Origin of the sequence: Acinetobacter pullicarnis (genome assembly GCF_006352475.1) — a bacterium.
GTDB classification, from domain to species: domain Bacteria; phylum Pseudomonadota; class Gammaproteobacteria; order Pseudomonadales; family Moraxellaceae; genus Acinetobacter; species Acinetobacter pullicarnis.
Genome location: NZ_VCMZ01000003.1, coordinates 57672 through 113521, shown reverse-complemented (window position 1 = coordinate 113521; position 55850 = coordinate 57672). Strand labels below are relative to the sequence as shown.

At 44.1% G+C, this 55850-nt stretch carries 58 protein-coding genes, 13 pseudogenes and 1 other annotated feature (2 of these 72 cut by a window edge); of the genes and pseudogenes, 38 read left to right on the top strand and 33 right to left on the bottom strand.

Features of this window, described 5'->3' with window-relative positions; genetic code table 11:
- Together FD716_RS18685 and FD716_RS18680 are read right to left on the bottom strand one after the other, a co-directional pair.
- Nucleotides 1-475: the 5' portion of a ParB/RepB/Spo0J family partition protein gene (locus FD716_RS18685; protein WP_139853767.1), read on the bottom strand. 437 nt of this gene lie to the left of the window's left edge; only the first 475 of its 912 coding nucleotides appear in the window; its start codon is at nucleotides 473-475; its stop codon lies off the left edge, out of view.
- Between the two features lie 13 nt (nucleotides 476-488).
- Nucleotides 489-1262 carry a ParA family protein gene (locus FD716_RS18680; RefSeq protein ID WP_139853766.1) on the bottom strand — a complete coding sequence of 258 codons (774 nt, stop codon included), beginning with the start codon at nucleotides 1260-1262 and terminating at the stop codon, nucleotides 489-491.
- Nucleotides 1263-2118: 856 nt separating this feature from the next.
- Between FD716_RS18680 and FD716_RS18675 the strand changes: the two genes are divergently transcribed.
- The 11 genes and pseudogenes from FD716_RS18675 (at nucleotide 2119) to FD716_RS18615 (ending at nucleotide 10551) form a co-directional block, all read left to right on the top strand.
- Entirely contained in the window at nucleotides 2119-3291 is a 1173-nt protein-coding gene (locus FD716_RS18675; RefSeq protein ID WP_139853765.1) for a replication initiation protein, read from the top strand.
- A gap of 453 nt (nucleotides 3292-3744) precedes the next feature.
- Nucleotides 3745-4524: a GAF domain-containing protein gene (locus FD716_RS19215; protein WP_228268541.1), complete on the top strand. Its 780-nt coding sequence runs from the start codon at nucleotides 3745-3747 to the stop codon at nucleotides 4522-4524.
- A gap of 117 nt (nucleotides 4525-4641) precedes the next feature.
- Nucleotides 4642-5805, top strand: coding sequence for an HD domain-containing phosphohydrolase (locus tag FD716_RS19210; RefSeq protein WP_228715048.1), 1164 nt, complete (start codon nucleotides 4642-4644; stop codon nucleotides 5803-5805).
- 264 nt (nucleotides 5806-6069) lie between these two features.
- The gene (locus FD716_RS18660; RefSeq protein ID WP_018680121.1) at nucleotides 6070-6501 is read left to right on the top strand and encodes a hypothetical protein; all 432 of its coding nucleotides are present in this window, start codon (nucleotides 6070-6072) and stop codon (nucleotides 6499-6501) included.
- Complete coding sequence (locus FD716_RS18655) at nucleotides 6491-6817, top strand: hypothetical protein (RefSeq protein WP_005108845.1); 327 nt, start codon at nucleotides 6491-6493, stop codon at nucleotides 6815-6817. Before FD716_RS18660 ends, FD716_RS18655 begins: the two co-directional genes overlap by 11 nt.
- 235 nt (nucleotides 6818-7052) lie before the next feature.
- Complete coding sequence (locus tag FD716_RS18645; RefSeq protein ID WP_139850444.1) at nucleotides 7053-8378, top strand: ISNCY family transposase; 1326 nt, start codon at nucleotides 7053-7055, stop codon at nucleotides 8376-8378.
- 129 nt (nucleotides 8379-8507) lie between these two features.
- Nucleotides 8508-8827, top strand: a pseudogene (locus tag FD716_RS18635) (type II toxin-antitoxin system RelE/ParE family toxin).
- Nucleotides 8820-9092 (top strand): NadS family protein, encoded by a 273-nt coding sequence (gene nadS / locus FD716_RS18630; RefSeq protein ID WP_000369781.1) that lies wholly within the window; start codon nucleotides 8820-8822, stop codon nucleotides 9090-9092. Before FD716_RS18635 ends, nadS begins: the two are co-directional and overlap by 8 nt.
- A gap of 134 nt (nucleotides 9093-9226) precedes the next feature.
- Entirely contained in the window at nucleotides 9227-9826 is a 600-nt protein-coding gene (locus FD716_RS18625) for a GNAT family N-acetyltransferase (protein ID WP_270871650.1), read from the top strand.
- Between the two features lie 187 nt (nucleotides 9827-10013).
- Nucleotides 10014-10274, top strand: coding sequence for a type II toxin-antitoxin system RelB/DinJ family antitoxin (locus FD716_RS18620; protein WP_039048336.1), 261 nt, complete (start codon nucleotides 10014-10016; stop codon nucleotides 10272-10274).
- On the top strand, nucleotides 10261-10551 hold the full coding sequence (locus tag FD716_RS18615; RefSeq protein ID WP_039048337.1) for a type II toxin-antitoxin system YafQ family toxin: 291 nt from the start codon (nucleotides 10261-10263) through the stop codon (nucleotides 10549-10551). Before FD716_RS18620 ends, FD716_RS18615 begins: the two co-directional genes overlap by 14 nt.
- 82 nt (nucleotides 10552-10633) lie before the next feature.
- On the opposite strand, the gene FD716_RS18610 is transcribed toward FD716_RS18615, so the two are convergent.
- Complete coding sequence (locus tag FD716_RS18610) at nucleotides 10634-11191, bottom strand: DNA-binding protein (RefSeq protein WP_039048338.1); 558 nt, start codon at nucleotides 11189-11191, stop codon at nucleotides 10634-10636.
- 224 nt (nucleotides 11192-11415) lie between these two features.
- On the opposite strand from FD716_RS18610, the pseudogene FD716_RS18605 reads away from it, so the two are divergent.
- Nucleotides 11416-11799: pseudogene (locus FD716_RS18605) on the top strand (IS701 family transposase); the annotation flags it as partial.
- Nucleotides 11800-11818: 19 nt separating this feature from the next.
- Here the strand turns inward: FD716_RS18605 and FD716_RS18600 are convergent.
- Nucleotides 11819-11983: pseudogene (locus FD716_RS18600) on the bottom strand (IS4-like element ISAba33 family transposase); the annotation flags it as partial.
- A gap of 70 nt (nucleotides 11984-12053) precedes the next feature.
- Between FD716_RS18600 and sdhC the strand changes: the two are divergent.
- Nucleotides 12054-12428, top strand: a complete 375-nt coding sequence (gene sdhC / locus FD716_RS18595) for a succinate dehydrogenase, cytochrome b556 subunit (protein ID WP_005005993.1) — start codon at nucleotides 12054-12056, stop codon at nucleotides 12426-12428.
- Nucleotides 12429-13724: 1296 nt separating this feature from the next.
- On the opposite strand, the gene FD716_RS18580 is transcribed toward sdhC, so the two are convergent.
- From FD716_RS18580 to FD716_RS18565, 4 genes are all read right to left on the bottom strand, one after another.
- The gene (locus tag FD716_RS18580) at nucleotides 13725-14006 is read right to left on the bottom strand and encodes a DUF427 domain-containing protein (protein ID WP_003464986.1); all 282 of its coding nucleotides are present in this window, start codon (nucleotides 14004-14006) and stop codon (nucleotides 13725-13727) included.
- 67 nt (nucleotides 14007-14073) lie between these two features.
- The gene (grxC, locus tag FD716_RS18575; protein WP_005005995.1) at nucleotides 14074-14346 is read right to left on the bottom strand and encodes a glutaredoxin 3; all 273 of its coding nucleotides are present in this window, start codon (nucleotides 14344-14346) and stop codon (nucleotides 14074-14076) included.
- A gap of 453 nt (nucleotides 14347-14799) precedes the next feature.
- Nucleotides 14800-15546, bottom strand: a complete 747-nt coding sequence (locus FD716_RS18570; protein WP_002118292.1) for a ferredoxin reductase — start codon at nucleotides 15544-15546, stop codon at nucleotides 14800-14802.
- Entirely contained in the window at nucleotides 15539-16141 is a 603-nt protein-coding gene (locus FD716_RS18565) for a sulfite oxidase-like oxidoreductase (protein WP_003464980.1), read from the bottom strand. Before FD716_RS18565 ends, FD716_RS18570 begins: the two co-directional genes overlap by 8 nt.
- Nucleotides 16142-16608: 467 nt before the next feature.
- On the opposite strand from FD716_RS18565, the gene FD716_RS18560 reads away from it, so the two are divergent.
- Nucleotides 16609-17079: a TlpA family protein disulfide reductase gene (locus FD716_RS18560; protein ID WP_003464979.1), complete on the top strand. Its 471-nt coding sequence runs from the start codon at nucleotides 16609-16611 to the stop codon at nucleotides 17077-17079.
- Between the two features lie 325 nt (nucleotides 17080-17404).
- Here FD716_RS18560 and FD716_RS18550 read toward each other — a convergent pair whose 3' ends face one another.
- The 13 genes from FD716_RS18550 to FD716_RS18490 form a co-directional block, all read right to left on the bottom strand.
- Nucleotides 17405-17698, bottom strand: a complete 294-nt coding sequence (locus tag FD716_RS18550) for a DUF1330 domain-containing protein (RefSeq protein ID WP_010591688.1) — start codon at nucleotides 17696-17698, stop codon at nucleotides 17405-17407.
- Between the two features lie 58 nt (nucleotides 17699-17756).
- Nucleotides 17757-18188 (bottom strand): GlcG/HbpS family heme-binding protein, encoded by a 432-nt coding sequence (locus FD716_RS18545; RefSeq protein ID WP_005006001.1) that lies wholly within the window; start codon nucleotides 18186-18188, stop codon nucleotides 17757-17759.
- 72 nt (nucleotides 18189-18260) lie between these two features.
- Complete coding sequence (locus FD716_RS18540) at nucleotides 18261-19274, bottom strand: zinc-binding alcohol dehydrogenase family protein (RefSeq protein WP_002118279.1); 1014 nt, start codon at nucleotides 19272-19274, stop codon at nucleotides 18261-18263.
- A gap of 45 nt (nucleotides 19275-19319) precedes the next feature.
- A complete protein-coding gene (locus FD716_RS18535; protein WP_009501719.1) occupies nucleotides 19320-19661 on the bottom strand; it encodes a hypothetical protein in 342 nt (113 codons plus the stop codon).
- A gap of 58 nt (nucleotides 19662-19719) precedes the next feature.
- On the bottom strand, nucleotides 19720-20688 hold the full coding sequence (locus tag FD716_RS18530) for a magnesium and cobalt transport protein CorA (protein WP_002118270.1): 969 nt from the start codon (nucleotides 20686-20688) through the stop codon (nucleotides 19720-19722).
- Entirely contained in the window at nucleotides 20685-21389 is a 705-nt protein-coding gene (locus FD716_RS18525) for a glutathione S-transferase N-terminal domain-containing protein (RefSeq protein WP_139853763.1), read from the bottom strand. The genes FD716_RS18530 and FD716_RS18525 overlap by 4 nt, the downstream gene beginning before the upstream one ends.
- 140 nt (nucleotides 21390-21529) lie before the next feature.
- Complete coding sequence (gene msrA / locus FD716_RS18520) at nucleotides 21530-22069, bottom strand: peptide-methionine (S)-S-oxide reductase MsrA (protein ID WP_003464967.1); 540 nt, start codon at nucleotides 22067-22069, stop codon at nucleotides 21530-21532.
- Between the two features lies 1 nt (nucleotide 22070).
- Nucleotides 22071-22514, bottom strand: a complete 444-nt coding sequence (msrB, locus tag FD716_RS18515) for a peptide-methionine (R)-S-oxide reductase MsrB (RefSeq protein WP_003464965.1) — start codon at nucleotides 22512-22514, stop codon at nucleotides 22071-22073.
- Between the two features lie 520 nt (nucleotides 22515-23034).
- On the bottom strand, nucleotides 23035-23838 hold the full coding sequence (gene istB, locus FD716_RS18510; RefSeq protein WP_010454871.1) for an IS21-like element ISPst3 family helper ATPase IstB: 804 nt from the start codon (nucleotides 23836-23838) through the stop codon (nucleotides 23035-23037).
- Nucleotides 23831-25330 carry an IS21-like element ISPst3 family transposase gene (gene istA / locus FD716_RS18505; RefSeq protein WP_024012635.1) on the bottom strand — a complete coding sequence of 500 codons (1500 nt, stop codon included), beginning with the start codon at nucleotides 25328-25330 and terminating at the stop codon, nucleotides 23831-23833. The genes istB and istA overlap by 8 nt, the downstream gene beginning before the upstream one ends.
- Nucleotides 25331-25518: 188 nt before the next feature.
- Nucleotides 25519-25953: a conjugal transfer protein TraM gene (locus FD716_RS18500; RefSeq protein WP_026444294.1), complete on the bottom strand. Its 435-nt coding sequence runs from the start codon at nucleotides 25951-25953 to the stop codon at nucleotides 25519-25521.
- Nucleotides 25954-25964: 11 nt separating this feature from the next.
- Entirely contained in the window at nucleotides 25965-26690 is a 726-nt protein-coding gene (locus FD716_RS18495) for a nucleotide-binding protein (protein ID WP_026444295.1), read from the bottom strand.
- Nucleotides 26690-27118 (bottom strand): TraK family protein, encoded by a 429-nt coding sequence (locus FD716_RS18490; protein ID WP_034593984.1) that lies wholly within the window; start codon nucleotides 27116-27118, stop codon nucleotides 26690-26692. The genes FD716_RS18495 and FD716_RS18490 overlap by 1 nt, the downstream gene beginning before the upstream one ends.
- A gap of 345 nt (nucleotides 27119-27463) precedes the next feature.
- Between FD716_RS18490 and traJ the strand changes: the two genes are divergently transcribed.
- The 4 genes from traJ to FD716_RS18470 all read left to right on the top strand — a co-directional run bounded on the left by traJ (nucleotide 27464) and on the right by FD716_RS18470 (nucleotide 31069).
- Entirely contained in the window at nucleotides 27464-27820 is a 357-nt protein-coding gene (traJ, locus tag FD716_RS18485) for a conjugal transfer transcriptional regulator TraJ (protein WP_026444297.1), read from the top strand.
- Between the two features lie 34 nt (nucleotides 27821-27854).
- A complete protein-coding gene (gene traI / locus FD716_RS18480) occupies nucleotides 27855-29930 on the top strand; it encodes a TraI/MobA(P) family conjugative relaxase (protein ID WP_034593990.1) in 2076 nt (691 codons plus the stop codon).
- Nucleotides 29931-29993: 63 nt separating this feature from the next.
- Nucleotides 29994-30140 carry a transposase gene (locus FD716_RS19465; RefSeq protein WP_005028587.1) on the top strand — a complete coding sequence of 49 codons (147 nt, stop codon included), beginning with the start codon at nucleotides 29994-29996 and terminating at the stop codon, nucleotides 30138-30140.
- Entirely contained in the window at nucleotides 30137-31069 is a 933-nt protein-coding gene (locus tag FD716_RS18470) for an IS5-like element ISAba12 family transposase (RefSeq protein WP_058971768.1), read from the top strand. The genes FD716_RS19465 and FD716_RS18470 overlap by 4 nt, the downstream gene beginning before the upstream one ends.
- A 195-nt stretch (nucleotides 31070-31264) precedes the next feature.
- Here the strand turns inward: FD716_RS18470 and gorA are convergent, their stop codons facing one another.
- Both gorA and FD716_RS18455 read right to left on the bottom strand, forming a co-directional pair.
- Complete coding sequence (gene gorA, locus FD716_RS18465) at nucleotides 31265-32617, bottom strand: glutathione-disulfide reductase (RefSeq protein WP_002122354.1); 1353 nt, start codon at nucleotides 32615-32617, stop codon at nucleotides 31265-31267.
- Between the two features lie 78 nt (nucleotides 32618-32695).
- Nucleotides 32696-33364, bottom strand: a pseudogene (locus FD716_RS18455) (IS3-like element ISAba22 family transposase); the annotation flags it as partial.
- A gap of 69 nt (nucleotides 33365-33433) precedes the next feature.
- Here FD716_RS18455 and FD716_RS18450 point away from each other — a divergent pair.
- The 6 genes and pseudogenes from FD716_RS18450 to FD716_RS18425 all read left to right on the top strand — a co-directional run bounded on the left by FD716_RS18450 (nucleotide 33434) and on the right by FD716_RS18425 (nucleotide 37781).
- A protein-coding gene (locus FD716_RS18450) for an IS4-like element ISAba1 family transposase (RefSeq protein ID WP_110925086.1) occupies nucleotides 33434-34524 on the top strand; the annotation gives its coding sequence in 2 pieces (ribosomal slippage) (nucleotides 33434-33974 and nucleotides 33974-34524; 1092 coding nt in all).
- A gap of 20 nt (nucleotides 34525-34544) precedes the next feature.
- Nucleotides 34545-35196: pseudogene (locus FD716_RS18445) on the top strand (transposase); the annotation flags it as partial.
- Nucleotides 35197-35552: 356 nt separating this feature from the next.
- Nucleotides 35553-36643 (top strand): annotated as a pseudogene (locus tag FD716_RS18440) (IS3 family transposase).
- A gap of 171 nt (nucleotides 36644-36814) precedes the next feature.
- Nucleotides 36815-37150 carry a hypothetical protein gene (locus FD716_RS18435; protein WP_002125021.1) on the top strand — a complete coding sequence of 112 codons (336 nt, stop codon included), beginning with the start codon at nucleotides 36815-36817 and terminating at the stop codon, nucleotides 37148-37150.
- A 69-nt stretch (nucleotides 37151-37219) separates the two neighbouring features.
- Nucleotides 37220-37399 (top strand): hypothetical protein, encoded by a 180-nt coding sequence (locus FD716_RS18430; RefSeq protein WP_026441249.1) that lies wholly within the window; start codon nucleotides 37220-37222, stop codon nucleotides 37397-37399.
- A pseudogene (locus tag FD716_RS18425) lies at nucleotides 37396-37781 on the top strand (type II toxin-antitoxin system death-on-curing family toxin). The gene FD716_RS18430 and the pseudogene FD716_RS18425 overlap by 4 nt, the downstream one beginning before the upstream one ends.
- Nucleotide 37782: 1 nt before the next feature.
- On the opposite strand, the gene FD716_RS18420 reads toward FD716_RS18425, so the two are convergent.
- Nucleotides 37783-38343: a macro domain-containing protein gene (locus FD716_RS18420; protein WP_002125033.1), complete on the bottom strand. Its 561-nt coding sequence runs from the start codon at nucleotides 38341-38343 to the stop codon at nucleotides 37783-37785.
- A 53-nt stretch (nucleotides 38344-38396) separates the two neighbouring features.
- Here FD716_RS18420 and FD716_RS18415 point away from each other — a divergent pair, with 53 nt between their 5' ends.
- From FD716_RS18415 to FD716_RS18400, 4 genes are all read left to right on the top strand, one after another.
- Nucleotides 38397-38912, top strand: a complete 516-nt coding sequence (locus tag FD716_RS18415; RefSeq protein WP_139853762.1) for a hypothetical protein — start codon at nucleotides 38397-38399, stop codon at nucleotides 38910-38912.
- 109 nt (nucleotides 38913-39021) lie between these two features.
- Nucleotides 39022-39324, top strand: a complete 303-nt coding sequence (locus FD716_RS18410) for a BrnT family toxin (protein WP_139853761.1) — start codon at nucleotides 39022-39024, stop codon at nucleotides 39322-39324.
- Nucleotides 39296-39604: a BrnA antitoxin family protein gene (locus FD716_RS18405; RefSeq protein WP_004676270.1), complete on the top strand. Its 309-nt coding sequence runs from the start codon at nucleotides 39296-39298 to the stop codon at nucleotides 39602-39604. The genes FD716_RS18410 and FD716_RS18405 overlap by 29 nt, the downstream gene beginning before the upstream one ends.
- Nucleotides 39605-39675: 71 nt before the next feature.
- Nucleotides 39676-39981, top strand: a complete 306-nt coding sequence (locus FD716_RS18400; protein WP_139853760.1) for a hypothetical protein — start codon at nucleotides 39676-39678, stop codon at nucleotides 39979-39981.
- Nucleotides 39982-40110: 129 nt separating this feature from the next.
- Here FD716_RS18400 and FD716_RS18395 read toward each other — a convergent pair.
- From FD716_RS18395 to FD716_RS18385, 3 pseudogenes are all read right to left on the bottom strand, one after another.
- Nucleotides 40111-40308, bottom strand: a pseudogene (locus FD716_RS18395) (MarR family transcriptional regulator); the annotation flags it as partial.
- A 35-nt stretch (nucleotides 40309-40343) separates the two neighbouring features.
- Nucleotides 40344-41574: pseudogene (locus FD716_RS18390) on the bottom strand (IS3 family transposase).
- Nucleotides 41183-41299 (bottom strand) — a sequence feature (AL1L pseudoknot). It overlaps the preceding pseudogene by 117 nt.
- A 49-nt stretch (nucleotides 41575-41623) precedes the next feature.
- Nucleotides 41624-42193 (bottom strand): annotated as a pseudogene (locus tag FD716_RS18385) (helix-turn-helix domain-containing protein); the annotation flags it as partial.
- 179 nt (nucleotides 42194-42372) lie between these two features.
- On the opposite strand from FD716_RS18385, the gene FD716_RS18375 reads away from it, so the two are divergent.
- The 3 genes from FD716_RS18375 to FD716_RS18365 all read left to right on the top strand — a co-directional run bounded on the left by FD716_RS18375 (nucleotide 42373) and on the right by FD716_RS18365 (nucleotide 43586).
- A complete protein-coding gene (locus tag FD716_RS18375; RefSeq protein WP_000537572.1) occupies nucleotides 42373-42900 on the top strand; it encodes a plasmid pRiA4b ORF-3 family protein in 528 nt (175 codons plus the stop codon).
- 105 nt (nucleotides 42901-43005) lie between these two features.
- On the top strand, nucleotides 43006-43254 hold the full coding sequence (locus FD716_RS18370) for a type II toxin-antitoxin system HicA family toxin (RefSeq protein ID WP_044425274.1): 249 nt from the start codon (nucleotides 43006-43008) through the stop codon (nucleotides 43252-43254).
- Nucleotides 43251-43586 carry a type II toxin-antitoxin system HicB family antitoxin gene (locus FD716_RS18365; protein WP_035270373.1) on the top strand — a complete coding sequence of 112 codons (336 nt, stop codon included), beginning with the start codon at nucleotides 43251-43253 and terminating at the stop codon, nucleotides 43584-43586. Before FD716_RS18370 ends, FD716_RS18365 begins: the two co-directional genes overlap by 4 nt.
- Before the next feature lie 150 nt (nucleotides 43587-43736).
- On the opposite strand, the gene FD716_RS18360 is transcribed toward FD716_RS18365, so the two are convergent.
- Nucleotides 43737-45191, bottom strand: coding sequence for a SulP family inorganic anion transporter (locus tag FD716_RS18360; protein WP_139853758.1), 1455 nt, complete (start codon nucleotides 45189-45191; stop codon nucleotides 43737-43739).
- A gap of 420 nt (nucleotides 45192-45611) precedes the next feature.
- On the opposite strand from FD716_RS18360, the gene FD716_RS18350 reads away from it, so the two are divergent.
- The 6 genes and pseudogenes from FD716_RS18350 to FD716_RS18320 all read left to right on the top strand — a co-directional run.
- On the top strand, nucleotides 45612-46937 hold the full coding sequence (locus FD716_RS18350) for an ISNCY family transposase (RefSeq protein WP_139850444.1): 1326 nt from the start codon (nucleotides 45612-45614) through the stop codon (nucleotides 46935-46937).
- 158 nt (nucleotides 46938-47095) lie between these two features.
- Nucleotides 47096-47509, top strand: a pseudogene (locus tag FD716_RS18340) (helix-turn-helix domain-containing protein); the annotation flags it as partial.
- Nucleotides 47505-47627 (top strand): annotated as a pseudogene (locus FD716_RS18335) (IS6 family transposase); the annotation flags it as partial. The pseudogenes FD716_RS18340 and FD716_RS18335, both read left to right, overlap by 5 nt.
- Before the next feature lie 269 nt (nucleotides 47628-47896).
- On the top strand, nucleotides 47897-49228 hold the full coding sequence (locus FD716_RS18330; RefSeq protein WP_139853756.1) for a type II toxin-antitoxin system HipA family toxin: 1332 nt from the start codon (nucleotides 47897-47899) through the stop codon (nucleotides 49226-49228).
- Nucleotides 49225-49536 carry a helix-turn-helix transcriptional regulator gene (locus FD716_RS18325; protein ID WP_139853755.1) on the top strand — a complete coding sequence of 104 codons (312 nt, stop codon included), beginning with the start codon at nucleotides 49225-49227 and terminating at the stop codon, nucleotides 49534-49536. The genes FD716_RS18330 and FD716_RS18325 overlap by 4 nt, the downstream gene beginning before the upstream one ends.
- Before the next feature lie 116 nt (nucleotides 49537-49652).
- A pseudogene (locus tag FD716_RS18320) lies at nucleotides 49653-49796 on the top strand (IS3 family transposase); the annotation flags it as partial.
- A 115-nt stretch (nucleotides 49797-49911) separates the two neighbouring features.
- Here FD716_RS18320 and FD716_RS18315 read toward each other — a convergent pair.
- The 3 genes from FD716_RS18315 to FD716_RS18305 form a co-directional block, all read right to left on the bottom strand.
- Nucleotides 49912-52020: a DEAD/DEAH box helicase family protein gene (locus tag FD716_RS18315; RefSeq protein ID WP_139853754.1), complete on the bottom strand. Its 2109-nt coding sequence runs from the start codon at nucleotides 52018-52020 to the stop codon at nucleotides 49912-49914.
- The gene (locus FD716_RS18310; protein WP_087528766.1) at nucleotides 52013-53458 is read right to left on the bottom strand and encodes a site-specific DNA-methyltransferase; all 1446 of its coding nucleotides are present in this window, start codon (nucleotides 53456-53458) and stop codon (nucleotides 52013-52015) included. Before FD716_RS18310 ends, FD716_RS18315 begins: the two co-directional genes overlap by 8 nt.
- Nucleotides 53459-53751: 293 nt before the next feature.
- Entirely contained in the window at nucleotides 53752-53985 is a 234-nt protein-coding gene (locus tag FD716_RS18305; protein WP_057081907.1) for a hypothetical protein, read from the bottom strand.
- A gap of 310 nt (nucleotides 53986-54295) precedes the next feature.
- On the opposite strand from FD716_RS18305, the gene FD716_RS18300 reads away from it, so the two are divergent.
- Nucleotides 54296-54478, top strand: coding sequence for a hypothetical protein (locus FD716_RS18300; protein ID WP_057081906.1), 183 nt, complete (start codon nucleotides 54296-54298; stop codon nucleotides 54476-54478).
- A gap of 220 nt (nucleotides 54479-54698) precedes the next feature.
- Here FD716_RS18300 and FD716_RS18295 read toward each other — a convergent pair whose 3' ends face one another.
- The gene (locus tag FD716_RS18295) at nucleotides 54699-55445 is read right to left on the bottom strand and encodes a M48 family metallopeptidase (protein WP_057081905.1); all 747 of its coding nucleotides are present in this window, start codon (nucleotides 55443-55445) and stop codon (nucleotides 54699-54701) included.
- Between the two features lies 1 nt (nucleotide 55446).
- Nucleotides 55447-55850, bottom strand: the final stretch of a protein-coding gene (locus FD716_RS18290; RefSeq protein WP_139853753.1) for a type I restriction endonuclease subunit R. Its footprint extends 2878 nt past the window's final position; 404 of the gene's 3282 nt are visible here — the last part of the coding sequence; its start codon lies off the right edge, out of view; it ends in the stop codon at nucleotides 55447-55449.

The window sequence follows — 55850 nt, the reverse complement described above, 5'->3', positions numbered from 1 at the left end:
AACCCAGTGAATTGGCTAAACGTTGCTTGTTTTTCTTTAACTTCTCATCAAGTGAGTTCAGGCCAATAAAAATTTCATAATCTGTCAGGTCCTGACGCTTTAAATTCTCTGCTAAGGTTAACAAAGATGCTTCTACATTATTCGCATCAATGATAATGGCTTCAATCACAGACTTGCCGAGTAACTGGTGCGCCCGTAAGCGCCGCTCGCCTGCAATGAGTTCATATTTCAGATTATCAAGTTTACGTACTGTAATGGGCTGCAAAAGACCGACTTCGTCAATGGAATCCGCCAGTTCTTTTAATTGTGACTCTTCAAATAATTTACGCGGCTGGTTTGGACTGCGGCTGATATCCTCAATAGGAACATTACGTCTAAACTCTTTCAGTTCTCTAATATTGTCTTTCTGTGCTTGCTGATGTTTTTCTGTATTCTGTTTCAGTTTCTGAGCTAAAAGCTCTTTGGTGCTTGCCATAATACTCTCAGGTTTAAACTTTAGCTACAATTTCATTGGCAAGGCTTTCAAAAGCCTTACGTACTTTTGAATTTTTTTCTACTTTCAAAAGTGATTGTTGAAGAATCGCTGCTTGATTAACTTTAGTACTTTGAGGAATGGTGGTCTCTAAAAGTTTTCCTACCTGTTTCAAGGCTTCATTCCGAATCAGCTTACAGACATTCTGACGTTCATCATGCTTAATTAGTAAAGCGCCTAAAAGCTCTAAATCTGGATTAATACGTTTGATCTTTTCAAGATGATTTAAAAGATCTGTTACCCCATACAATCCATATTGTGATCCGGATTCGATAGGGATAATGACATGTGTTGAAGATGCCAAGGCATTGCTGGTTAATAATTTAAGACTAGGTGGACAGTCGATCAATATAAAATCATAAAGATCTTTTAACAGTTCTAACTTGATATTTAACTCTTCAGAAGGACGGGGAGCTTCTTCTTTTAGTTGGTCTTCTGTTTTTCCTAAATTCAAGGAACCATAAATTAATGATACTTTTTCAAAGTTCGTTTCTTCTTGTAATGCATCTGCCAACAACGAAATATCGCCCACCAGTAATTCTGCTGTAGTCACAACAATTTCGCTTGGATGTTGGATCCCAATATGTAAACTTGCGTTTGCTTGAGGATCTAAATCAATGACTAAAACTTTGTTGCCCAGATTGGCAAGTTCTGAGGCGAGGTGCACAACAGTCGTTGTTTTGCCACATCCGCCTTTGTGGTTAGCAACAGTAATAATTTTTGCAGACATGCGTGTCAGATGATTCCGTATTTGAATGTCTAGTAATATAAATAACTTTCACTTATCTTACTATAGTTTTTAAATTTATAAACCTATTTGTTCAGATGTAAAACAGCTTAAAAAATAAATCTTTAAATAGGCTAGCTTAATTAATAATTAGAATAATTAGTTATTTAGCTAATTAATAATTAAGAGCATATTTTTATTATATAAAACAAATACTTATGTTTTTAAAAGTGGAAGGTCTGTCACCGTAAAGTGGAAGGTTTGTCACCGTAAGGTGGAAGGTCTGTCACTCTAAGGTGGAAGGTTTGTCATCCTAAAGTGGAAGGTCTGTCACTGTAAAGTGGAAGGTCTGTCACTAGGGTGGAAGGTTTGTCACTGCTACTTTTTAAACTGCTATTTTTATAAAAAAATAGTTAAAAAAACAATAATTTAGGCTGTTAATAAAGTCCCGTAAATAAGCTTTAAAGGTGGAAAGGTTGTCACTGTATATTTTTAACCTGTGGATAATCTGTTTTTATTGGATATTTCCTGATGATTATATGTACAGTTATACCTTTCAAATCTAACTGAAAGGTGGAAGCCTTGTCACATCAGGGTTTCTATCTGACTTACCCTACCTGAATGTGGATGAAAACAAGTAAAAATAGGTATTCTGAACTGTAATTTAGGAGCTAAAGGTGGAAGGTCTGTCACTATAGGGTGGAAATATTATATTTAATTCCACTTTAAAGGAGAAAAATCGGCTAAACCGCTTTTTTTTGATGACAAACCTTCCACTTTTAGAATCTTGTGGTGAAAACCTTGAAAGTTTTTCCACTTTTGTATATAAAAACTAAGTCAAATTATAAATATCACGGTTATGACAGAATCTGAACCATTGCAAGAAGAATCGAATTATATTCCTTACTGTATAGGCAACATTCGCCATAATGGTGTTGTCAGTACCAGTAACCGTTTAATTCGCCCAATCGAGTTATCAGCCAATGAATACAAAGCGCTTCTATATGCAATGGCAGTTGCGAATTATAGTGAGAAAAATAGGGTAAATGGTGAAATCACCGAACAAACCTATATTTATTTGTATAAGGATGATCTGGCAGATTTACTAGGATTGAATAAACGTAATTCAATTAATGTTGCAATAGACCGCATCTATAAAGAACTTTCATCCCGGGTGGCTCATTTTATTATTGAGGAGCCTGCTGATGATGGTAAGAGAAAAACTAAAAAAGTACATTCTGTCGTTCCCATTATCCGTGAGTTAAGATGGGAAGATGATTCTAAAAATGCGATTCAGATTCGTTTTACCAGTGAGGTGTTGCCGTATTTCACTCAACTGGCTGGGGGTAATTTTACTACCTATCAGCTAAAACATCTTTTTGCCCTAGATTCTGTTGCCAGTATGAGTCTTTATACTTATTTCATTAAAAACGAATTTAAGTACGCCAATCAAAAGAGTTATGAAGTGCCATTACTTTTAGAAAACTTGAAAGCACTGATTGATATTAATGAAACCAAATATGATCGCTGGGTAGATTTTAGACGCTATGTATTAGACAAAATAGTGGCAGAAATTAACGAAAATACAGATCTACAGTTAGAGTATGAAACCGTTAAGAAAGGCCGTCCAATTGTAGGTGTGAATTTTAAACTGCATCATCGGATTGCTGATAAGGCACTGGATGAATTTGCAGTGATTGAAAAAATCTATCTTGATGTTCCATTTGAAGACAATGCATACGTAAAAGAATTAGGGGCTAAATTCGATATGAATGTACGTTCTTGGTATATTTTTAATAATGATGAAAATTATCAGCAGTTCAAGAAGTGGTTTAAAAAAGTAGGATGCCTCACTGACTCTCAAGCAAATATTGTCATTAATGACACTTTATTCCAAATGGATTTTGCTGAAATTGGTATGGGATTGAATGACTTTAAACGAAATATGAAGCATAAACTTAAAAATAATCCGGAATTCGTCTATAGTATTCGTGAAAGACTGAATGATATTTTTGGTAAAGAGTTGATCTAGCGGAAAGTGTAGCAACTTGCTACACTTTTTAGATATATGTTCGTAAAGAATACAAGTGGTAAGGACCTTAGGATAAAAACGACTCTGTTGCATGAAGTGTGAAAATTGAGACTCCTACTGACATGTTAACGGTTCAAATTACTTTACCCCACTCAAAAGCAGAAATTGGCTTGAAATGGCAAGTATCAGAAATATCTGCTATAGCAGAATTACTCAAGGCACTTGCAATATAGTCCGACTTAAAGAAATATTTATTAAATATGGAAATAATCTTATCTATAATTTTTTTTAATAGTTTTATATGGCTTTGTTGCACAAAGATTTCATAACTATATGATTTTAAAGGTTTTGATTATTTTTTGATCCAAATTTAAATTTATTTAAATCAGATGCTTACATATTTATGCAACAAAGTCGTCAGCTTTTGCCGATGACAGCCAGCAATTTGGCAGCTTGACTGTCTGGTATGATCCATTGACACCGGCAGCAGATGCCGCTAATTTTCTGGATGAAGAACAGAGTTTAATCGATCATATCACCATTCAGATCACCCAAGTATATACTCGGTTACAGTCCCAGGGTCGGGTGGCACGTTTAACCTATCTCTATCAGTTGCTTAGTGAAACCAATCGGGTCATTGCCCATAGCCAGAACCAGCAGGCATTGCTGACTGAGTTGCAGCAGGTGTTGCTGAACTTGGGTGGTTTTGCCAAAATTGTGATCGCACTTAAGGCTGATGATCAGGCTGACAGTCCACTAGTGATCCAGTTCCATCATAATGTCAGTGCCAATATTTTACCGACGTTGCAGACTGTCTTGCAGCAGGAGCAGAATCCTCCGTTGAATCATGTGAAAAATACTGGCCCAGATGTGGATGTCTATAGCTATGCCTTGGTCAATGCTCCTGATGCGCATATTTCTCCAGAATACCGGGCGTGGAGACACTATTTAAAACAGGAACAGGTGCACCAGGCGGCATTGACTCCGTTGCTGTTTAACGGCCATTTCTGGGGGCTGATCGGGCTGTACACCACAGGTCGGGTAGAATTTGATCAGGAGCAAATTCAGCTGCTACAAAATCTCTCCAGAGATATTTCATCTGCACTGGAGCGTTTTTCCGCCGAACAACAGCGCAAAACTGCCGAATCTTATTCCCAGCAAATGGAACAACGTTTCCAGCAGGTGTTTTTGCAGTCTCCTGTGCCGATGCATATTATTTCCATACAGGATTAACGCATTCTTGCAGTCAATTTAGCCTATGAAAAATGGCTGGGATATCGCCTGGAAGATTTTCAAAATCAGGATGCCTGGCTGAAAAAAGTGGCGCCGAGTGCAGAGCAAAGACAGTTGATGCAACAGAACTGGGAAGAGGCATTGCAACTAGCAAAAAAAGGCAACCCGGTGCAATTTCCTGAAATTACGCTGTTAGCAAAAGATGGTAGTCAGCGCATTGCCCAGCGTACCATGTCGATTGTCGGCAATGATGTGATTCTGGTCTGGAATGATCTGACCGCAATCCGGGAAACGGAACAGGCATTACAAGACAGTGAGCAGCGCTTCCGAATCATGGTAGAACATACCGTGGTCGGAGTGTATGTGCTGCGCGACAATCGGTATATCTACGTCAATCCAAGTTATGCCAACATGCTTGGCTGGTCTGCTGCAGCGCTCATTGGACATGATATTCTGGAGTTTGCCGATGCAACGATAGACATCCTGGCACTGATTCACCAGGAGCAGGATCAAGCTACGGAATATTTGGGCATGCCGCCTATCGTTGCGTTCCGCCATCAAAACGGTCAGATCCGGGAATTTGCCCTACATGCACGTTGCATCACTTGGGACGATGGCATGCCTGCCACGATTGTCATGGCACTAGATATTACCGAACAAAAGCAGGCACAGGATCAGATTACCCGACAGCTAGAGCAGCTGGAAGCCACCATGTATGGCACCTTGCAGGCAGTATCTATTATGGTGGAATTACGCGATCCTTATACTGCGGGGCATGAGCGTCGTGTAGGGCTGATTGCTAGTGCCATTGCCAAAGAAATGGGCTGGGATGAAAAACGCTGCCTGCAGATGGAAGAAATTGGACTGGTACATGACATCGGCAAGATTTCCATTCCTTCTGAAATTCTGACTAAACCTACTCGTCTAACGCATCTGGAAATGGAAATGATGAAAGGCCATGCACAGGCGGGTTATGAGATTCTCAAGAATGTTCCTTTCAATATTCCAATTGCAGAAATCATTGGTCAGCATCATGAACGCATGGATGGAACGGGCTATCCTAATGGTTTGAAAGGGGAGGAGATTCATCCAGAGGCACGTATTTTAGCGGTAGCCGATGTGATTGAGTCAATGGCTACGCATCGCCCATATCGTGCTGCTTTGGGCATAGATGTTGCACTTTGTGAAGTTTTAAAAGGGCGTGGAACAATTTATGATACGGAAGTTTGTGATGCAGCAGTACGTTTAATCAAGGAAAAGGGATATGTGCTGCCAAGTTAAACAGGCTTGATCATCAGGTGAATAGCAGCCAAAAAGCTATTCACTTTTTTAGTTGAGCTACAGACTGCACTGGGTTATGTATCGCCTTTTGAGTTTGAAGCAATGTACTATGATAAAATTAACCAGTTAGGTCAGGTGGCCTAACTTAAATAAAAAGTCTCCGACAAACCCGGTACGGTTCATTTTAACAATTTTTAATCAGAGCCTTTTGGAATAATTTGCTTTAATTTCTCTATTATTATTTTATCAAAAAATTCCTTTAATATGAAAAAATTAGAATTTATTTTATTAAGTTTACTTGCAGCCTGTAGTCCAGTTACAGAAAAAATTGAATCAAATATAGTTGTTCCACGTATTCAATATACGGGGGGAGCAGATAATGCAAGTTATAGTGAGGCTAAGCTTATTAGGGAAGGTAAATGCCTATACCTAGAACATGCTGATGGATCTAAAGTTCTGCCAATTTTTGCTACAAAAACTCTAGATTGGGATATGGAAACTAAGAGCCTAAAAGTAGATTCGGATACTTATTTTTTAGGTGATAAAGCAGCATATGGAGGCGGAGAATCCTATCCTCTAGAAAAAAATAATTATTCTTGGATAACTGAAGTAGATCCTAGCTGTGATACCTCAAAAGTTATAGTTATTAGTCGACTCATAAGACCAATTGAACAGAACTACCAAAATGAAGAATAGCCTATTTTACTGTCTTGCATTAGTTTTAATTATAGGATGCCAACCATTAGAAAAAAATGGATATATTTCTATTAAAAATTGGACCAATGCCCCAATCACAGATCTTAAAATAACTTATATCAGTGCTCAAAAAACTTATAGCTTAGGTACTCTTTATCCTTATTCGGAATATAAATACGCCATCAACTATGAGCAGCATAATGAGGATTCAATAATCTTTTCATATGTAGATAAAAGTCATAAAAAGATTAATCAAGAAGTAGCTACATATGCAGCCAAATATGATAGGAGAATTTATGAAATAATTATTCAATAGAATATAAATTTATATAGAAATTACAATTACTAATTGAACGAAAGAGCTTCTATTTGAAGTTTCAAAAACTGGAGTTTTCCACCAATCTAACCTCCATTTAACATAATGGTGGTTATGCGAAACGAGAGTGTAAGCCCAAAATAGAAATGTCCGGTTTCTCCAAAGTAAAAATGTCCGCTTTTAGAATATGCACTTTTGCGATTATTGAAGCGGACGGTTTGATATGTTGGTGTCTATGTCGGATAAAGAACTTAAACGATTGTCGGTCTTGCAGGAAATCTGCGATCAACGCATAACTCAATCCCAGGCTGCTCAGCTACTTCATATTTCAGAACGTCAGATCAGACGCTTACTGCAGAAATACAAAGCTCAAGGCCCAGCTGCATTAGCCCATGCTGGTCGTGGCCAAACCAGCAACTGCAAACTTCCTGAAGAACTCAGACTCAAGTGCCTCAATATTGTTTCGGATCAACTCCATGGTTTCGGACCCACTTTAGCGCATGAAAAGCTCACTACCGTTCATGGATTCGATCTTTCAGTGGAAACCCTGCGTTGCTGGATGATTGCAGCCGATTTATGGATTCCTCGCTCCAAGCGCCTGAAACGCCCATATCAGCCTCGATATAACCGAGATTGTTATGGTGAACTGGTACAAATCGATGGCTCACACCATGACTGGTTTGAAGGAAGAGCCGCTAAATGCTGTCTGCTAGTCTTTATCGATGATGCCACAGGCAAATTGCAGCATTTACGCTTCTGTGAATCAGAATCAGCCTTTGACTATATGATTTCGACACGCTTGTATGTTGAACAGCATGGTAAGCCTTTAGCGTTTTACAGCGACAAACATTCAGTCTTTAGGGTGAATCAAAGCAGCAAGAAAGACAGCAAGATTACCCAGTTTGGACGCGTACTCAGTACCCTCAATATCGATATCATCTTCGCTAACTCCCCTCAGGCCAAAGGACGGGTGGAACGGGCCAACAGAACCCTTCAGGACCGTCTGATTAAGGAGATGCGCCTGGAAGGTATCAGTTCGATTGCAGATGCGAATAAGTGGTTACCCTGCTTTATTGAGCAGTTCAATCTCAAGTTTGCAAAGATGGCCTTTAATCCTAAGAACTTACACCGCTCTGCCACCGAAACAGCTGAGCAATTAGATGATATTTTTACCTGGCGAGAGCCACGTAGAGTCACCAATAGCCTGACCATTACTTATGATAAATGTGTATATCTCCTGGAGAGTACAGAAGAAAACCAGAGGCTGATTGGTAAATATCTTGAGTTTCTAGAATACCCGGATGGTACTGTAGCCATCATGCATGAAGGCCGGAAGATCAATTACAGCATCTTCGATAAATTAAGTCAGCTCAACCAGCGAGAGATTGTTGAGAATAAACGGTTGGGTGCTGTTCTGAATCATATCCAACAACAGCATGAAGAACTGGAACAACAAAACAAACGCAATCGTTCTCAAAAGATGCCAAGCAGACGTGCACAGAAAACAGCAATTCAACAACGAAATCTGAATCCTGTGCTTGACTTGGAAATGTCCATATAGGACATTTCTATTTGGTTATTAGGTAGGACATTTCTACTTGGGAATAACAGAGAGAGAGAGCTACCAGCTCTCGTTTTTTGTTATGGAAACTGCTAAAATTCAAATACGCCATTGACGTATAAAGAGTCCATGTTATTTATTGAAACCAGCATCTTTACCAAGCAAATTAAAGACCTTGTATCTCTGAGGAATATCGTCAACTTCAGCAAGATCTTTTGGTACAGCCTGATAGAGGTGACCTAATCAAGAATGGCGGTGGTATTCGCAAAGTACGTTGTGCTCAAGGTAACAAAGGGAAAAGTGGTGGGATACGGGTGATTTATTATTGGGTCACCGAGGATGATCAGATCTTTTTCTTAGTGGCTTATCCAAAATCAGTAAAAGATAATTTAACAGATAAGGAAACCGCCATTCTGCGCCAACTCGTGAAGGAGCAATTTCATGGATAACAACTTATTTGATGACTTGGTTGCTTCAATCAAAGAAGCTGGAGCCATCAAACGTAAAGAAGTTAAAGCAAGCCGAGTTACAGAACTCGAATTGCCTGATATTAAAGAAGTACGTGAAAAAACCGGCTTGAGCCAAAATGAATTTGCTGCACGTCTACATATTAGCCCCCGTACCCTGCAAAATTGGGAACAGGGACGACGCTATCCAACTGGACCAGCAGCTACATTGATTCGAATTTTAGATGCTCACCCAAGCCTTATTTGAAAAAATTACTTAAAAAATGGGAGCTTAAGGCTCCCATTTTTTATTTCGTATAAGGTGTATTATGTTAATTTTAGAAATTATTAACTCAATAGAACCACTTGTATTCAGCTCAAATGTCGTAAAGGGAAAGTATTGTGAAAGAATTAGAATTATTTGATCATGTTGTTTTGAATAAAAGTAATATCCGTTTAATTCCCTTATCTTTTGAACATGAAAGTGGGCTTATGGAAGCATGTAAAGATGGTCAGCTATGGAAGTTAAGAGTGACATCAACACCACATTATTCTGAGGTTCATCAATATATTGAAACAGCTCTAATACAAAAACAGGAAGGTACACGTTATCCATTTGTTGTCATTGAAGAAAACTCTGGGAAAATTCTAGGTACAACTAGTTATCATGATGTTCTTTTGAACGTGAAACGCTTAGAAATAGGTTATACCTGGTATGCAAAATCAGTGCAGCGTACGCATGTCAATACGACATGTAAGTTGCTATTACTACAATTTGCTTTTGAACAGTTAAATATTGAGACGGTTGGACTTCGCACTGATATTTTTAATATTAAAAGTCAGCGAGCAATTGAAAGATTGGGCGCAAAAAAGGATGGGATAATTAGAGGTCATGCTTTACGTAAAGATGGTACAACTCGAGATACCGTAATGTACAGTATTATCAAAAGTGAATGGACTAACATAAAAGCACATCTAATTGATTTATTAGATAATTATTAACTATAAGATTTTATTACACTAATACATTAGGATTATGATTTAACATAAAAACTCTTATTCGCAATTATAAAAACAGGAATTTTCCACCAATTCACCATCCATTTAACATAATGGCGGTTATACGAATTGAACTTTTCTTCATCTAAGAATATAGTGTGATTAACAATGTTAATCATAGGAGCTTAACATGGCTTCAAATGCACTAGTCACTACTCGCATTAACGAAAACATTAAGCATGAAGCAACAGAAGTTCTTGCAACAATGGGCTTAACTGTCTCAGATGCAGTTCGCTTGCTGTTAACCAAGATAGCGAAAGAAAAGGCTCTGCCTTTTGAAATTTGGCAGCCCAATCCTGAAACCATTGCTGCAATGGAAGAAGATCTAAGCAAAGCAAAGAGCTTCACTTCTGTTAAAGATTTGATGGCTGATCTAAATGCGGACGATTAAGTACACATCAGCATTCAAGAAAGACTATAAACGTGAGAAAAAAGGGCAGCATCGAAATACATTAGATGCTGAACTACAAACTGTTTTAGAATTATTGCAAGCTGATGAAGCCTTGCCTGAAAAGTATCGTGACCATGCTTTGGTCAGTAATTGGGTAGGTCATCGTGATTGCCATATCAAACCTGATCTCGTTTTAATCTATAAGAAAACAGAAGAAGGTGAACTACTAATTTTGAAATTAGTTCGCTTAGGCAGTCATAGCGAATTAGCAATTTGAATGATGTAACCCCCAAAGAGCGTTGACATACTCCGTACTAAACCAGTGATTTAATGGGGAGCATGTCAGCCTTCATCGTCAGTTACTTGTCTTTTTGCATTGTAATCTGTTTTTCTAATTCAGCTATCCGTGCATTTGCATTAGTGAGTTGTGATTCCACATATTTGATCGAGCCTGATTTTTCGAGTAGCTGTTCATATTTGGCTTGCAAGGCGTTGTAGTCTTCTTTTGCCTTATCTGTACTAGCAAGAGCGACTTTCAGCTTGTCGGTGGTGTCATCAGTTTGTTTGATCTGTTCATCAAGTTTGATTTGCACCTGTTCCAGTTTTTCTGTGGTATCTGCAAGCTGCTTTTCCAGTTGTTGCACTGTTTCCGCATATCCGCCTTGTACTGCATCAATCCGTTCTTGCAATAGGGTTGCAATGACTTGTGACACGGTAACAAGTTCCGCATCTTTCAGAGTTTTTGCCGTAGTAACGGCTGCCGCCAGTTGCTCTTCAAGGATCTCTTTGCGGTATTTGTTGATAGTGGTCTTTGAGCCGCTACCAAGAACCGCAAGGATATTATCGTTAGTTGGGTTTGAGCCTTGTGCTGCAAGGGATTCGATGGCTTTTGCCACATCTGATTTAGTGATTGCCATGGGTTTACTTTCTATTGTGTACTGTACTGTATCGTATTTTAGTACATTACAGTACAGTACACAATCGATATTTTTTATGAATTATGACTAGCTAAAACTCTCTGCAGCTGTTCGCTAATGTTTTCCAATTTAGCAAAAGCCGATAGAAGATGATTTCTATTAGATTAATAGGACTTACGCATTGACGGATTCAAAAAAGTATTAAAATACTTTATAAAGTATCTGTGATCAGACGAATTAAACATGCTTCTACAGCAACTTGTACATTACCCATTTATATGGGCTTTCTCATGACAGAACCGAACTCTATTAGCTGCACACAACTTGCCGAGACTTATAACATCTCGCATGATAGTGTAAATCGCTTTCTAGAACGTGAAGACTACACACCTCACGACCTATATCAAGAAGCAATTCAACATATTGATAATAATAAACTTATAGTCAGTATTGATGATACTGTTTTAGATAAACCCTATAGTCAACATATGGACTTGGTTAGCTATTTTTGGTCAGGCAAACACCACCGATCCGTCAAGGGTATTAATCTCATTACCTTGTATGCGACAGATCAGAATGGTCAAAATATTCCAATTAATTTCCGAATTTCTCTGTACACGACAAATTTCACAGAACCCTTATCCTATCAGGATTCTGCCTTCTTAAAATTGCCAAAATTTCCTTAAACTCTTCTTTTTTCCCAAAACCAATTAAACGCTGAATCGCCATTTGAACATAGTCTAAACCATAGCGAAATAAACTCATTGAGAGTCGTCCATGCTTCTTTATTTTTGTTACAGCTGCTATGATGAATGAGATCGAAAACTGAAATCCCCCACTAGAATTGTTGACTGGAGTCAAAATGAATAAAAAGCGGCCGGTTAATCTTGATATTCGAACCATTCAGCTTCCTCTCACGGCGCTTACATCGATTCTGCACCGGATTTCAGGAATTATGCTCTTTATTTTTCTGGGACTGATACTGTATATGCTGAGCAAATCGTTGGAGTCAGAAAAGGGTTTTAATGAAGTCAAGGAGATTTTTTCTTCACCTTTCGGCAAAGTTAGTTTCTGGTTGGTATACTCTTCATTTATTTATCATCTCGTAGCCGGAATTCGACACCTAGTTATGGATGTGGGTGTTGGTCATACTTTGAAAGGCAGCAATCGCGCCTCTACTATTGTTTTAGTAGTGTCGGGTGTTTTAATGGTTGCTGGCGCCGTATGGATTTGGTAGCTGTGGAGTCGTAATGCGTATTTACAAGGACTAAAAGCGTCCTTTAAAGCTAACTTACGAAAGTATTTATAATCGACGGTTCACGCTTAAACGGTTGAATCCTTTCGGGCTTCCGAATAGCTGTTAGCTGAAAGCTATCATGAGCTAAGTTTTCTGTGCATCATCAAATGTGTTAATGGGAGCGCCATAGTACTAGGTACAAATATGGCTCTAGGACAATGTTAGATGTTTTGGATTTTGAGGCGGATCGCTCTTATCGAAGATCGTCTAATTCGCTCTGAAGCGCAGGTTTTTTGAAACTATCACCTGGTTGGCACACTGTGCGAATCAACATCAGATATGAGAAAGCCAATCAGGTGAACACTACCCTCGAGGGCTCATCTGTCCAGTTAAAGCCTCGAGTCTTTCTGGGTGCGCAAAAGACAAGAAGGTTATATGGGAAAATTATGAGGCCTGGATACCATGCGTCATGGGCGTGCCGATGCTGTGAGTGACAGAGCGAGAAGCAAGTGAAAGTCCCTGAAGTAGGGGCGGGATGCGCCCGAGTGGCATTTTTTGTCTTAAGGTAGATCGCGTAGCTGTTCTTCAGAATAATCTTCAGAGCGTTGACGACAGCCATCGCTGTGCATTCCTCAAGAATAGAATGTGTCGGAAGGGTGGCGTCATTGGTGTTAGTCATCGCTTAGGATTTCTCAATCTGGCTTACACGGGCGCCTGTACCGATATCCCCGCGGATGGCGACGTATCGATGTTGAATTCCTCGCCAGACGAAGTGCAATGAGCTGCGGCTATAGGCTTGCGCAGCCTTAGATAGCCGGCCGTCGCAGGCGCGCCGGTTGGCCGGGATCTTCTTCTGCCCGTCAGGTGTCCGGTCGGAACTCCAGCACGAACGCTACGACCTTTTCGGCGGACATTTCGCACGGCTTCAACAATGTCCTATCTGATGTAACGCGGAAGAGGTTGAAGCTGACAATGTCAGTCCCGTCCAACTCCCTGGCGAACAGACTGTTGCGACGTCCGTCCCCAGATCGCCGGACGATCAAGCTGAAACGCCGGCCTTCATAAGTCCCTTCTCTGTATCCCTCCGCAAGCTTCGCGAAAGCGGCATCGAACTCGGAATGCTCCATGTCATCCATCCTTATTGATAGAACAGAGGCGCGGCGGGTGCGAGACCGCCAGTGCCGGGTCGCGCTAAGGTGCCGGGCAGATTCCTGCAGCCGACGAGGCCCGGGGTGGGCAGGATAATTGAGATGTCGGCGCCCGCATGGCTATCAGCGAAGTCGTCCGTCCAGTCTGCTAGGCAACGTCCACGCCTTTCCAGAAAGCGATGTAATCCCGGATACCCTCGGCATCCGGAGTGGGGGCGGGATAGGTCCAAGCGGCGTTCACGTTGAGCGCGTCACCCGCGCGAACATGAAAGAAGCGCGCGGCGCCTTTGATCGGACAGACAGATGTGTGCGGGCTCATCTCAAGCAGGCTCAGGTCGACTCCTGACGGTGGGAAGTAGTGATTTCCCTCGACGATGACTGTTTCGTCGCTTGTGGCGATAGTAGTGTCTTTCCAGATGGCTGAGACCAACGGACTCTCCTTTTGTATTCATCAACCGGCGAAGGCTCGCGGGCTGGCTGCCCCAAGCCGCACCTCCTCAGGTGGCAGGCGGGTTGCGCCCGAGAAGTTTGTCGAGCTCGCCTCTGACATCGAGCGCGAATAGCTCATCGGAGCCACCGATAAGGGTGCCATTGATGAAGATCTGCGGCACGGAGCTTCGCCCCGACGCTTCCGCCATGGCCTGCCGGTGAGCCGGATCCGCCTCAATATCGAGCTCCTTCCATCGCACGCCCTTTTCCTTGAGGAGCGCCTTCGCTCGGCGGCAGAACGGGCACCAATTCGTGGTGTACAGCAATACATCAGTTGTCATATTGCATCTCCGGCAGTTGCACGCGGATCGCTGTCATGGCGTTGATCTCCAATTCGCGGCGTTCAAAGATGGCGACTGCACCTTGGCCGACATCGGAGCAGATGCTGACGATTGGCCGCTATCCAGGCGACATGGCCCAAAGTGCTTTCACCGCCAGGCAGAGGCCGCACGCGCCTCCTGTAGCGCCGAGCCGATGCTCTAAGGTAACCGAGCCTCGATTGGGACGGAAGCGGTCCCGCTCGAATCGCCCATCATGCTGGTCGAGCATATCAGGACGACGGATAGTGCAGGAACTTTCAAATTGAGCTTGATGTCGAGCCAGGTATCGCGAGCGAAGGCGTTCTAGAGGCCGGGGGGTACGAAGACTGTGTTCGGCAAAACGGTTCACGTTGATCGCCAAAGCTTCCCAGGGCGCACGTCTACGATCGGCGCGACGTGAGATAGCTCGCGCCGCTAGCCCCCGTAGCGCTCCGTCTTGATGATGGAGGCGTCCAAGCCCGCCAGCAGCGCGCTATCGGTTGCGATGTTGACGAATCCGTTAGACCCGCAGACGAACACTTGCGTCGGCTTTCCCTGAAGCCTGGTTAGAATTTCTTGGACCATCATGCCGTCGATCCGTCGCGCAAAGTCCGATGCGCGAACCGGTTTCTCGCGCGTAATCGCGAGCGCCAGGACGAACGCCGGATCGCTGATTTCGATGCAATGAAGTTCTTCTGAGAAGAGAACGTCCTCGGCGGTTCGTGCGGACAGGAGCAACGCTGTCGGAACGGCTTGGGCCAATGCGCGGCGCTGCCGGATCATTGCCATCAACGGCACGAGGCCGGAGCCTCCCCCGATCAACAGAACCGGATCTATGGCAGGCTCAGGCCAAAGGAAATGGCCACCGAGCGGACCGCGAACTTCGATTTCGTCACCAATCGCCGCGATGTCGTGAAAAAACGGCGAAACTTCGGCATCCGGCATGCGCTCGATAGCTATCTCGACGATCGGGGTCGAAACTGCCGATGACGCGATCGAGTAGCTGCGCATTGCACTGTAGCCGTCGGGCGCGGTCAGCCGGATATCGACGTGCTGACCTGCGGTGTGCGCGAACGGCTTGCTCAACCGAAGGAAGAAGCTCTTGATACTCGGTGTTTGCTGGATGATGTCGTCGATCACGCATGATTGCCACGAACGGACTTGCGCTTCGTTTTCAGTCATGGGTGTATCGTTGTTCGCGCCACGGATCGCCGTAGATGTGATAGCCGTGCAGCTCCCAAAAGCCGGCCTCGTCACGCGTCGTGAATTGCAGCGCATTCACCCATTTGGCGGATTTCCAGAAGTAAAGGTGCGGCACTAGAAGACGCGCCGGCCCCCCATGATCGCGGGAAAGTGGCTTGCCCGCATAACTGAGGGCGACCATCGCTTTCCCGGAAAGCAGATCCGTCAGAGGGACGTTTGTCGAATAATTATCGTAGCAGTGCGCCAAGACGAAATCGGTAGGCCGATCAAGCTCTGCATCTGCAAGGATGTCTTCAATGAGTACACCCTCCCAAACGGTATCCAGTTTGGACCAAGAGGTGACGCAGTGAATATCCTTTGTCACCTGGGTCTTTGGTAGAGTGTTGAATTCGCCCCAATTCCACGTTTTGACGGGCTTCGGACCAATTTTGACTGTGAATTTCCAGTCGGAGGGCTCTACCCTCGGCGTAGGGCCGGCCGACAGAACAGGGAAATCCTCCACCAGATGCTGACCTGGCGGAATCCGATCGGACTGGTCGCCTGAACCGCGACCGGTGAAACCTCTGGTGACCATAGTGACCCCTCTTGCTCGATACGGCAGACCGAAGCCGGCCTTCATTTCAGTACTCTGCGTAAAGCATTTGCCCGCACATCCGCCGAATAAGCCAATCGACTAAAAATCAGATACAGATGCTCTATCATCGTAAAAAATCGCGTATCGAACATAGCGTCAGGCCAGCATGATTCCCAATACCCAATGGCTATAGGGTAGATAACCCCAAGGCTGCGTACGCTGATCTGCGGTATGCGGAGCGGAAGTTGCAGGTTCGCTCTCAAACGGATGGGCAGCGTGCAAAGCTCAAGGCTCACCAGCGCATGGTTGCCCAGTTCGCGCTCGCCGGCAGCTTGAGTATATTAAGGACGAAATGTCGATCTGATCTATTCTGGCTTCAGGAAATAGGGAAAATAAGGTCGGACGTTCGCGCACCGTCGCGACGCGCGATCATCCACTAAGCTTCTGTATCGGGGTTGGAGGATCAGATGAACGAGATCGAACGACAAGCGCCTGAGCTGCGGGTGCAAAAATGGATTGGCAAAGATGGGGAAAGTATCGCGCCGTTCAAACTGTCAGATATCGGGCCCGGCCCGAAAATCTTGTTTGCCTTCCAGCATTGGTGCCAAGGTTGCCATTTGCATGGGTTTCCGACGCTACAAAAGTTGCATGCAGCGTTGAGCTCAAAAGACGTGGGGTTCGCAGTGATCCAGACCGTCTTCGAAGGAACGCATGAGAATACCTTCGAGAAGTTGCGCGTGAACCAGCTCAAGTATGAGCTTCCTATCGTTTTCGGTCACGACGAGCAACCGACCGGCTCGCCGTTTCCAACCTTCATGGAAGACTACCGCACACGAGGAACTCCGTGGTTTACGGTTATCGACGCTGGCGGTAGCATTGTTTTCTCGGACTTCCATCTCGACGCGGAGCGACTAGTGAAGCAACTTGAGCAAGGTTAATCGTTGGAAGGTGGGCAATCATCCTGATTGCCACCCATCCCCTGATGCCCACTACAGGCGTTGCGCGCTGTAACTCTGTTGATCAGCGTGCGAAAACCCGGATCCGGATAGGAGGAGCGTCAACGATTGAATCAATCCGTTGGGAGAGGGCGGCTCCGCTCCGTCAGCTCGGCAATAGATAACCCATTCTCGCCGAGCAACTCTCTGATCCGATCGACGATATGAGCCCCTAGCGCCGCTGTCTTGGTCCCCCCCACAGATTCCCAAGATGCGAGTTCACACGCCGATACCTCGTGGTCAGCGCCGAAGTGCTTCTGTCGGTATGTCACCGCCGCCCTTCAATGATAAAGGCGCGGTAACGGGAACCGGCAAAGCGTTGAGCAGCGATGGTTTGGTAGGCGGGACTGTCATACCAGTCGCGAGCGGCCTGCATCGTCGGGAAACGCAAGATTACGGCCCCTTCGATGGGCGGCCCCTCCAAATGCTGGATCGCGCCATAAGCGGCGAGAAAGGTAACGTCGTGACCATCGAACGATGGTCCGACGCCTGCAGAATAGGTTGCGAGTGCATGTGGGTCGCTGGTTTCTTCCCGCGTAAAGACGACGAACGCTTCCATCATTAGGCCTCTCAAAGGTTGGATCTGTTGGCCATTACCACCGGTGATGGCCTCACAGTCGTCAGGCTGGCAACTGGAACCCGATTTTCATGAGTGCCTCGACGCACGCATCCTGATCCTGCTGATAGTTGCCTCCGGAGATGCCTATGCCGCCGATCAACTTCCCATCCTCCAGAATCGGATAACCGCCGCCGACAGCGACCATCCGAGGGCGATAGGCTAGCGGCGCCACTTTTGGATCGTTGGTCACATAGTCGTTCCAGACATGGGTCGGGAACCCAAACGAGGCGGAACTCCAGGCCTTGTCGATGGCAACATCGACGGTAAGGAACGGCGCATCGTCGGTGCGCTCGAACGCGCGCAGGTTACCGGTGGCGTCGACGACGGCGACGGCAGCCGGGATGCCGATGGCACGGGCCGCAGCGAGCGCCGCGTCGATGAGGGCGACTGCGGTTTCGCGGTTGATCGAGGCGGTGGCAATAGATTTGGTCATGGGATTCTCATCGCTGGGGCATAACCCGTTCGGCTTTTTGAGGTTGGACAAGATGTTTGGCGATCGCGGTCGTTAGAAGCCTTCGAGGACGATCTTGCCTTTAGCCGCGCCACTTTCGATCAGTGCATGCACCGTCTTCAGATTGGCGGCATTGATCGGCGACAGTCGCCGGGTCAGCGTCGTGCGGATTTTGCCGTCGTCAACCAGCGCTGCCATCGCATCCAGAATCTCGCCCTGCTCATTCATGTCGGGCGTGCCGTAGATCGACCGCGTGAACATCAGCTCGTGGTGGATCGACACCGCCTTGCGCTTGAAAACCATGATATCGAATGCCTTGGGATCGTCGATCAGTCCGAACCGTCCTTGTGGGGCGATCAGTTCGGCGATGTCGGCGACATGTTGCTCGGTATGTGTGGTCGAAAAGACGAAAGCGGGAGCACCGATGCCGAGTTCGGCGATCTGTGGCGCGAGCGGACGAGAATGGTCGATGACGTGGTGAGCTCCAAGCCCTCTTACCCACTCTTGGGTTTCCGGTCGAGAGGCTGTGGCGATGACGGTGAGGTCCGTGCGCTGTCGCGCGATCTGGACGGCGATCGACCCAACCCCGCCCGCGCCACCGATGATGAGGATCGCCTCCGCCGCACCGGGTACGGGCTTCGCCACGTCCAGGCGGTCGAACATCGCCTCCCAGGCCGTCAACGTCGTCAGCGGCAGCGCCGCCGCTTCCGCCCAGGAGAGCGACGCAGGTTTGTGACCGACAATCCGGGCGTCGACGAGATGGAACTCCGCATTGGTACCGGGCCGTGTGATCGATCCGGCATAATAGACCTCGTCGCCTAACTCGAACTGCGTGACGTCGGGGCCGACCTCGCGCACAATCCCGGCGGCATCCCATCCCAGCACCTTCCAATCGCCATCTGCCGGCGGCGTGCTGTTGCGGACCTTGTAGTCGACCGGGTTGACCGAGACGGCCTTCACCTCAACCAGGATATCGTATCCTGCAGCGACAGGCCGAGGCAGATTGATGTCGACCAGCGCGGCATCCGCGGCGATGGGTCCCGGAACCTTGTAACCAATGGCTTTCATAAATGTCTCCAGCTTGCTTGATCGGATGACGCGAATGCTCGTTAGTCAACTTCTTCTACATTGAGGTCCCGACTCTTGAACTGGGTCGCGGTAGCAGATTTCATCGAACACGTCGATCAACAGGCCTTTATGCTCTGTCGCCGGATCGGTGATCGCGTAGATGTTGGAGGCATCTTCGCCGTCGTCCCCGCTCTCGAGGCGCAACGCCGCATCGACGCGAATGCTGCATGCATCGAGGGTTGACCCTAGTTCGAGATCGACGAGATTGCCGTCCTTGACGCGGTATTCGCGGTCATAGCCGTTGGCGATGAATGACTGGACTGCTTCTAGAACGTCGGTCACCTGGGAGGTCATGGAAGCACCTTCATCTTGAACTGGATTGGACACGCTCGCGCACAAAGCGCGCTGTGACTCGGCGGACGGAGAAGCTCGCGAAGTGCGTTACTCATAGCCACTTGGCCTTCTTGAAGCGCATGAACAGGAGAAGGCAGAACACCGCTATCACTCCGAGCACGACGAAGTAGCCATATGGCGTGTCCAGTTCCGGCATGTGCTTGAAGTTCATGCCATATATTCCGGCGATCGCCGTCGGGACCGTCAAGATCGCCGCCCAGGCCGCGAGCTGGCGAGTGACCACACCGATCCTTTGCGCTTCCAGAAGGCTGCTGGCCTCGAAGACCGTGGACAGGACAAGCAGGAGGCCGTCGACCATGGACTGCACGCGGTGGACATGGTCCGCGACGTCGTGGAAATATGGTGTCATTTCGGCGCTGATGCAGGGAAAGTGGCCGCGAACGAGCTTTCGCACCAGCTCGGCCATAGCCCCGAGCGTGCGCTGGAACCGCGTGAGTTCGGACCTTAGTTCGAAGATTCGCGCCACCTCTTCTGGCCCGAGGAAATCGTGCAGCGACCGTCGCTCCATCGCCAGGACGTCGTCCTCGATCATTTCGAAGATGGGCAGATACTGGTCGACCACTCGGTGCAAGATCGCGTGCAGCACATAGTCGACACCCTTGCCGAACTGCGTCGGCGATGCCTCGAGTTGCTCCCGAAGTTTGCCCAGCGCTCCGGCATTGCCGTGCCGCACGGTGATAAGGTGATTGTGACCGGTGAAGATCGCCATCTTGCCGTAGCTGATCCGGTCGCCGACCAGCTCGGCGGTCTGGGCGACGACGTACAACTCATCGTTGTAGACCTCGAGCTTGGGCGGGCACAGCGGGTGCATGGCGTTGTCGATCGCCAAAGGATGGAGGTTATACGTCGTCTGGATCGCGCTGAGTTCGTCTGCGGTGGGCTCGCTAAGCGCGATCCAGCAGAAGCCCGAGCGATTCTCGTTTAGTTCGACGTGCTCATCGAGCCTGATTTCACGGACTCGCTTACCTTCGTTGTAATAATATGCGGCGATAATGGTCATGCAGGCTTCGCAGGAATTCGCAGGCCACGCTGTACAGCCGGTCGCGCCAGCCCGCGTTCGAGCCATGCCTGCACGTTCGAATAGCTGCTTAGGCCGAGGATGTCGCCCGCTGCGTAGAATTCGACCAGCGCATTCACCCAGCCAAACGTCGCAATGTCCGCGATCGAGTAATCATCGACAATCCATTCGCGGCCCTCCAGCCGGTGATCCAGGACCCCGAGAAGACGCCTGGATTCATCAACAAAGCGCTGCCGAGGTCGCTTGTCCTCATAGTCCTTGCCGGCAAATCGCAGGAAAAAGCCTAGCTGTCCGAACATCGGCCCGATGGCCGACATCTGAAAGAACACCCACGCTAGGGTCTCGTAACGCTGGCCTGGTTCGGTGGAGATGAACTGACCCGTCTTGTCGGCCAGATAGAGGAGGATCGCACCGGATTCCCATAAGGCGATGGGTCTACCGTCAGGGCCAGCCGGATCGATGATCGCCGGTATGCGTCCGTTCGGGTTCAGCGACACGAACGCCGGATCCTTCGACTCGTTGTTCGAGATGTCGATCAGGTGGGGCTCGTACGCCAGGCCAGTCTCCTCAAGCATGATCGAGACCTTGACGCCATTGGGCGTAGGGGCTGCGTAGAGTTGCAGGCGATCGGGATGAGATGCCGGCCAGCGCTGCGTGATCGGAAAGGACGAGAGGTCTGGCATAAATCTGCGATCCTGGTGTTGCGATGGCGACTGACTGGAACGAGCCGTCACTCTGAAGTAGGGTTCGATGACCGCGTCGCTGAACGACGCGGTCACGAAGATTGCGGACCGGACCGGCGCAGTGGCAACGGCAGTGAAGCCTATTCCGCCGCGGTCCCGGCCGCTGGCTGTACGTCGTCAACCTTTTGGCGCTTCGGAAGCACCCAGCCGGGACGGACGAAGTGGCAGGTGTAGCCGCCCGGGCGCTTCTCCAGATAATCCTGGTGATCGGGCTCGGCCTCCCAGAACTCGCCGACCGGCTGGACCTCGGTCACCACTTTGCCATCCCACAGCCCCGAGGCATCCACATCGGCGATCGTATCCTCGGCGACGCGCTTCTGCTCCTCGTCGACATAATAGATGCCCGACCGGTAGGAGAGCCCACGATCATTGCCCTGGCGGTTCAGCGTCGTCGGATCGTGGATCTGGAAGAAGAATTCCAGGATGTTCCGGTAGCTCGTCACTGTCGGGTCGAAGACAATCTCGATCCCCTCGGCATGCGTGCCGTGATTACGATACGTGGCGTTCGGAATATCGCCGCCCGTGTAACCCACACGGGTCGAGATGATGCCGGGCCGCTTGCGGATCAGATCCTGCATGCCCCAGAAACATCCTCCTGCGAGAACAGCGCGCTGATGCATGTTAAGCCTCCTCTACTTGATCGAGATATTCACCGTATCCCTCGGACTCCATCTCGTCGCGCGGGATGAAGCGAAGGGACGCTGAGTTGATGCAGTACCGCAGACCGCCGCGGTCGGAAGGACCATCGGGGAACACATGGCCGAGATGACTGTCTGCGTGTACTGACCTGACCTCCGTCCGGACCATGCCGTGTGCGCTGTCCCGCACCTCGTTCACGTTTGCCGAAACGATCGGCTTGGTGAAGCTGGGCCAGCCAGTACCCGAATCGAACTTGTCCGTCGAAGCGAACAGTGGCTCTCCCGACACTATGTCGACGTAGATGCCAGGCTCCTTGTTGTCGTTGTACTCGCCCGTGAAGGGCCTTTCGGTGCCCGCCTCCTGGGTAATTCGGTGTTGCTCGGGAGTCAGGTGGTCGATTGCTGTCTGTGACTTTTCAAACTTCATTACAGTCTCCAATACTTATCTAGAGGGCCAGGCACGCTACCGCTAATTTTTTATGTCTCCTGATTTGCTCCTACAATGGTAGTGGGATGGCAAACGAGGTTTTACTAAGTGTTGGAAAATTAGAGATTTAAATTTCGCGTCTATTAATTCTAGCGCAACTGAGTGGTTAAGCAAGTACGTAATCAGTAAATATTAAAAAAATAACACAAAAGCACGATTATATAATACAGTGTCAGTGTTTTATGATAATCAACAACGCCTGTTTAGATGCTGGTAGATGCGAATTTTTTGGCGTACAGTCAAAATTTTCTGATGGTTGCTTAGTGTGTTGGCGCTGATGGAAAATTGACCCACCCTGCCGATTGAAATTTGACCCAGGGCGGATTGCTGATTTTGTTACCAGCAACTGTGGATAAGTCTACCAGCGCAGCTGCTGTTGCCCCCACTCCTTCGCTAGCCCAGTTCAGTTGTTTAAGACCTGCCACACGCAGCCATGTAGCAGGCCGTCGTCGCCATGAAATCAGAACGGCTCATCGTCCTCCGGTTCCTGGCCGCCCTTACGCTTTCGCTCCCGTGATTTGATCTTGGCCTGGGCCGCCAAGCTACTGTGTTGCAGGCGATAGGACTCGTTACCGGTTTCGACGATGTGGCAGTGGTGGGTCAGCCGATCCAGCAGGGCGGTGGTCATCTTGGCGTCGCCGAACACGCTCGACCATTCGGCGAAGCTCAGGTTGGTGGTGATCACCACGCTGGTGTGTTCGTACAGCTTGGATAGCAGGTGAAACAGCAACGCACCGCCGGCCTGGCTGAAGGGCAGATAACCCAGTTCGTCGAGGATGACCAGATCCATGCGCAGCAGAGCTTGGGCGATCCGCCCGGCTTTGCCGTCGTGCTTTTCGCGCTCCAGCAGATTGACCAGATCGACCGTGGAGTAGAAGCGCACGCGCTTGCCGTGCCGGGTGATGCCGGACACGGCCAGCGCAGTGGCCAGGTGGGTTTTACCGGTGCCAGGCCCACCGATCAGCACCACGTTCTGCGCGGTGTCGGTAAAGGCCAGACTGGCCAGTTCGCTGATCAAACGAGCGTCTGCGCTGGAGGCGCTGAAGTCGAAGCCGGCCAGGTCGCGGTGCATCGGCAGCTTGGCCATGTTCATCTGGTGGCTCACCGAGCGCATGGCGCGATCTGTGTGCTCTTGTTCCAGCAGGTGTTCGAGCAGCCACTTGGACGAGGCTGTGTTCGACTCACCCTGCGCAGTCAACTCCGCCCAGGCCGTGGCCATGCCGTGCAGGCGCAGCTCCTTGAGTTCCGCCATCAAATCACGCATGACCGATCTCCTCGGTCTGGCCACGCAGGCGGTCGTAGCGCGCCGTGTTAGCGACGGGGGCTTCCTTGAGCGACAAGTGGGTTTCGACGCTGGGTGGTGGTTCGGTCGCGGCCAGGCGCGCCACGACATTGAGGATGTGTTCGGCGCTCAGGCTGCCGCTTTCCAGTACCAGCTCAACAGCCACCAGCACCGCATCGAGCCCGGCGACCGGTACGGCAGCCAGAACTTGCGCCATGATCCGGTCACCGCCGGCATGACGCCCCAGACCGTGCTTAAGCTGACGCAGCGGCGCCGGCAGATCAGCAAAGGGCGCGCCGTTGCGCAGCGCACCGGGCTTGCGTTCGATCAGCGGGAGGTAGTGCTGCCAGTCATAGCTGACCTGGTCGCGATCCAGCAAGCGGACATGGCTGGCGATCAGCGCGTCGTCAGCCACCACCTCGATTCGCGTCGGATACAAACGGCTGCTGACCCACTTACCCGCATACTCACACGGCACCGAGTAGCGGTTGCGCCCGACGCTGACCAGGCAGGTGCTGGAGACCCGCGCAGGCCGCTCGACGTAACCGTCGAATGGCGCTGGCACAGGCATCAGTTCAGCGCGCTCCAACTCCAGCACTTCGGCCACACTCAGCCCGCTGTATTGAGGGTGCGTCAGCTCGTTCCAAAGCGCGCGGCAGCGCTGGCCCAGCCAGGCATTGAGTTCCTCGAAGGAGTGAAACTGGCAGTCCTGGGCGTCTAGCCAGATACGCCTGCGGCTGTCTTGCACGTTCTTTTCAACGATGCCCTTTTCCCAACCAGCGGCGACGTTGCAGAAGTCCGGATCGAACAGGTAATGCGCGCACATCACCGCAAAGCGCGCATTCACCGCCCGGCCTTTGCCCTTATTGACCTTGTCGACGGCGGTCTTCATGTTGTCGTAGATGCCCCGGCGCGGCACGCCGCCCAAGGAGCCGAACGAGCGTGTATGGGCGTCAAATAACATCTCATGGCCCTGGCTCGGATACGCCACAAGCCAGAACGCACGGCTGGCACACAGCTTCAGATGTGCCACCTGCATACGCCGGTAAATGCCGCCGACCAGCAAGCCTTCCTCGCTCCAGTCAAACTGAAACGCCTCGCCAAGAGCAAAGGTCAGCGGCACAAAGGCCTGCGACGCCTTGCCCTGTCCCCCTCGCCAGGCACGGATAAACGCGGTGAGCTGGCTGTAGCCACCGTCATAACCTTCGGCTTTGATTTGCGCCAACAGCGCCTTGGCACTGCGCCGCTGTTGCTTGGGCCGCAGCGAATCGGCTTTTAGCGCCTGCTCCAGCGTGGCGTGAAAAGGGCTGAGTTTGTTGAAGATCGCGCGGCGTTGGTAGACCGGCGGCTTGGCCTCAGGTGCTCTGACCCACTTGCGAATCGTGTTGCGCGCCAACCCGGTGCGCTTGGCTATCTCATGCAGCGACAGCTTGTCGCGGAAATACATCCGGCGAATTTTGCCCATCATTTCCATACTGATCACCCTGTGTTCTCCTGCTCAAAAATTGAGCAGAAGCAGTTGAACACCTGGGTCAGTTTTCAGTCGGCAGAACAGCCTCTACTGGGTCAGTTTTCGGTCAGCGGCAACATCCTTGCAACACGGTATTGGGACATAGCCATAAAAAAACCCCGCCTCGGCGGGGTTTTTAGTGGGGGCTCAACTCACAAGGACGCAAATAGGACTATTGCAGCAGCCGCGAAGGCCAGGCAAGCGGCCGCGATATTGAGTCGAGCGATTCGCGTGGCATCTTCAACAGGGGCGGTCACACGGCGGAGGGCTGCATCTACCTCGGCTTTGACGGCATCAGCCGTTGCCTTCGCGCTGTCCTGCATTACCTTGGCCATCGTTTCCCGACTTGCCGTCAGTGCAGCGTTTAGGATGCGCTCGGCTTTTTCCTTTGCATCAGCACCCCACCGGAAGGCAATGCTTTCTAGTTCTTCCTTGAAGGTGTCCAGCATGTCCTGTTGGGCCTTCGCAGAGTCTCGCATTAAGCGCTCGTTGATCGTGTGGAGCACCATGATCGGATCGTCACGGGAGACGGCGATGTTGTGCTTAACCGCGATTTCTTTAATCAGCTCATCTACCGGATCACTCACAGCGCCACCTCTTACAGAACGGGCACATTTTCAAGCTGTGCGTAGATTTGGCCCTTGATGATCTTGAGGCGCTGGCGCGTCATGATCGTCAGCGATTCCAGGGCCAGTGCGTCATCGAAAGTCAGGCGATCCTGGAGCATGTCGCTCAGGTCTTGGCCGTAAGTTTCCTTTTTCAAATCGGGGATTTGAATGATGGCGGCAACCCGAGCCTTGTTCGCCGTGTATGCCTTCAATTGCTCGAATGTCTTGCCCTCATGCTCAATCGGCCCCCAATACGGGTTGAGCCAGACCACGAAACGGGCCTCGGCCGGGAACTGGCTGGCGAGCTGGGCGAACCCGCTCAGGGTATCGACCAGCGCCTGGCCCCCCGTGATGACGGTGTGAACAACCAGCTCATGCCCCATTTCGTGCAGCAATGCCGGCACCTGGTTCGTTACCAGGTAGTGGGAGAGGGGCACGAAGGAGCTGGCCCCGTTGTCGATCACAACGTCATCTTTTGACGGTGCGATCAGTTCGACCAGGCTATCGAAGTTGCGCGAGTTGATTTCATCGCCATCCATTATCTGGAGGCGGCGAACATTCAGAGACGTGTAGCCGTGGAATGTCGAGTTGACCGGATCAGTGTCGAGGCACAAGGGAGCCTGGCCCTTGCTTGCTTTGTATTGAGCGATCAGAGCAGCGATCACGGACTTGCCGACGCCGCCCTTGCCCTGGAGAACCATGTGGATCTTTGCCATTAGAGTAAATCCTCTTTCCTTGGAGTTGAGTCAAACGAGAAGCTGGCCGGTGTGCTCGGCTTGGTTACGACCGGCGCAGGAGTGGTCGGCGCTGGTGTTGGCTTCGGTTTGGCCGCTGGTGTTTTGGCCGGTGTTGCTGGCCTGGCTGGAGCTTCCTGCACTACTGGTACGGGTAGGGTGACAGTTGCCGGCTGACGAATCAGCTTCTTGACGTACCCAATGAAAGCGTCATATCGGAAGGCAATAGCACCTTCTTCATAGAGCGTTTCCCAAACGTCTTTTACAGGCCATCCGTCATCGAGGGCCTGCCGTACTTCATCCCGAACAGCCAGAAATGCCGCCCGATTTTTACCCGCTCGGCCTGGCTGTTTCTTCTTCTGCGCACGTTCTGCTATGCGCTCAGAAAGGCTTTTGCCGCTCTTAGCCATGTCGATTCCATACCCATCATTACCCCGATTTAAAGCCGATTCTAAACCGATTGAAGCCTTGCACGCCCCATTCTAGCCCGATTCTGCGCGATTTCACTATATCCGTTGTTAATCTGCGTTTTATCGTTGCCTAGAGGTGGATCAATCGGCTTTGTATGCGATACTCACCTGGCGTTAAACGGCTCGAAGAGCCGGGCAAGATAAGTGAAGTTAGCTAACCGGCAAGCCGGTTAACTATCTTCACTTGCCCTTATTCGCGCTTCGCACTCAACGGGGCATCTTGCTCTGCGAGGCTGGACGGCTACCGCCGTCAGAAGCAGAGGCAAAGCCGCAAAGGAAAGCGGGATGGACGATAAGAAAATCACCAGGAAGGACACCCATTTACGGGTGCCTGTCCTGCCAGAAGAAAAAGCAAAAATTGAGGACAGCGCCCGCGCTGCTGGTAAGTCCGTTGCGGCTTACATGCGGGCGGTCGGCCTTGGCTATGAGCTGCAAAGCGTGATCGACAGTCGCCTTGTCCTGGAGTTGGCCAAGGTCAATGCCGATCAAGGCCGCTTAGGCGGGCTTCTGAAAATGTGGCTTGTGAGCGACAAGCGACTTGCAGGGATTGAGGAAGAGCAGTTGCACAGAACCATCCGGGTTGTCCTGGACAGGATCGGTGAAACGCAGGCAGCTCTTTTAGAGCTGGCAAAGAAAGCATGAGTCTTTTTTTAGCCGCTAAAAAAGGCGCGGGCAGATGATCGCCAAGCGCATTCCAATGAACTCGGCGAAGAAGAGCAGCTTCGCCGGGCTGGTGAAATACATCACCAGCAGCCAGGGAATCAATGAGCGGGTCGGTCAGGTTCGTGTCACCAATTGCCAGACCGAAGAACTTTCATGGGCGGTGCATGAGGTTCTGCACACTCAGAAGATCAACACCCGTGCCGAAGGCGATAAGACCTATCACTTGCTGATAAGTCTCGCGCCGGGAGAGCAACCTTCAAGCGAAGTGCTGCGCGACATTGAAGATCGCGTGTGCAGCGCAATCGGCTATCAAAATCATCAGCGTGTCAGTGCTGTGCATAACGACACTGACTGTTTGCACATCCACATTGCGATCAACAAGATTCACCCTGAGCGCCACACGCTCCATGAGCCATATCGAGACTTCAAGACGCTGGGCGATATATGCGCCCGCTTGGAGCTTGAGCACGGATTGCAGCAGGTAAACCACGCCCGTAAAAAAGGCGTGAGCGAATGCCGGGCCAACGACATGGAGCAGCACGCCGGCATCGAGAGCCTGCTTAGCTGGGTGCGCCGCGAATGCTTGGAGCAAGTCCAGGGCGCGAAGAGTTGGAATGAGTTGCACCAGGTGCTGCACGAAAATGGTTTGGAGCTACGCGAGCGCGGCAATGGGTTGGTAATAACCGACCAGGCCGGCACGATGGTCAAGGCCAGCACCGTCGCCCGTGACCTGTCCAAAAGCAAGCTAGAGGAACGCCTTGGGGCGTTCGAGAATCAACGTCAGCAAACCCGGGCCTCACTCAAACAAGGCAAGCCACACCCGCGTAAGCCGGGAGTCGGGCGGGTAGGGCGTAGCCCGCCACCCGCCAGTAAAAACCGGCTACGCGGCTTGTCCACCCTGCAATCTATCCAGATCGACAGTGGCAAGCGCTATGAGAAAAATCCTGTAGGGCACAAGTCAGATACCACAGAGCTTTATGCGCGCTTCCGTGACGAGCAGAACGCAGTACGGCATACGAAGGCCAAGGAGCTGGCAGCGGCCCGTGATCGCCGCGACAGGGCGATTGAGCATGCCAAGAATGTGGCCAAGCTAAAGCGCTCTTCAATCAAGCTGATGGCCACCCCTGGCCTGACGAAGAAGCTGCTTTATGCAAGCACAAGCAAATCGCTCCAGGAGCAAGTAACTAGCCTGCGCGCCGAGCACATCAAAGCCATTGAAAATATCAACACGTCACGCAAGGCGCGGCAGTGGGCTGACTGGCTTCAAGCAAAGGCCCTGGATGGAGACCAGGACGCCCTGAAAGCGCTTCGCGCACGTCCAGGAGTGAAGGGGTTGCAGGGGGATGCGGTTGCAGCTGAAGGGCAAAAGCAGCCAGCCAAGGCCGCTCCGATTGAGCAAGACCACATCACGAAAGAAGGCACCGTTATCTACCGTGCGGGAGCATCCGCAATCCGGGATGACGGCAGCAAACTTCAACTATCCAGAGGGGCCAACTTTGACGGCATTGAGACTGCCTTGCGGATGGCCGCTGCGCGCTATGGGGAAAAAATCACAATCACCGGCTCCGATCAGTTTAAGGAGCTGGTTGCACAAACGGCGGCAATTAGAAGCCTGCCAATCAAGTTCGACGATCCAGCCCTAGAGCAGCGTCGTCAATCACTGCAACAAGCAATAGAGAAGGAGAGAAGCAATGTCGGAAGAACTGACAGAGGACGAGCTGCTGGCGCAGGCGCTGGCGTCGATGGACTCAACGCCGCCAGGGGCGGACGAACCACCGGAGCCGGGCGAGGTGCTGGAGTTCGGGGACGAACCATTGGAACCGGGCTTTCTGGACGAGCTGGAACAGCAACCAGTGGACGAGTCACCGTTCGCTCCCCTGGAGGAACCGCAAAGCCTGGTGTTGCAAGAGTTGGACGCAAGCCGCCGCCCGAAAGCCAGAACCGTTTGCGAGCGCTGTCCAAACTCGGTGTGGTTCAGCTCACCCACGGAAGTGAAGTGCTATTGCCGCGTGATGTTCCTGGTGTCGTGGAGCACCAAGGAGCCAAACCAGATAACGGGTTGCGACGGGATGTTTCTAGGTCAGGATGATGTGTGCTGAAAAAACAGGAGGTTTTAACTTGGTAAACTAAACACACTCATCAGGAGTTTACCATGAGCAAGAAACACAAGACTTACACCACAGAATTTAAAGCTGAAGCCATCAAATTAATTGAAGCCAATCAAGGCAATGTCTCGGAAACGGCTTTGTTGCACAAACCTATCTGTAAAGGGTTTTTCAGCGATATAATTTTCAAATGAAGAAGCCTACACACAAAATCTACCGCACAACCAATTGGCCCGCATATAACCGAGCACTCATGAGTCGCGGAAATATTGCCATTTGGTTTGATCCTGCTACGCAATGGTATGCGCCATCAAAAGGCAAACAAGGGCGAAATCAAACCTACTCCGACGCAGCCATCCAATGCTGCTTAATGATTAAATCCTTATTCCGTCTGTCTTTACGTATGGTCACTGGCTTTGTGCAAAGTCTGATTAAACTTTGCGGATTAAATTGGATAGCTCCAGATTACACCACGCTTTGTAGAAGACAAAAGCATATTGATATTGTAATCAGCTACCAAAAAAGTAGCGATGGGCTGCATCTACTCATGGACTCTACAGGCATGAAGTTTCTAGGTGAGGGCGAATGGAAACGCAAGAAACATGGACCTGAATATCGTCGCCAATGGCGTAAACTTCATATTGGTATAGATGCTAAAACCCTGCAAATACGAGCAGTTCAGCTTACAACCAATAATGTCAGTGATTCACAGGTGCTTGGTGATTTACTTAATCAGATTCCACAAGATGAGCGGATTAACTCTGTTTATACCGATGGAGCTTATGACACCAAGCAATGCCGTCAGGTCATTGCAGATCGGCAAGCGCATGCGGTGATTCCACCTAGAAAAAATGCGAAACCATGGAAAGATACAAAGAGTAGCTCGCTAGAGCGAAATGAATTACTTCGAACAATTAAACGTTTAGGCACGACACTATGGAAAAAATGGTCAGGCTATCATCGGCGAAGTTTGGTTGAAACTAAGATGCATTGCATCAAATTATTAGGAGATAAACTCAGTGCAAGGAGTTTTGATAGCCAAGTGAATGAGATCCATGCACGTGTAGCAGTCCTTAACAGATTTACGGAATTAGGTCGACCACTTACCCAAGTTACGCCTTAAATTTGGCTCAATTAGGGGCGCTTTGCATTTCAAATCTTTGTGCAACAAAGCCGAGCATGTGCTGTTTGTGATAAATTGAGATTATGTTGAGTGAGTTCTCTAATAATTCTAAGTTGTTGAAAGTTCATAATTTGGATATAGAATATAAAAATAAGAGCAAATATATAAATAAATGCTCTTTTAGATGATCAATGATTAACGCATTGTGACGAATTCTTCAGCAGAAGTCGGATGAATTGCTAAAGTGTTATCGAAGTCTTTTTTAGTTGCTCCCATTTTTAAAGCAACAGCAAAGCCTTGCAGAATTTCATCCATACCGTATCCAATACCATGAATTCCGACCACTTTCTCATCAGTTCCTACACAAATTAATTTCATTTTTGTGAGTTGTCGATGTTCTGTTATCGCTGTATACATGGATGTAAAGGAAGAACTATAAATTTTGATGGCATCTTTACCAAATTTTTCTATGGCTTGATCTTCGGTTAATCCAACTGTTCCAATAGGTGGGTGACTAAACACCACAGTCGGAATATTTTCATAATCTAAATGTTCATTTGGCTTATTGTTAAATAAACGTTCAGACAGTCTTCGACCCGCTGCCACAGCAACAGGTGTTAACTCGACTTTACCTGTAATATCACCCACTGCATAAATGCCAGACTGTGTTGTATTTTGATATGCATCAACATGAATAAAGCGATTCTCGTTCAATTGAACTTGAGTCTTATTAAGATTGATCGCTTCAGTTGCAGGTTTTCTACCAATTGCCCAAATCAAGCAATCTACACTATGTTCTGTACCATCTTCTAGGTGTAATACAAGTGAGTTATCTTGAACTTTAGTCACTTTGTTAATCTGACTATGAGTATGCACGTTAATATTTTCACTGCGCATATTCTCTAATAGTGTTTTACCAAGGAAATGATCTAATCCACGCAAAGGCTGATGTTTACGAATAAATAATTGTACATTCGAACCCAATGCATTAAGAACACCTGCCAATTCCACAGCAATATAGCCAGAACCAACAATAGCAGTCCGCTTCGGTAAGTGTTCTAATCCGAAGAAACCATTGGAATCAATACCATATTCAGCACCTTCAATTTCAGGTTTGAATGCTTGAGTCCCCGTAGCAATTAAAATATGGTCAGCTGTGTACGTTTCACCATTTACTTCAATTGTTTGAGCATCTAAAAATTTTGCAAAACCTCGAATGACATCAACATTATTTTTAGCTAGTCCTGTGTCATACGATGTATGTATTCGGCTGATATAGGCTTGTCTGTTTTCAACTAATTTCTTCCAGTTAAAGGATTTCAATTCTGTATTAAAGCCATAGTCAGGACCATATTTATGAATCGCATCGGCAATTTGAGCTGAATACCACATCACTTTTTTAGGAACACATCCTACGTTGACACAGGTTCCACCAATATCACCCATTTCTATCAGTGCACATTTCTTACCATACATGGCAGCACGATTGACTGATGCAATACCGCCACTGCCTCCGCCAATCGCAATATAATCATAGTGTTTAGACATAAATGAAATTCCTGTTTTTTAGATTTAAAAAGTTAATGATATACGCTGAATTATCAGGAGACTTTCCCTTGGGAGATTCTAGGCAGCCAACTTATAAAAGTCTTCGGCCATTTGATTTGGTGTCTTAAAACCCAAACCCTTTTGAATTCTTCGATGATTATAAAATAATTCAATGTATTTTATAATATCTGCTTTGGCTTCTTCTCTGGTTTGATAGTTGTAATGATGCACTAACTCATTTTTCAGTATTCCCCAAAAGCTTTCAATCGGTGCATTATCGTAACAGTCTCCGCGCTTGCTCATTGAACCTTGAAAACCATATTGCTCAAGTATATTTCGATATTCATGGCTGCAATATTGACTTCCTCTGTCTGAATGCACAATCAGTTCTTTGGTTGGTTTTTGATTGTGAATAGCCATATTTAGCGCATTACAAACAAGCTGTGCTGTCATGCGCTCATTTAAGCTATAGCCAACCACTTGCTTCGTGTAAAGGTCTTTTACCGCTGCTAAGTACAGCCATCCTTCAACAGTCCATATGTACGTAATATCACTTGACCATGCTTGATTTGGTCTAGTCATTGAGAATTGTTGCTCCAGCAGGTTTTCATAGATCGCTCGATTATGGTCACTATTCGTAGTCCTTTTAAAACGCTTGTGTCGCTTACAATACAGGTGGTTCAGCGCTTTTATCTGACGTACAGCGTACATACTCATTTTTATGCCCTGAGCTTGTAAGTATTTGCTCTGTACACGACAAAAATAGATAACTCATTGAAATAATGTCACAATAATTGTTTTCTAACGACGAATACTATGACACATCTCAATGAGTTATATCTTATCTTAAACAAATATCTAAAATGGAACAAGTCACATTTAAAGTGCTTTGCGCTCATCATGCTTGTGATTATTTTAAAGCAAACATGTAATCTTTCTTCTGCATCTAAAGCCTTGCCCATCAAGTGCTTACCACAATCATTTTATCGACGTATGCAGCGCTTCTTTGCAGGTCAGTATTTCGATTATCGTCAAATTTCTCGGTTGATTTTCAATATATTTTCATTCGACAAAGTGCAACTGACTTTAGATAGAACCAATTGGAAATGGGGAAAACGAAATATTAATATCCTGATGCTCGCGATCGTTTATCGTGGAATAGCGATACCTATCCTTTGGACATTGCTTAATAAACGTGGAAATTCAGATACGAAAGAGCGCATTGCTTTGATTCAACGCTTTATCTCCATTTTTGGTAAAGACCGTATTGTGAATGTGTTCGCAGACAGAGAGTTTATCGGTGAGCAGTGGTTTACATGGTTAATTGAACAAGACATCAACTTCTGCATTCGTGTTAAAAAAACTTCATTGTCACCAATCATTTAGGAAAGAATCATAAAATTAGTGATTTATTTCGCCATCTTAAAGTTGGTCAAATTGAATGTCGTAAACGACGGATTTTGGTTGGTCGGGTGAAACTATATATAAGTGCACTACAGTTAGAAAATGGAGAGCTTTTACTCGTCGTTTCTCCTCAGTTTAATGCCAATGCTATTCAGGATTATGCATTACGCTGGGAAATTGAAACCTTATTCAGTTGTCTCAAAGGACGCGGGTTTAATCTTGAAAATACGCGCTTGACAGACCCTAGACGAGTGAAAAAATTGATTGCGGTGTTAGCTATAAGCTTCTGTTGGTGTTACTTAACGGGTGAATGGCAACATGATCAAAAAAAAGCGATAAAAATAAAGAAGCATGGACGACTCTCAATGAGTTTATTTCGCTATGGTTTAGACTATGTTCAAATGGCGATTCAGCGTTTAATTGGTTTTGGGAAAAAAGAAGAGTTTAAGGAAATTTTGGCAATTTTAAGAAGGCAGAATCCTGATAGGATAAGGGTTCTGTGAAATTTGTCGTGTACAGAGTCCGAATTTATGACAAATCTGAAAGTAAAACCAAGAATGATTACTTTATGGATATGTTAAGTGAAGTACTCAGTTGGGGTGCAAAGATTCAATTTATTACAGGTGATAGTTGGTATTCATCGACTGGAAATCTAAAAACCATAAGAAAATATGGTATTCGATTTATGTTTGGTATCGACTGTAACCGTAAGGTTTCCCCAGAAAAAGGACAATGGTTTCAACTGCGTTTATTGCCAAATTTCCATCAGGGTCAAGTGGTCTGGCTCAAAGATTTTGGCTTTGTACAATTATTTAAGACTCAGTTAAAAGAACAGCAGAGGTTTTATATTGTGCATCAAGATGAAGATGATTTATTGTCCTTTGAGGGTTTTCATGAATTACATTCAAGTCATTGGAAATTAGAGCAATATCACCGGGTGATTAAACAGGTTTGTCATATTGAAAAGTTTCAAGTAAGACGATCTAAACTGATTTTGAATCATATTTTTTTCAGCCTTGATGGCCTACGTCGAGATACAAAAGAACCAGTTTGAGCGGATCTTTGAAAATGTATATCGTTGGCAGAAGAAATTATTTAGACCAGTTATCAAAAACTTCATTGATGACTTTATTCTCGATAAAAATCATCTGCTACCACAGAGAATCTATAAATAATAGTGCGTAAGTCCTAATTAATTAAACAATAACAAGTATTTATTAGCGAGTGTCTACGAGCGCCACAACAAAAATTCGCGCCTAGACTCTCTGAAAAACAGCTTTTTAGGCTGAGAAGCCTAAATAAGCGTAAATTATATGCAGATATTTGCACCTAGACCGAGCGGAGCGAGCAAAAAAACTTCTGAGCGAAGCGAAGTCATAGTTGCTTTTGCTTTTTACATAATTTTAGAAGGTATTTGCAAAAAATTGCCCCTACGAATCGAGCGAAAGCGAGATTCAATAGGTAATCCCCCCTAAAAATAATAGGATCTAAAAGTAGAATTTTCTCTTAAGATACGAGCAGGAGATTCTGCATGAAAACATCTAAATTTACTGACAGTCAGATCATGTCCATCTTGAAACAGGCAGAATCTGGCACACCTGTAGCGACCCTTTGCCGTGAACACGGCATGAGTAATGCTACCTTTTATAAATGGCGTGCCAAATATGGTGGTATGGATACATCATTAATGGCTCGACTGAAAGAGCTAGAAGCCGAAAATACCAGACTTAAAAAGATGTATGCGGAAGAGCGATTAAAGGCCGAAATCATCCAGGAAGCGATGGCAATGAGCAGCACTGCTGCGCAAGGGTAAAGCCATCTTGCCGGCGTAAGATGGCACAACAGGCAGTTGCCCAGCATGCCATTAGTATTCGTTTGGCTTGTAAAGCATTTGGCATTAGTGAAACCTGCTACCGCTATCAAGCCAAACTCAGCGATGACAATGCACTCATTGCTGAACAGCTCATTGAACTCACTGAGGAAAATTCCGATTGGGGCTTTGGTTTGTGCTTCTCGTATTTACGGCATGTTGAGAGTTGCTGCTGGAATCACAAGCGGGTTTACCGCATTTACTGTGAGTTGGCACTGAATCTGCGTATTAAACCGAGAAGAAGACTAAAACGGCATGCGCCTGAACCATTGAAAGAACCAATCCGAGAAAATCAGGTTTGGTCATTAGATTTTATGCATGATCAGCTTTCCGATGGTCGCAAGTTTCGATTATTGAATGTGATTGATGATTACCGCCGCGAAGGCCTAGCCATTGAAGCAGGGTTCTCATTGCCCACAATCAGGGTTATTCGTACGTTGAATCAATTGCTGGAGTGGAGAGAAAAACCGTTAGTGATCCGATGCGATAATGGTCCCGAATTTATCAGTCACGAATTTGTGCGCTGGGCTACTGAGCACGGTATTCGTATTGAATATATTCAACCGGGTAAGCCACAGCAGAATGCGTATATTGAACGTTATAATCGGACTATACGTTATAGCTGGCTAAGCAAGCATCTATTTGACACACTGGAAGAAGTACAAGATTATGCAACAAACTGGTTGTGGCATTACAACCATGAAAGACCACACCAAGCAAACAAAGGAAGGCCACCTCTAATGGCTGCTTAACCTCTACTTTTAACTTCGGTTATTTATGGGAGGATTACCGACAGGAGTTATACCTAAACACCCAATATGAAAAAGCCCGACAGGATGTCGGGCTTTTTTATTGTCTGAATATTTTCGGATAATTCGTATTATATTAATTTTAGTTGAACTTAAAACTAGGCATAAAGACAAATGAAAATAGGGATCTTTTGGTACTGGAATAATCAAGTCATTGGTATTGCACATTCCTTTAATATTACGAAAGCAGACTCTATTGGCCTGATTGATAGCCCATATACACATATTGAATATTGGATTACATTGCAAGAAAAGTATTCTGAACTACAAAACTATGAGTATGAACAGATCCCAAGAGGTCGAGTAATTTTTGATACCAACAAAGAAAAATCAATTATTTATTTGGATAAGACATTGTTATATAAATCAAAAATTAATAAAGTCTATGATTTTTTTAATTTAAATCCAGAACAATCGGTGCTAAAAAAAGACTCACACTATCAAATTTGACCAACACTACTGTTAGATCAACAAACTTGCGTTAAAATACACACGATCACTCTTAGAATGGTAAGCGATATGAGAAAACGTCTTAAAGATTATAATATTGAACAAGTATCTAGTCGTGAAAAGGTTTCTGGACAAGTTTTACCTATAAAGTTTAGTAATGATGAAGCAACTAAACGAGTTGTTATGCATAGTGCTAGACGAGTGATCCAGCAACATAAAGCAGAAATACAAGAGTTAGCTTATAAATGAGCTTGATTAGTTCGACATTCGTAATTGCTGTACATGACGAGATTTTGCTTCAAACAGGTGTAGGTCGATCTGGTTGCCAGATTGAGAAACTGGAAAGCGTCCTAAACCGTATAGATCAGCAAATGTATTACAGTAATGTGAGTGATATCTTTGAAATTGCTGCATGGTTTGGTATTGCAATTTCTAAAGGGCATGCATTTGTCGATGGAAATAAAAGAACAGGGCTAGGGTGATGCTAACTTATCTTGAAATCCAAGGTGTGACCATTTAAGAACACACGGGTTTAGATGATTTAATGGTTGATATCGTTGAATCCCAAGAAGATCATGAGCTTTTAGCCAAACTGGTAGCAGGATTCTTATATGAGCTATCTATAATTTAATTTATTCAATCTGTATTTTTATTTTTGGGTCGTTAATGTTAGAAAGTATCTCCTTATAAATTAAATAGTTTTCATCATCTCGGCATACAAAAAATACTTCTTCAACACAGTCATATTGGGGAAGTGTTGAAAGTATGGTACCAATTGCAATTTCGGCTGCCAGTTGGCGAGGAAAACCATAAACACCTGTACTGATGTTTGGAAAAGAAATAGTTTTTACACCAACATGGTTAGCTTTCATAATCGCATTACTATAAGCATCACAAAGCAATTGTGGCTCATTACGCTCACCATCTAACCATCTTGGCCCAACAGCATGAATAAGATATTGGGCAGGCAGGTTTCCAGCAGTAGTAACTTCTGCTTGTCCAGTTGAACACCCGCCTTTTTCTTGATGAAGTTGAATACATTCAGTCTTCATCAAAGGTCCTGCTTTTTTATGAATGATATAATCAAGCCCACTGCCACCAAGCAAAGACTTATTCGCTGAATTAACGATAGCCTGTACAGCGAATGTTGTAATATCTGTTTGGATTAAAATAACTTTCTTAAGATTACTCATTTTATCACTATAATAAAATCGCTAAGGTAGCAGTAATTTTTTGGAAAACCAACATGACTGAAAAAGAACATATTAATCAATATATTAAGAGCACGTGTGATTTAATCATTCAACATGTAAAAAACATTATCACTCTTCAAGAAAACATTAATAAACCATGGGGATATAGCTCCAGATTAATGGAGCATTTATTTCATCCAGAAAATGAACTGCTTTTTAAAGGATACTCAAAGAATATTTTTAATAATAAATCAGCAATGGCTATTAAGCCATGGAAAGAACATATTGTTCCCATGGCTTATGTCTTTAACAACTTATGGGTATTAATTGAAAGCAATGAATTATCAGATGCTGAACTCTCCAAAATTCTACAAAGAAATCTTGGTGTAGCCCATATTTCCTATGAAGAACAGAAAAAGTTAGATGCTAAATTTTCAGGATTAAAAACAAATATGCCTAATGGATGGTGTTTGAAAACAGGTGATCCTATAGATCGTTTAAAAGCAGTTGGTATTGAATTAGTTGATGAAAATGGGGTTGAAATTCAATCTTTAATTACCCCTATTTAACATAAAATCTCTTATGCGCAGTTCTGGTGTTATTCACCAATTAAAATGTCCAGTTTTTCAAAAATACAAAAATGTAGTAACATTATTGTATGTAAATTGGTACTAATCTATGAGCATGGAATTTGAATGGGATGAGGCGAAAAATAAGAGCAATCAGAAAAAGCATAAGATCAGCTTTGAAACTGCATTGCATATTTTTAAAGATCCATTCTTGTTAAGTAAGCAAGGCCGCTTTGAGAATGGTGAATGTCGATGGCAGGCTTTAGGGAGCATCCGGGGAGAGACTGTAGTGCTAGTTGCCCATACCTCTCACTTCGAAGATATAACCGAAGTTGTCCGTATCATTTCAGCCCGAAAAGCCACATCACAGGAGAAAAGAGCGTATGAGCAAAATCGTTCGTTACAAACTTGAAGAATTGACTGAATTAACTGACAAGCAAATGGCTGAAATTGAAGCATTGGCAAAACGTCCAGACAATGAAATAGACTTTTCAGACATCCCTGAGCTAGATGAAAGCTTTTGGCAAAATGCAGTCCGTAATCCCTACTACAAACCAGTCAAGAAATCGACCACTGTTCGGATTGATGCTGATGTCATGCAGTGGCTTAAATCCCAGGGCAAAGGCTATCAGACCCGAATGAATAAAATTCTACGTGAAGCAATGCTAAAAGAACTGAAAAACCATTCCTAATTTTACAGGATTAAAAACAATGAACTACTTTGCACAGGATCCCTTCTAGGTAATGTTACCTAGGAGGAATCATGAAAAAACTGAAATATCAGTATAAACAATCAGTACACAGCAACCCACACGATTACTTTTGGCAGATTTACCCCAATGTCAGAAGTTCGATGTTTAAAGAATTTAGTACGCACCAAGAGCGAAGTTTCTATTTTCTGCACGTTATTGAATACAAAAACTATCCGCTTAAAATTCGTGTTGCACGTGGTGCTGGCTTACCTCATGTTTGGGATGATTTTCCAAGCTATGTCTATAAAGTTGCCAAAAGCTGGAAGCACAATTCCAGAAGACAGCATCAGTACTACAAAGAACATGAGCAAAAATAAAAAATGAGGGCATAACGCCCTCTATAGATATATTTTTTTGACTTCGTATAAGGTGTATTATGTTTATTTTAGAAAAACTAATTGATTCTTGAAAGTAAACAGGCTTCCATTATCAGATATTAAGAGGTCTCAAATTCTTTCTGATAATAGATTAACTAATACTTTTAATTCATCTCGTAATTGATTTAAGTTATCAAACTCAATGTTCTTGGTAAGCTCTTTAGGAATCTTTTCTGCTTCAGCAGATAAGTCTCGCCCTTTATCTTTTAATGAAATAAGAACTCGTCTTTCATCATTAGGATCACGTGATCGATTAATTAGACCTGAACCGTACCGGGTTTGTCGGAGACTTTTTATTTAAGTTAGGCCACCTGACCTAACGGATTAATCTTATCATAGTACATTGCTTCAAACTCAAAAGGCGATACATAACCCAGTGCACCGTGTACACGCTTTTTGTTGAACCAATCTACCCAATTTAATGTCGCAAGTTGTACATCTGCTAAACCTTGCCAATCTGCTTTTAAATATTCAATCACCTCTGTTTTGTATAAGCCATTCACCGTTTCAGCCAGAGCATTATCGTATGAATCACCCGTTGTACCGACTGATGCTCGTAAATTTGCTGCTTCTAAACGATTGGTATAGCGAATAGAAAGATATTGAACACCTCTATCTGAATGATGAATTACATTCTTTGGCATGCCTCGATCGTGCAATGCTTGCTCCAATGCATCGAGCACCATATCTGTATTCATCCGTGTAGATACTTTCCATCCAACAATTGCTCGTGAGAACACATCAATAATAAATGCGGTGTAGACCCAGCCAGAATTGGTTTGAATATACGTAAAGTCACTGACCTGAGCACTGCTTCGCAAGGGTCAGGTCGATCAGCACTAAAATTCCGTTTCACTAAATCACCTGCCCGTTTTTGATCATCTCGGCTGCGGGTAGTTTGTTTGTTCTTACCACGCCAAACACCTTGTATATCTAGCTTTTGCATCAATCGAGCAACTGTACAACGTGCAATAACATAACCCTCACGTTTCAATTGTTGCCAAACTTTACGTACACCATATCGACCTGAACTTTCTTTCCAAATACGTTTGATTTGCTCTGCATGATGTAAATCATGCAGAGCACGTTTCGCTCGATGTTCTGGGTTATCAACGAGATCTAAAGCCCGATAATAGGTCGAAGCTGCAATCGGTAAAATTCTACAAATCGCTTCAACACCATATCGATCTTTATTGTTATGGATAAAATCCACCATTATTTGTGTGAGCGGTCGAGCTCCGCCTGGGCGAAAAAAGCGGCTGCTTTGCGTAGAATTTCATTGGCACGCTTTAATTCTTTAATTTCACGTTCCATTTGCTTCATTTTTTCTTGGTCAGATACCTGTTGTACTTTGGCGGGATTTTGTTGATCTAAGTATTTTTGATACCAAACACGTAGTGTTTCAGGAGTACAGCCAATTTTAGGAGCAATAGCTGTGATTGCTGCCCAAGTAGAAGGATAATCTTTTTCAGATTCAATTAGTAATTGAACCGCTCTTTCTCTAATTTCGGGGGTATAGTTTGGTTTTTTCATCGGAATAGTCTCTCAGAATATTGACTCTCCGACAAACCCGGTACGGTTCATACAAGCGTGTTGAAATCATATAATCAAAGGCTGATTCTGATTCACAGAAGCGTAAATGCTGCAATTTTCCTGTAGCATCATCGATAAACACCAGCAGACAGCATTTAGCAGCGCGTCCTTCAAACCAGTCATGATATGAGCCATCAATTTGGATCAGTTCACCAAAGCAATCCCGGTTGTAACGAGGCTGATACGGGCGTTTCAGGCGCTTGGATCGAGGAATCCATAAGTCAGCTGCAATCATCCAGGAACGCAGGGTTTCTACTGAAAGATCGAATCCATGTACGGTGGTGAGCTTTTCATGCGCTAAAGTGGGTCCGAAACCATGGAGTTGGTCAGAAACAATATTGAGGCACTTGAGTCTGAGTTCTTCAGGAAGTTTGGAATTGCTGATTTGGCCACGACCGGCATGGGCTAATGCAGCGGGACCTTGAGCTTTGTATTTCTGCAGTAAGCGTCTGATCTGACGTTCTGAAATATGAAGTAGCTGAGCAGCCTGGGATTGAGTTATGCGTTGATCGCAGATTTCCTGCAAGACCGACAATCGTTTAAGTTCTTTATCCGACATAGACACCAACATAACAAACCGTCCGCTAACGAAATTGCAAAAGTGCATATTCTAAAAGCGGACATTTTTACTTTGGAGAAACCGAACATTTCTACTTGGGGCTTACAGATGCGTTTCGTATAAGCTCTATTATGTTAATTTTAGATTTACTAAAACTATTTTTTGAGAACTAGGCTGTTATGGGAACTGTAAAGCTCAAATCTTCTGATGAAGTTTTTCAATTAAAAATTAGTCTGCTAGGTAGTGATCCTGAAATCTGGAGAACTATTCAAATTTCATCGGCAGCTACTTTATCTAGGCTCCATAAGGCAATTCAATCTGCTTTTGATTGGGAAGATAGCCATTTACATGAATTCACGACTATTAAGCATGAAAAGATCAATAAAAGACAAAAATTGAAAGAAGTTCTACGTGTAGGTAAAAAAATTATATATACATATGATTTTGGCGATTGTTGGGAACATTTGATTACTGTAGAAAGCAGACAATCTCCTGATTTAAATAAAAAATATCCATGTTGTATAGATGGTCAAAATCATGCTCCATTTGAAGATATTGGAGGAATTTTTGGATATCTTGATATTTTAGATGCATTACAAGACCCCAAACATCCAAGATATGACGATTACATGCAAATTATCGAGGATGAAATAGGAGAGATAGAGTTTGATCCGACCTACTTTAATTCACATGATATTAAGTTTTAAACCTGATTTAACATAAGGGCTGTTACACGAAATTGCAACTAAATATAGTTGCAATTATTATTTAAAAGTAACTATACTTAGTTGCAATAGCAGTAGGGCTGAAGTATGGGTAAAACGGAAAAGTTACTGGAAAAATTTGGAAATTCAAAAAATACATTTCCGTATAAAGATTTAGTCGTTTTACTGAATCAGCTAGGCTATGAAAAATTTGAAATGGCAGGCTCTCGTGTCCGTTTTTTTAATACGAAAACTGAACACATGATTTTACTGCACAGGCCACACCCTGAAAATGAAATCAAAGGTGGGGCTTTGAAATCTGTAAAACAGGCACTCAAGCAGGAGGGATTTTTATGAGCTATTTAAAATACAAAGGTTATCTAGGTACAATTGAACCTGATCTTGAAACAGGTGAGTTATTTGGAAAGCTTGCATTTATCCGTGATCTCATCACTTATGAAGCAGAAACATTAAAAACTCTTGAACAAGCTTTTCAGGAATCTGTCGATGGATATTTAGAGTCTTGTGCTGAATTAGGTAAAAAACCCGATCAGCCATTCAAAGGTACATTTAATGTCCGTATTAGTCCTGAGTTACACCGTAAAGCTGTTTTAGCATCAAGTGATAATTCTCTTAATGCTTTTGTAAGCGATGCGATTCAAGAGAAATTAATGCGTTTAGGTGCTTAATTTATTGAAGCCTAGATTGACATCTAAAAATTGAAAAAAATTAGTAAAAAAGGGAGCTTACAGCTCCCTTTTTTGCTCCCTTTTTTGATTTCGCATAAGGTGTATTATGTTAATTTTAGAAATTCTATATAAATATAGAATTTTTAAAACTTAAATTCTGGCATGTGTCCCATACTTATCAATCATGATCGAACTGGCTTCATTTAGACCACGTACTGTGACATTCGCACCATTCTTTTGAAATTTATTTACAACAGAATCAAGCATGGCGACTGATGTTACATCCCAAATGTGAGAATGGGTCAAATCAATAATCACCTCCTTTACATCCTCTTTAAAGTCAAAACCTTGCATGAACTTTTCAGAAGAACTAAAGAAGATCTGACCTCTCAAATCATATAGACGAGCTGTCCCCTCAAAAGAAGCACTGACCTGAATATCATTTTCTAGTTTATTGGCCAAGAATAAAGCTGAAAGCAGTACACCTGTTAATACCCCTAACGCCAAGTTATGCGTAGCTACCACCACAATCACCGTTGCAATCATCACGACGTTGCTACTTTTAGGATTGTCCTTTAATTGGGTGACAGAACTCCATTCAAAGGTACTGATCGAGACCATGATCATCACCGCTACCAATGCAGCCATTGGAATCACTTTGAGCCAGTCACTAATAAATACAACCAGAATAAGAAGAAAAATACCCGCAGAGAATGTTGATAAGCGTGTCAGACCACCTGACTTCACGTTAATCATAGATTGACCGATCATGGCACAACCTGCCATACCACCCATGAAGCCAGAGGCAATATTTGCAATACCTTGTCCTTTACATTCCTGATGCTTATCACTTGGTGTATCTGTCATTTCATCGACAATAGTTGCTGTCATCATAGACTCAAGTAAACCTACGGCTGCCAGTGCAACTGAATACGGCAAAATGATCATCAATGTTTCAAAATTTAGAGGAATATTCGGGACCAAGAACATTGGAAGTGTGTCAGGTAATGCTCCCATATCTCCAACAGTCCGTACATCAATTCCTAGGGCTATTGCTAACAATGTAATAGCAATGATGCAAACAAGTGGAGAAGGAAATAATTTTCCTAATTTTGGAATTAAAGGAAATAGATAAATAATCGCTAAGCCTAAAGCAACCAAAGCATATACATGCCAAGTTACATTCATCAGTTCGGGTAGCTGAGCCATAAAAATTAAGATGGCCAACGCATTTACGAAGCCAATCACTACAGATTTAGAGACAAAGCGCATTAGCTTAGCCAATTTCAGGTAACCTGCTAATATTTGAATGACACCAGTTAAAATCGTTGCAGCAAGCAGATATTCAAGCCCATGTTCTTTGACCAATGTGACCATAAGCAGTGCCATCGCACCTGTGGCTGCTGAAATCATAGCTGGACGACCGCCAACAAAAGAAATAACGACAGCAATACAGAAGGATGCGTATAAACCTACTTTAGGATCTACACCTGCAATAATTGAAAATGCGATAGCTTCAGGGATTAATGCAAGACCGACAACAAGTCCTGCAAGCACATCTCCACGGATGTTAGAGAACCATTGTTCTCGTACATTAGATAACATAAACATAGCCTATTTTTTAATTTTTCAGATAGGCTAGTGATGTGATATATACAACACACAAGCGACTACACCACATCACTAGACAGTGATGAGTTATTTACTGATTAAAGAGGTAAATAAACTTAAGGTGGCGTAAGTGTCATAAATTCAGTGCATTGTTTGAGAGAAAATATCAGAGCAAGGATAACAGCTCGTTATCATTCTATCTACCCTAACCATTTTGTAGAAGCTGCTTATTCAGCTAAGAAAATTGTCAATTTGCATTCTAAAAAACTGTGCATTTAACATAATGCATATTATACGCAATATGCTTTGTAAGCCCAAAATAGAAATGTCCGGTTTCTCCAAAGTAAAAATGTCCGCTTTTAGAATATGCACTTTTGCGATTATTGAAGCGGACGGTTTGATATGTTGGTGTCTATGTCGGATAAAGAACTTAAACGATTGTCGGTCTTGCAGGAAATCTGCGATCAACGCATAACTCAATCCCAGGCTGCTCAGCTACTTCATATTTCAGAACGTCAGATCAGACGCTTACTGCAGAAATACAAAGCTCAAGGCCCAGCTGCATTAGCCCATGCTGGTCGTGGCCAAACCAGCAACTGCAAACTTCCTGAAGAACTCAGACTCAAGTGCCTCAATATTGTTTCGGATCAACTCCATGGTTTCGGACCCACTTTAGCGCATGAAAAGCTCACTACCGTTCATGGATTCGATCTTTCAGTGGAAACCCTGCGTTGCTGGATGATTGCAGCCGATTTATGGATTCCTCGCTCCAAGCGCCTGAAACGCCCATATCAGCCTCGATATAACCGAGATTGTTATGGTGAACTGGTACAAATCGATGGCTCACACCATGACTGGTTTGAAGGAAGAGCCGCTAAATGCTGTCTGCTAGTCTTTATCGATGATGCCACAGGCAAATTGCAGCATTTACGCTTCTGTGAATCAGAATCAGCCTTTGACTATATGATTTCGACACGCTTGTATGTTGAACAGCATGGTAAGCCTTTAGCGTTTTACAGCGACAAACATTCAGTCTTTAGGGTGAATCAAAGCAGCAAGAAAGACAGCAAGATTACCCAGTTTGGACGCGTACTCAGTACCCTCAATATCGATATCATCTTCGCTAACTCCCCTCAGGCCAAAGGACGGGTGGAACGGGCCAACAGAACCCTTCAGGACCGTCTGATTAAGGAGATGCGCCTGGAAGGTATCAGTTCGATTGCAGATGCGAATAAGTGGTTACCCTGCTTTATTGAGCAGTTCAATCTCAAGTTTGCAAAGATGGCCTTTAATCCTAAGAACTTACACCGCTCTGCCACCGAAACAGCTGAGCAATTAGATGATATTTTTACCTGGCGAGAGCCACGTAGAGTCACCAATAGCCTGACCATTACTTATGATAAATGTGTATATCTCCTGGAGAGTACAGAAGAAAACCAGAGGCTGATTGGTAAATATCTTGAGTTTCTAGAATACCCGGATGGTACTGTAGCCATCATGCATGAAGGCCGGAAGATCAATTACAGCATCTTCGATAAATTAAGTCAGCTCAACCAGCGAGAGATTGTTGAGAATAAACGGTTGGGTGCTGTTCTGAATCATATCCAACAACAGCATGAAGAACTGGAACAACAAAACAAACGCAATCGTTCTCAAAAGATGCCAAGCAGACGTGCACAGAAAACAGCAATTCAACAACGAAATCTGAATCCTGTGCTTGACTTGGAAATGTCCATATAGGACATTTCTATTTGGTTATTAGGTAGGACATTTCTACTTGGGAATAACAATGCTTGTTAGAACCCATTTAAAGTGTCTATATTCTCACCAATAAAAATGTCTAGTTTATGATGGTTTTTATCACCATGGACTGGATATAAATATAGATGCTGATCACTATGTCGGATAAAGAACTTAAACGATTGTCGGTCTTGCAGGAAATCTGTGATCAACGCATAACCCAGTCCCAAGCTGCTCAGCTACTTCATATTTCAGAGCGTCAGATCAGGCGTTTATTGCAAAAATACAAAGCTCAAGGCCCAGCTGCATTAGCCCATGCCGGTCGTGGTCAAATCAGCAATTCCAGGCTTCCTGAAGAGCTCAGACTCAAGTGCCTCAATATTGTTTCTGATCAACTGCATGGTTTCGGACCCACTTTAGCGCATGAAAAGCTCACCACCGTTCATGGCTTTGATATTTCAGTGGAAACACTGCGTTCCTGGATGATTGCAGTCGATTTATGGATTCCTCGCGCCAAGCGTCTGAAACGCCCGTATCAGCCACGTTATAACCGGGATTGCTTCGGTGAGCTATGCCACAATTAAAGGTATTGAAGTGATGAGAGCACTACGTAAAGGGCAAGCTTCATCATTTTATTATGATCAGCCTGAGGGTGAAGTGTATCTCGTAAATAGAGTTTTCAGTCTTTAAGTACTTTTTAGAAGGAACACATCGACTCAAATCCCTATTTGCAACAGTGCCCTTTTTTCTGCTTGAATCGTGCTCGTATGAACCATTCCCAGATCGAGTTTACTATCTTATGCAGGCAAGCTATTCATTTATAGTCTTTTAATAAAATTTAGCTATTGATTGAGAAAATATTTGCTCATAAAACTTAAATTACTACTTTTATGAGCAAATATATTCTCGTTTTTTTGGTTTTATGATATTTTTGAGAAAATATTTGCTTATTTATATCTATGGAAAAATTAACGATACAGGCTCTTCTCGATACAAAATGGTTAGATATAGCAGAACTCAAGATATTAGAGCCACATAAAGGATCTGCAAGTGCAAGTGAGTTAGTTTACGAATTAGAATATGCCATTTCTTATTTAGATAAGAGAGATGAACATGCATGTAGTTTAGCGCTTCCTGTTCAAATTCTTATCCAACATGAATCGAAAGTCTGGTTTAGTTTTTTAGATGATATTGTTCCATCTGGTGCTGCTCGACGTTATTTAGTTCAATATCTAGGTCTGCAAAAACTCTCATCAGCAGAACAAGATTTTACTTTATTGGCAAAAGGTACAATTGCTCCTGTAGGGAATCTAAGAGTTAAGGAATCTGTTCCTTTGATCAGTTCAGAATCAACATTACATTTACGCAAGTTCACTACGGATGATGTTACGGAACGGAATATTGATTTTCTCGAATACGCACAACAAATGGGTGCAATTAGTAGCGGTGCAACTGGTGCAGGTGGGGAAGCTCCAAAATTACTGATTCGCGTGTCACAGGATCAGCAAGTTTGGATCGATACCTATCAAAATTCTTTTGATGAACCAGATCAGCATTATCTAGTCAAATTCCCTCGAAATAATCGTAGTGCAATAGATTGCGACATATTGAGAACAGAATATCATTTTTATCATGTATTGAATGAACTTGGATTTAAAACCATTGAAACCTCTCAGATGAAGCTGATAGAAGGTCAGAAATATCCTTCATTATGGCTGCCGAGATTTGACACTGAGTGGCAGAATCAGCAATGGCATCGACTTGGACTTGAGTCTGTTTATTCTGTATTGAATAAAACATCAGGGAGCCATATGAATCATTTTGAAGTCATAGATGAGCTTTGTACCTTATTAAAATCAGTGGACAAAAACTTTGATTCTTCGCAATTCGTTTGTGATTGGTTACAAAGGGATCTACTTAATATCATTTTTGGTAATTCAGATAATCACGGTCGTAATACGTCATTCTTAAAAAAATCAGGAAGAATATTTCTTGCTCCAATTTACGATTTTGCCCCGATGAAAGCCGATCCAGAAGTTGTGACGAGATCAACAACATGGGGAAGTCCGTATGAAGAAGGAGGGGAATACCGTTGGGAAGGTATTACCCAAAATCTTGCACACTGGTGTGAACCACATATATCTTTAAGTACATTAAAAATATTGGCTAGCAAACTTCTTGGACTTAAACAGCAATTAATCAACAAAGGTGTTCCCCAAACAATTATAGATATGCCAGGTCTAGGATATGACTTCATTGAAGCCAAATTGAGTCGATGGGAACTATTATGAAAAATAAAAATCAGCCACTTGACCGTCAACAATTGCTCATTGACTTATATACGCAATATTTATTCGGTAAAATTACCTTGGGACAACTGTTGAGCTACCTGCGCAAAAACGTACTTGGGCTAACACAAGAAAAATATGCAGCAATGGTCGGAATCAGTCGGCGTACTTTAACCGATATTGAACAAGACAAAGGTCAACTGACTCAGATCGTGTTGGATAAGGTGTTTAAGCCACTTGGCTTAAAAGCTGGCCTCATACCGACACATGAGCATATCGTTCGTAAGATTATTCAGCCACCTAGTGATTAAGAGCTTTATAGGGCACTGTTGCAAATAGAGAGGTAGATCAGGAAATTTGAACAACACTTATAAGTGATATTTTGCTCCCCAAATGATGTTATAAACATCGATATAAGGAGTATTTTATGGCACGTAGACCAAGAAGAAATCATTCAAACGACTTTAAGGCTAAGGTAGCACTTGCTGCGATCAAAGCAGAAAAAACACTTACTGAATTGAGTGCTGAATTTGATGTTCATCAAAACCAAATTATTGACTGGAAAAATCGGTGGTGTTTCAAAAAGTATGCTGACTATATTTTAACCCTAATTTAAATCTCATAAAGCACTAAAAATATAGTGAATTTAATTTACTTCTTTTCAATTTTTCTATTGACAGAATTAACTAGCATACTTTTTGAAACACCATCAGATCGTGAATATCCTTATCTTCAGTATATGAATAGCGGATCTGATAAAGCGGTAGGTAGTTATCGATTAATTCATCCATACTATCTAACCCAACGATATGCTCTCTTAGATAGTTAAATCTAAAAAAGTTCCCTTCAGTCGCAACGAGCGCCTTTTTCAAGACCGGTCGGCTAAAGTATTCTTCAGTCAGATCGATGGTTTTATGGTTAACTTCAGCTTGGATCTGATTCTGTTGCTTGTCGGTCAAGCTACCAGCATGCAATTGGTATGCACTGGCTTTGATTTCACGCTTAAAAGTCGTATCAATCTCAGAATCAGTCGTTTTATTTCTAAATTCTTGCTGATTGACTAAGACAAAACCTTTCTTATATGTCTCACTGTTCATAAAGTCAGATTTAAGCGTGATTGTGTGCTTTTCAGTGGATTTATTAATAATCCCTTCACCTAGAAGCTCTAACTTTAAGTTGTCGTAAAACGTGCCAGTCTTAACAAAGTGGTACATGAACGTTTCAAGTACACGCCCGTATTCATCAATCGCATTGTCAAACTTACGTTTGTACTGGTCAAACTCATAGCCATGTTCTTTATCAAACAAGTCAAGGTTATCATTATTCAAACGATATGATTTATGCAGTTTATATGGGCATAAACGAGCACCACGGCCAATCAACTGAATATCTTGCAGCGATACTTTTTTCGCTGCAGAAATATCAAAGTGAATGATGTCATAGAGACTTAAAACATCCCAACCTTCTGTGAGTGCATCAACTGAAAATATCACCCGATTATAGTTTTTAGGATCATCTAAAATCGGCAACAAAGTTGAATTGGTTTTATCCGTTGAGTTGTAAACAAACGTGTTATCTGAAGAAAAACGAATTTTAATTTCAGAAATAAATGATTTTAAACCATCTCTATCGCTGATCGTGGATAGACCAGACTTCGGAGAGGCAATCCAAGCAAACATTTGACGCAAGAAACGAAAGCTATCTTCAGCGTCTTGCAAATTAGTCTGATTGGTTTCACTTAGCTTTTTCAGATAATCTAAATCTTGTGGCTTAAGTGAATTAATCACCTTATGGAAAAATTCACGGTCTAGCTTGCTTTGTTTAATGTTGGTTGATTTCACCAATATAATTGGGTTGATCGTGACTTGCATATCACGCTCAGCGAATAAACGTCTGTATTCACTCAATACAACGGCATTAATCACCAATAAGCGTTTTTGATCGGCGATCTGAGTTTCAGTGTTGTAAAGGAAGCAAACCGCTTTACTGTAACCTTCCTTATTGAATCTCAAGAAATCGTATTTATAGACTAATTTGTCCTGATACTTCCTATGGATGGCACTATTGCCCAAGTCAACAGTAGCAGTAAACTCCAGCAAAAGATTATCTGGCCGTGCCTTGATTGCAGTATTGACCGAAGTTTCCCAATTGGTAATCGCTTCATCATCTTCTTTTATCTTCTTACGTGTATTCACGTTAAGTCGATGCGCTTCATCTGCAATCAGAACAATTTTATTATTCAAGAAATCTTCTGCAGACAAACCATTTTCTACCTCATTCACAAGTTTGTTGTAGAGGAACGCCGTACTTAAAAACATAAAGTTAATAGCGTTGCCTTGTGAATCTGGAAAGAGTTTGATTTCTTTAACAGGAATAGAACGTCCATTGATTTTCACGCCGTTCTTATTGAAAAGATACTTTTCAAATTGCGGATCAATAAAGTTCATATAGGCCTGTTCAATAATCTGCAATTGATGGACCATAAATATGAAATTACGGTAGCCTTTCTCATATAAAAAGAGAATAACAGCAGCCATGGTGAGCGTTTTACCGGCACCAGTTGACATATTGAAAAGTAAGTGTTTGGCTTTAGTCGGATCTTGATCATAGATCCAGATAAAATGCTTTACAGCCTCTTCTTGATACCCCCTTAAAGTACGCGACAAGTTATCAGTGATATAGCGAGGGATAGTAAAGTTTTTAGCCCACTCAATGTATTCACTGTCGTTTTCAATACGATAATATAGGAAGTCTTTTAAGGTATCTTTTACCAATGTTGGGCTTAATCTAGACATTAGGTGCACCATAAAACTTATCAGTGAGCGCAATCTCTTCCTGAGTGACTTTGAATTTTGAATCCAACATATCTGCATGGTTTAGATATAGCTGGTTTTCATCCAAAACTTGCAATAAAAGCACTTTACGATCGTCTAGTGATAAAGCCCTAAATGATTCCTCACGCTCAAAGTCTTTTTTATCAAACCAAAACTTTAAAAAGGCATTCTGAGCCATTTCATTATAAATACTGTCCAGCTCACCTTTACTTGTTGCAGCCAAGATTCCATCTTGATAGGCCTGGTTATAGCGCTTCAGTTCAAAATAAACAAATGAACCGCCACCATTCCAATTTACAAGTTTAGAGATACCGCCGTCCTCACCGTTTATTACGCGTTTTAAGCGTGTTTTGGTGATTTCATCAATATAGTCCATCTGCTCAATCGCAATCCATTTGCGACCCAATTTATGCGCCACAGCAGCCGTAGTACCCGAACCTGAGAAAAAGTCGAGCACAAGATCTCCTTCATCCGTGGCGATCTCAATAATACGCTGTAAAAGTAGTTCTGGTTTTTTCCCATTCGGGAACAATACACCACCCTCTTTTGTTAAATTGTTCAGCGGAAAGCCATCCCAAAAGGTGCCAGCTTTTTCAAGCTTGAAGATATATTTCCCTCTTTTGACCGCAATATCACTCAACCAAGCAATTTGATCGCACTTGGCACCCTTGTAATAGACAGTCGTTACCTTATTTTTGTTTTTTCCAGATCTAGGCACATATTCAATGCTTAATAGCTCATGATCCCCGGTTACACCTTCCATCACGCGTGTTCTAATTGAGCTTTGAGCATTCGTGTCGCGCATAATCTTATCAAAGTACTTCAGATAGCATTCAGCTTCAGTCAGGTTTTCTTCTTCCATCACCTTTTTGATCGGCTCTAGAACCACACCTTTATGCGTATAAACCTCAATCGGCTCACCTGAACCATCTGTTAATGTCTTAATGTGCTCTTTGGTACCAACGCTTTTTAAGATACGCGTATACTTCCAGCTCTTTTTAAGCTGCTTCATGGTTTCTAGATATTCAAACAATTCTACTTCGTCATAGAAATCGTTGAACTTTTTAAAACCATTCTCACTATTCATATTTTTGGTGTAAATCAAAATATATTCGATATTTTTCTTCAGGCGCTTGTCTTCGCCACCACCAGAAGCACCAGACGTTTGTTTCATTTTTACTGAAACTTGGTTTAAGTAGTTTTCACGACCAAAGACTTCATCTGCTAAAACTTTTAGATATGCTTGTTCATTGTCATCACATTGAATGAAAACCAGGCCATCTTCTTTGAGCAAATCCTTTACGACTTCCAAGCGATTTTTAATAAATAATAACCAAGAAGAATGTGTAAATGTGTCGTTATATTTGAATCCATCGTTCTCAGTATTGTATGGATATATATACCTATATTTAATAAAAATTAAATAATTTATTGTTTTATAAATAAATATAAATATTAAAATTACATAAACAGAATATTACGTTAAATTAATAAAAGATCTATGGCTATTTTGACCGTAAATTTACACTGATAGTTTTCTAAAAACAGTAATAAATACAAATAGAATTTTCTCTCGAGATACTAGCAAGTGATTCGAGGTGAGAACATCTAAACATCTGACTAAAGTTCAGTGATTGACCTAAGCTATTCAATCATTTTAGTGTACTAACACTGCTTTGTTAAAAATGATGATTAGGTCGTATAAAGTTGTTTTTTTAAGCGGGCTATGCGGTTTCTAAACCCTTCTATACTACGTTCTAAACGTGCATAGCTTGCTGTATTTTTATCTTTGCGACATGTTTGGATATAGCTAAATTCTTTGAGTTCTGCCTCAAGTTCTTGAATTTTTAGTACCGTGGCAAGTTTTTTATCCCATTGAGCTAATAAATTGGCTTCTCTGTATTTGAAATAGTCTTCATCGATCATTGCCGTCCTTCTTTTGATTCGCTCATAAAATAGGCATATCAACCCAACCCTACGATAACATAAGCAATTAATTAATATTTCATTATATATGCCGGCAATAAACCATGACTAGCAATTAACTTCAAATAATTACATAACACGCCCTGTATGAGTTTGTAAAAAATTCACCATTAGCAAGTGAAATTCGTGGGTACAAGTTCGTTTTGATATTGGTGAAAAAATACAAGAACTTCTTTCCGTTGCCGAAGATCAATTTGAGCAATATAAATCAAAACGAACAACTATTTGGCGAAATAAACTGATCAATACTATGAAAGGTTTATTGAATGAATGCTTACCTCAAGCTCAATATTCAGCTATATCATCTACTGTTACCTTATCTGATGATATATTCAAAAATATAAAACAAGGTATGGAAGATGAAGGACTGTGGAATGAGGAATTAGAGCAAAAGCTTTTTTTTGCATCTCAAATACAGCTTTCATATTTGTAATCTATAAGGGAGATATTAAATTTCCCTTTTTATAGCTTACGATAGGCTTACATTGCACAAACTTCCTGAAAAGCCATTCATTGATATTTTATGTATAAGTTGCTGTTTTGTAATTACAATATTTTAAATTTAAGCTCACTTATGCCACATACCTTAATCAGTTTATAAATTATATGGAAGAGTTCCCCCTTACCGAATTTCCACCGCTGAAACAAACTTGTTATAAAATATCAAAAAACTTCACAGCCATGTTATCTAATCTCTCTTTCACTACCTCCCAATCAGGCATAACTTGATTCAATAGTTGGTAGAAACGCTCACTATGATTATGTTCAACCAAATGACAAAGTTCATGCAGAATCACATAATCAATGCAGATTGTAGGCGCTTTAACTAGATGAGGATTGAGCGTAAGTAAACCTGATGGGGAGCAGTTTCCCCACTGTGTTCGCATGGTCATCAAACGAATATCAGGGTAATTTTCAACCCATAAAGCTTGTTCTAGAATATGTTGCAAACGTGCTTCGAATATGACTTTTGCTCGGATTCTATACCATTCATTTAAATAAGATTTAATACTTTCAAGACCCATATCCAAGGTGTTTACTTCCAATCTTCCTCTTAGAAGTTTTACACCTTTTGGCTTGGTATCATCATGAATCACTTTCAATTGATATTGTTTACCTAAATAAAAGTGGCTTTCACCACTTTTATATTTGCGAGGCGTGATAAATCTACTTTGTTCACGGAACTCTCGTAATTGTTTATAGATCCAACGACTACGCTGCTTTACCGCTTCAATAATTGTTTGATCATCTGTATTTAACGGTGTTGATACAACCACCCGACAATCAGCATAGACTTTAATCAGTATCTTTTGAGTACGACTAGGACTTTCAAGCACCTCAAAATCAATAATTTCATCACCATAAACAATGCTTAACTTTCTCTCTGGCAGCGTATTCATCCTAGAGCCCATTTAAACCAACCCGAGTAATTTGTACGATCATTTCTACAATTTTTTTTGCTTGATCCATACCACTCCCAATGGATTTACATTCACGGAACATCTGAGGTAATAATTTTTTACGGATATCCGCTTCAATATTTTGCGGATTGATGGAGTTTTCAGCCACAGAGCTCATCACAGAACGATCAACCTCGAAAGCGAGTTCAATCCACTTATCTTGATTCTGTTGATTTGTTATCGAGAATGCTTCAGGTAATAGCTTCTTAAAGACCCCGTAATAAGCTTGAGCATGCTTATTACCACTGAACACATCGGGAATTTCATCTAAACGACGAGCTTCAACTTGTTCTTCAAACTCTCTAAACAACATGTGTTGCTTCAATGGGTGATCAAACTCTTTCT

Excerpts from the sequence above, each read along its gene's own strand:
- FD716_RS18680 (WP_139853766.1), bottom strand. The coding sequence starts at position 1,262 with ATGTCTGCAAAAATTATTACTGTTGCTAACCACAAAGGCGGATGTGGC.
- FD716_RS18675 (WP_139853765.1), top strand. The coding sequence starts at position 2,119 with ATGACAGAATCTGAACCATTGCAAGAAGAATCGAATTATATTCCTTAC.
- FD716_RS19210 (WP_228715048.1), top strand. The coding sequence starts at position 4,642 with ATGCAACAGAACTGGGAAGAGGCATTGCAACTAGCAAAAAAAGGCAAC.
- FD716_RS18660 (WP_018680121.1), top strand. The coding sequence starts at position 6,070 with ATGAAAAAATTAGAATTTATTTTATTAAGTTTACTTGCAGCCTGTAGT.
- FD716_RS18655 (WP_005108845.1), top strand. The coding sequence starts at position 6,491 with ATGAAGAATAGCCTATTTTACTGTCTTGCATTAGTTTTAATTATAGGA.
- FD716_RS18645 (WP_139850444.1), top strand. The coding sequence starts at position 7,053 with ATGTCGGATAAAGAACTTAAACGATTGTCGGTCTTGCAGGAAATCTGC.
- nadS (WP_000369781.1), top strand. The coding sequence starts at position 8,820 with ATGGATAACAACTTATTTGATGACTTGGTTGCTTCAATCAAAGAAGCT.
- FD716_RS18620 (WP_039048336.1), top strand. The coding sequence starts at position 10,014 with ATGGCTTCAAATGCACTAGTCACTACTCGCATTAACGAAAACATTAAG.
- FD716_RS18615 (WP_039048337.1), top strand. The coding sequence starts at position 10,261 with ATGCGGACGATTAAGTACACATCAGCATTCAAGAAAGACTATAAACGT.
- FD716_RS18610 (WP_039048338.1), bottom strand. The coding sequence starts at position 11,191 with ATGGCAATCACTAAATCAGATGTGGCAAAAGCCATCGAATCCCTTGCA.
- sdhC (WP_005005993.1), top strand. The coding sequence starts at position 12,054 with ATGAATAAAAAGCGGCCGGTTAATCTTGATATTCGAACCATTCAGCTT.
- grxC (WP_005005995.1), bottom strand. The coding sequence starts at position 14,346 with ATGACAACTGATGTATTGCTGTACACCACGAATTGGTGCCCGTTCTGC.
- FD716_RS18570 (WP_002118292.1), bottom strand. The coding sequence starts at position 15,546 with ATGACTGAAAACGAAGCGCAAGTCCGTTCGTGGCAATCATGCGTGATC.
- FD716_RS18565 (WP_003464980.1), bottom strand. The coding sequence starts at position 16,141 with ATGGTCACCAGAGGTTTCACCGGTCGCGGTTCAGGCGACCAGTCCGAT.
- FD716_RS18560 (WP_003464979.1), top strand. The coding sequence starts at position 16,609 with ATGAACGAGATCGAACGACAAGCGCCTGAGCTGCGGGTGCAAAAATGG.
- FD716_RS18550 (WP_010591688.1), bottom strand. The coding sequence starts at position 17,698 with ATGATGGAAGCGTTCGTCGTCTTTACGCGGGAAGAAACCAGCGACCCA.
- FD716_RS18545 (WP_005006001.1), bottom strand. The coding sequence starts at position 18,188 with ATGACCAAATCTATTGCCACCGCCTCGATCAACCGCGAAACCGCAGTC.
- FD716_RS18540 (WP_002118279.1), bottom strand. The coding sequence starts at position 19,274 with ATGAAAGCCATTGGTTACAAGGTTCCGGGACCCATCGCCGCGGATGCC.
- FD716_RS18530 (WP_002118270.1), bottom strand. The coding sequence starts at position 20,688 with ATGACCATTATCGCCGCATATTATTACAACGAAGGTAAGCGAGTCCGT.
- FD716_RS18525 (WP_139853763.1), bottom strand. The coding sequence starts at position 21,389 with ATGCCAGACCTCTCGTCCTTTCCGATCACGCAGCGCTGGCCGGCATCT.
- msrA (WP_003464967.1), bottom strand. The coding sequence starts at position 22,069 with ATGCATCAGCGCGCTGTTCTCGCAGGAGGATGTTTCTGGGGCATGCAG.
- msrB (WP_003464965.1), bottom strand. The coding sequence starts at position 22,514 with ATGAAGTTTGAAAAGTCACAGACAGCAATCGACCACCTGACTCCCGAG.
- istB (WP_010454871.1), bottom strand. The coding sequence starts at position 23,838 with ATGCGTGATTTGATGGCGGAACTCAAGGAGCTGCGCCTGCACGGCATG.
- istA (WP_024012635.1), bottom strand. The coding sequence starts at position 25,330 with ATGGAAATGATGGGCAAAATTCGCCGGATGTATTTCCGCGACAAGCTG.
- FD716_RS18495 (WP_026444295.1), bottom strand. The coding sequence starts at position 26,690 with ATGGCAAAGATCCACATGGTTCTCCAGGGCAAGGGCGGCGTCGGCAAG.
- FD716_RS18490 (WP_034593984.1), bottom strand. The coding sequence starts at position 27,118 with ATGGCTAAGAGCGGCAAAAGCCTTTCTGAGCGCATAGCAGAACGTGCG.
- traJ (WP_026444297.1), top strand. The coding sequence starts at position 27,464 with ATGGACGATAAGAAAATCACCAGGAAGGACACCCATTTACGGGTGCCT.
- traI (WP_034593990.1), top strand. The coding sequence starts at position 27,855 with ATGATCGCCAAGCGCATTCCAATGAACTCGGCGAAGAAGAGCAGCTTC.
- FD716_RS19465 (WP_005028587.1), top strand. The coding sequence starts at position 29,994 with ATGAGCAAGAAACACAAGACTTACACCACAGAATTTAAAGCTGAAGCC.
- FD716_RS18470 (WP_058971768.1), top strand. The coding sequence starts at position 30,137 with ATGAAGAAGCCTACACACAAAATCTACCGCACAACCAATTGGCCCGCA.
- gorA (WP_002122354.1), bottom strand. The coding sequence starts at position 32,617 with ATGTCTAAACACTATGATTATATTGCGATTGGCGGAGGCAGTGGCGGT.
- FD716_RS18435 (WP_002125021.1), top strand. The coding sequence starts at position 36,815 with ATGAAAATAGGGATCTTTTGGTACTGGAATAATCAAGTCATTGGTATT.
- FD716_RS18430 (WP_026441249.1), top strand. The coding sequence starts at position 37,220 with ATGAGAAAACGTCTTAAAGATTATAATATTGAACAAGTATCTAGTCGT.
- FD716_RS18420 (WP_002125033.1), bottom strand. The coding sequence starts at position 38,343 with ATGAGTAATCTTAAGAAAGTTATTTTAATCCAAACAGATATTACAACA.
- FD716_RS18415 (WP_139853762.1), top strand. The coding sequence starts at position 38,397 with ATGACTGAAAAAGAACATATTAATCAATATATTAAGAGCACGTGTGAT.
- FD716_RS18410 (WP_139853761.1), top strand. The coding sequence starts at position 39,022 with ATGAGCATGGAATTTGAATGGGATGAGGCGAAAAATAAGAGCAATCAG.
- FD716_RS18405 (WP_004676270.1), top strand. The coding sequence starts at position 39,296 with ATGAGCAAAATCGTTCGTTACAAACTTGAAGAATTGACTGAATTAACT.
- FD716_RS18400 (WP_139853760.1), top strand. The coding sequence starts at position 39,676 with ATGAAAAAACTGAAATATCAGTATAAACAATCAGTACACAGCAACCCA.
- FD716_RS18375 (WP_000537572.1), top strand. The coding sequence starts at position 42,373 with ATGGGAACTGTAAAGCTCAAATCTTCTGATGAAGTTTTTCAATTAAAA.
- FD716_RS18370 (WP_044425274.1), top strand. The coding sequence starts at position 43,006 with ATGGGTAAAACGGAAAAGTTACTGGAAAAATTTGGAAATTCAAAAAAT.
- FD716_RS18365 (WP_035270373.1), top strand. The coding sequence starts at position 43,251 with ATGAGCTATTTAAAATACAAAGGTTATCTAGGTACAATTGAACCTGAT.
- FD716_RS18360 (WP_139853758.1), bottom strand. The coding sequence starts at position 45,191 with ATGTTATCTAATGTACGAGAACAATGGTTCTCTAACATCCGTGGAGAT.
- FD716_RS18350 (WP_139850444.1), top strand. The coding sequence starts at position 45,612 with ATGTCGGATAAAGAACTTAAACGATTGTCGGTCTTGCAGGAAATCTGC.
- FD716_RS18330 (WP_139853756.1), top strand. The coding sequence starts at position 47,897 with ATGGAAAAATTAACGATACAGGCTCTTCTCGATACAAAATGGTTAGAT.
- FD716_RS18325 (WP_139853755.1), top strand. The coding sequence starts at position 49,225 with ATGAAAAATAAAAATCAGCCACTTGACCGTCAACAATTGCTCATTGAC.
- FD716_RS18315 (WP_139853754.1), bottom strand. The coding sequence starts at position 52,020 with ATGTCTAGATTAAGCCCAACATTGGTAAAAGATACCTTAAAAGACTTC.
- FD716_RS18305 (WP_057081907.1), bottom strand. The coding sequence starts at position 53,985 with ATGATCGATGAAGACTATTTCAAATACAGAGAAGCCAATTTATTAGCT.
- FD716_RS18300 (WP_057081906.1), top strand. The coding sequence starts at position 54,296 with ATGAAAGGTTTATTGAATGAATGCTTACCTCAAGCTCAATATTCAGCT.
- FD716_RS18295 (WP_057081905.1), bottom strand. The coding sequence starts at position 55,445 with ATGAATACGCTGCCAGAGAGAAAGTTAAGCATTGTTTATGGTGATGAA.